Origin of the sequence: Bacillus sp. FSL R5-0439 (assembly GCF_038008805.1) — a bacterium.
In the GTDB taxonomy this organism is placed as follows: domain Bacteria; phylum Bacillota; class Bacilli; order Bacillales; family Bacillaceae; genus Bacillus; species Bacillus safensis.
On sequence record NZ_JBBOZW010000001.1, the window covers coordinates 3,223,413 to 3,281,083 of the forward strand.

Consider the following 57,671-nt stretch of genomic DNA (forward strand, 5'->3'; position numbering starts at 1 on the left):
ACCCCTTCGCCCAGTCGCCCATGACATTCATTGCAGCTTCGCCTTTTGCCACGAGCTGTGAGGCATCCTGCCAGTTACGTGAGCTGTGATCATCATTGACGTATTCGAGCATGCGCCCAAAGATGTCTGCCGCTTCCTTCACTTTCGGGTCATCCATTTTCATGTCGCCAGCCCAAAGTTTTTGATAACCATCTGCCCCTAATACACCAAGCAAAACACTTTCAAACAAATGAGTCGCTGCCCAAGGCTCCTTATCTCCAAGCGCAAGTGGTGTGATTCCTTTTTTCTTTAATGCATCTGCTGTTTTGAAAAATTCATCAAATGTCGCTGGCGGCTCTAAGCCTGCATCATCAAATACCTTCTTGTTATACCAAAGCACATTGCCCCTGTGAATGTTCACTGGCACGGAATAGATTTTTCCATCTTTGCTGACAAGATCAATCAGTGATTCTGGAAATTTGTCTTTCCAGCCTTCTTTTTCATATAAATCATCCAGCGGCTCCATTTTGCCTGCCGCGACCCAGCTCTCATTCAGCTCCGCCCCGCCATGCACTTGAAACGTAGCAGGCGGATCATTCCCCTGCATACGGCTAGTCAGAACAGCCTTTGCATTCGTACCAGCACCACCTGCGACAGCTGCATTTTCAATTGGAATATCTTTATTCTTCTCTTCAAACAACTGGATGAGTGCCTTTAGCCCGTCTTCCTCACCCGCTCCTGTCCACCAAGAGAAAATTTCGAGCTTTTCCGTTCCGCCTTCTTTTTTTGCCTCTGAGTTCGTCGATGAACTGCAGGCAGTAACGATCAGCATACAGAGTGCAAGCAGTGTAAAGCCTAATTTGACCTTCATGATTGATCCCCCATCCCTATTTTGTAAGCGTTATCAAAATAAGTATAATGGCAGATCCTTGCTTTTTTTCAGGCAAACTTCTGCACTTTTTTATGAAATTCTTCATTTTTTTACGGCCTGTTTTCGATATTCCTTCGGTGAACAGCCGACCATCTTCTTAAACACACGGCTGACGTAATTAGGATCTGTATATCCTGCTTGATAGGTAATTTCTTTTAAGCTAAGCGAGCTGTCCTTGAGGAGCTTTTTGATTTTATCCAGCCGGCAGTTTGTCACATACTCTTTAAATGTCAGACCCGTCTCGTCTTTAAAACGTTTTGTGAAATAGGTTGGACTTAAATCAACATAAGCGGCTGTTTGCTCAAGTGTGATCTGTTCACAATAATGCGTTTTGATGTAACGTTTTGCCCGCTCAATGTCATTGATGGTCTGGGTTCTCGCTTCATACACGTCAAATAGGTGTTCACAGCACTGACGGCATTCAGCTGCGGTGCTGATTGTCAATATCGATAGATCTGTACGGAGACGTGATTTGAAGAGAATCAGCAGTTCCTTTACTTGTGAAATCGTCGCCCCCTCTAATTGAAAGGCATCAAATAAAGCCAGCGCATCCTCTCTTCTCCCTTCCTCGAGCGCCTGCATCATGCTGTCTGCAAGCTCCGGCAGATGAATCAATGGACCGGGCTTTATGTCTGTTTGGTAAAAACCATAACGAACAACGCCGCCACTCTTTTTTCGCTGATAATAGGAAAGCTTCGCCTCTGCTGCACTTTTCTGAAGATGAAGCGGGTTTGAGACTGGGTGCCCTATGCCAACGACAGGTGAAGGCTGACCATTTGTCATGGCAGCTCGAATGGCTTGCAGCACCTCTGCCTTAAGCTGACCTGGTCCTTGCTGACTATAAATGAAGCATGTAAACAGTTCACCCCCCATCTGAACCGGCACCGTATGAAATTGTGCAGATTTCTGTAAATCGTTCAACAGCTGATCCCCGCCCGTCCGCTGCACCGCGATGATAAGACCTGCTTCATATTCGGAAAATAGTTGTTGAAACTCCATGGAGGTATAGGATTGACCGTTCATGATATGGGCTTCAAGCCACTTTGACTGCTGATCGGCCGCTGCCGCCTGCCGCTGAGACGCCTCCTGCTTTATTTCTGCTGCTACAAATCGAATGGCTGCGATGGTTTCGTCTTTATCAGCTGGTTTGACAAGGTATTGTTTCACCCCTTCTTGCATCGCTTGCTTGGCGTAATCGAATGTATCGTAGGCTGTCAGCATAATGAATTTTGTATGAGGACTGCTTGCTTTGATCTGTTTGATCGCCGCCAGTCCATCCATGCCAGGCATCTGGATATCCATGAGCACAAGATGAATGGGCTCAGATCGCACGAATTCAACCGCCTTCTTTCCATTTTCCGCTTCTCCTGCTATATGACACTCTGGAACCCATTCGGTTAAGAACTTCCGCATCGCTAGTCGTTCTATTTTTTCATCATCGACAATCAGCACGTTCAGCATGCCGGTCCCTCCTTCATCGGAATAGCCAATTGTATGGTGGTGCCTTCGTTTGGCTTTGAATCAATTTGAAGGGCATTTTGCACCCCGTAAAACAAACGCAGTCTTGACATCACATTTCGAAGACCAATTCCTGTCGAGTGGCCTTTACTCAGGATGTTCGGATCTTCCTCTTCTTTTTCTGATAGCAATCTTCTTTTCTCCAATTCATTGATGCCCATCCCATTGTCCCGAATCCGGATCATCACATAGCCGCCTTCTTGATAGATCAAGAGCTCGACAAGTCCCTCTTCCTCCTTTGGTTCGACGCCATGAATGAAGGCATTTTCGACAAGCGGCTGTAAGGTGAGACTTGGGATATGTACAGATAAACACGACTCATCGATGGATGTTTTGCAGGTAATACGATCGGCAAATCTCGTTTCTTGTATATGAAAATACTCTTTTACCACTTTCACTTCTTGTTCCAATGTAACGGATGTACTCAGAGCAGACAGCGAATACCGCATCAGCGTAGAAACGGATTGAATCAATCTCGATGTGGCTTCCGCTGATTCTAAGTAAGCCATCCGCGAAACGATGTTTAATGTGTTAAATAAAAAATGCGGGTTCATTTGGTTTTGCAGTGTTTTTAGCTTCATGTCTTTGATTTTTTGATCCAATGCTGCCTTTTGTTTGATCTCTTCAATCATCATTTTCATCTCTTGCCGCATTCGCTGAAAGGCTTCATTTAAAACAGAAATTTCATCCTTTGAGGTGACATGCAAATTCGCTCCATCAAAATTTCCTTCTGATACTTCTTTTACGCTTCGGGACAGATGAACAATGGGTCTTGATATCCCGCCAGCAATCATATAAGCCATCCATAATGCGACCCCGATTGATAACGTAAACAGGCACAAGGTAAAGAGCGCATAGGTATGATGCCTTTTTTGAAGAGATTGATAGAGTACTTGATATTCAGATAATTCATCATCAAGCAGGGTCATCGTCTGCTCTTGTATATAGGAGGAGACGGTTCTCACTTCCTTCACACTTGCAGCATATTCTTCGATTTTCCCTTCTTTTACATGTGTCATGGTCGCATCACTTTCATTGATGAGCGTCCGTATCATATATTGATATTTTTCAATCGATGGAATCGCAGCATGAAGCCCGGCATCCTTTCGCAGCGCTTGATCGTAGGATTTCATTTTTTGTTTTGACGTAAGGTATTCTTTGGCAAACTTCCGATCCTTTTCAATGGCATAGGCATTGACTTTTTCATACATCGTTTTTGCTTCTGTCGATATATCATTGAGCAGCAGAAAAGAACGGAAGCTCCGGCTATATTCTGATGTGATTTTTGAACTGCTCCAGTAGACAAAAAAAGCGGCTACGTTGCCAAGAAGCACAAGGATTAAAAATGCCAATAACAGCTTACTTCGAATCTTTCTCATGGCTGCATCCCCTGCTTTCTGTCTGTTTGCTGAAGAGGCAGATCCCCGCGCCGGATCACACTCGTTCCCGTGTACTGAAGCGGTTCTTCTTTTTCACCTTTTTGCAAACGAACAAGCGATTCCACCGCTTGATAGCCCATTTCATAAGGATGCTGCACGACCACGGCATCAATCGTTCCATCATCAAGCGCCTGAATCGTATCAGGCAATGTGTCAAATGCAAGCACATAAAAATCAGTGGATGATTGGTACTGTGCGATTGCTTGAATGATGCCTGCACCATCTAATGCACTTGTGCCATAAAATGCGGTGAGCTTCGCATGATCGTTTAATAGTTTATAAGCGGCACCTGAGGCACCTGACTTCGTAATGGCTGATTCTTCTATTCCAGCAATATGAATACGTTTTTCAGCGGAGACGGCATCTCGAAAGCCTTTGACGCGCAGCTTTTGATGAATGGCATCCAGCCTGCCTGTGACAATTCCTACATACTGTTCACCTTTTGTATCTGCGATGAGTGCCTGCCCTGCGATAAAGCCTGAATAGTAATTGTCCGTTCCTACATACACTTGACGCTTGCTCCCTTCTGCATCCGTATCGACGGTGACGACATCAATTCCTTTTTCCCTCGCCTTCTGAAAAAGCGGTTTGTATTTTTTTGCATCAAGTCCCTGCGTCATAATGCCATCAACATGCCCAGCGATCGCCATATCAATGGTTTTCAGATGATCGTCGACATCCGCTTGCTTTGGGCCCAAATATTCTAGATACACGTGATGAACGTCTGCCGCATCAGCAGCTCCTTTTTGTACAAGCTGCCAATATTCGTTATCAAGTTCCTCCGGTACAAGGACAAAATGGTATTGATACGTTGACGCTGTTTTATCGGAAGCGCTTTCAATTTTAAATAAATCTTGACCTAATAACGTTAAAAAGATGACAGATACCACACAAAATGTGAGAAATGCGCTCATTCCGATCCACTTAGATAATTTCACCGTATCCTCCTCCTTTTCACTATTTCCGCATAAAAAAAGAGCTGCTTATAAGCATACTCTCTCGACCTCTATAATTCCTTTGTCATAAATAAACTGTTTGGATCTTCTTGATATGTACCAAAAGGCGGACAATACTGAAAGCCAGCGCTTTCATATAGTTTTCTTGCTGGTTCAAAGAAAGCCATTGCCCCTGTCTCTAAGCTGACACGTGTATACCCGCGCCGTTTTGCCTCTTGGAGAAGATGATTCAGCATATACCTCGCTACACCTTTCCGCATATGGAGGGCTCCAGTTCTCATCGATTTGATTTCCCCATGTTCACTTGACAGCTCCTTTAACGCTCCGCAGCCAAGAACCTCCTCTCCATCTCGTACACTCCACACGGTGACATCTTGTTTTTTTAAATCAGTTAATGGAAGGGCATGAATGCTTTCGGGCGGCGAATGCTCTTTCATTTCTTCTATATGTGCAGTAATCAGCTGATCAATTCGTCCATCCATAAGTTCATCTTGTAGAATGTACATTTCCATCACTCCTTCACGATCATTGTACGTGAAGAGTTGAATGGTTATCTGCTGTTATGTCATATAAACGAACAAACAACTGGCCTCTACCAGCCAATTGTTTGTTCGTTTTACAAGTATTTATGAGGAAAGAACGGCTTGTAATTCCTCTGCTGTACTGTTTTCAAGCTGACTTCCGACACCGACAGCCACCGCGCCTGCTTGAAGCCACTTCGGAACATCAGCTGGATGAATGCCGCCCGTAGGAATAAATTCAATCTCTGGAAATGGACCTTGCAAGTTTTTCATATAGGATAAACCGAAGGAGCCGCTTGGGAAAAGCTTGAGCAAGCCGTAGCCATCTGCTTTCGCCTGCATGATTTCACTTGGGGTGAGAACCCCTGGTACATAGAGTGTGTCGTAAAATGAGAGATGTTCTCCAATCATAGGAAGATATCCTGGACTGACGATAAACTGTGAGCCTGCCTCAACAGCTGATTGTGCCTGCTCCAGTGTCGTAATCGTTCCCGCTCCTACAATGAGGTCTTGCTCCTGCTGAAAGGATGCGATGATGCGTTCAGCATTTGGCGTGGTATACGTCACTTCAATGGCACGGACCCCTTTTTTCTTTAAACGCTCAATCATTTCAATGCCTTCTCTTTCACTACCCGCTCTCACCACTGCGATCAATTTACAAGACGCGAGCTGCTTTTTAACGTTCAAACTTGCTGACTTTCCCATATCTCTCATCCCCTTTCATGTAATCCCGTCTTTGATATCGTTTGGCTTCTTTCATAAAAGCTTGAAGCTCCTCCCGAGTAGGCAGTCCATCCTTATCGCCAGGAGACATCACTGCAAGTGCCCCGACTGCATTGCCTCTTATCACGGATTTTTCATTTGATAAGCCGTCAAGTAACCCGCTGATGACCCCCACTGCAAATCCATCACCAGCTCCGACTGTATCTACGACATCCTGTACATAAAATCCATTCACCATTCCTTGTCCGGCTGCACTTTTATAAAAGGCACCTTCTGCACCTAGCTTAATGACCACTAGCTTGACGCCTTTTTGCAAATAAACATCTGCAATTTCTTCTGGCTCGTGACAACCCGTGAGCCTTTGCCCTTCTGCAAGCCCTGGAAAAAACCAATCCACTTGCGAGGCGATTTGATTCACCGTCTGAATCATGTCCTCCTCCTCTTCCCATAGCTGAAGCCGAAGATTTGGATCAAATGAAATGGTTTTGCCCGCTGCTTTCATTTCTTGAAGGGCACGAATAGAAAACGCTCTCATTTCACTGGATAGGGCAGGCGGAATACCAGTCATATGAAGGTGGCCTGCCTGTTCGAAATAAGTGACGGGAAAGTCGCTTGGACTCATTGTGCTCGCAGCAGAGCCTTTCCGATAATACGTGACGTCAGGGTCTCCATCAATCACTTTTGATTTAAGTAAGATGCCCGTTTGAGACCCATCATTTGAACGGAGCACTGCACTTGTATCGACCCCTTCTTTTTGAAGCTCTTCTAAAATAAATGTGCCAAGTGAATCTGCTCCGACTTTGCTCATCCAGCCCACATGAAAGCCCAGCCTCGCCAAACCGACAGCCACGTTACTTTCTGCACCAGCAAGCGCCTTTTGGAATGTATGCACTTGATGAAGCTCCCCAACTTCCTTTGCATAAAACATCGCCATTGATTCCCCAAATGTGACCGCATCCAATGCTTTCACTCATTTCTCCCCTTTCTCGGTACCGGTTTCAAATCAGTTGAAAAAGAGAGAGCATGCACGTCTGTATACTCTTCTCTGCCTATCATTTATAAAGATTTCCTTACAATGATTTCACCATCAAGCTGAATCGTTTGGGGCGCACTTTCATCCCCTTCAAGCCGTGTCTTGATTTTTTGCATGGCTGCTTTCCCCATTTCATGAGATGGCTGGGCAACCGTTGTGATTCCAGGTCCAATCAGCTTATACCATTCTGTATCATCAAACCCTGCAATGCCGAACTCATCAGGAATCTTCATCCCAAGCTCTACAAGTTCACTAATCAGCTTCAGCATGAGTAATCCATTGCCAGCTAAAATCGCTTTTTTCTGTTCGTTTGATTGTAGAAAACGGACAATCTCTTCGCGCATTTGTTCCTTTTGCTTTAAATCAATTTCTGCAATGATTGGCTTCTTATGTTTACTCAAAGCTGTCTGTTCATATGCTTCCTTTCGTTCTTCACGAGGACTGATTCCATCGACAGGCTCAGTAAAGAATGCGATGTGATCATAGCCTTTCTCATACATTTGTTGAAGCAGCCGGATTGTGATATCACGGTTGTTCGTGGTCACTGTGTCGACTTTTAGTTCAGGCAGCTTCCGGTCCACAAGAACAATCGGCACACCGTTTTTCTTAAACTCCTCCAGAATGTCATTGTTCTGTCCTGTCGTATTGATGATGAGCCCTTCAATATAATGTGCATTCAGCTTAAGGAGCATTTCCCGTTCTTTTTCTGGACGATTATCTGTGTTGCACACCATGATACTGTATCCATATTCATCACAAATCTCTTCAACTCCGCGAAGTGTTGCCACAGAGAATGGATTCGTAATGTCGGCTACAATAAACCCAATGACCTTGCTTTTTCTGACTTTTAGTCCTTGAGCAAGCTGACTCGGGCGATAATGGAGTTCCTCAATGGCTTTCTTGATTTTTTTTACCTTTTCTGAAGAAATTTCATTTGTTCTGCCATTGATATATCTGGATACAGTTGATTTTGAGACCCCTGCATAAGCTGCTACTTCGTTAATGGTCACTTTCGTTTGCTTTTTCTCTTTCATTCAAAAAACTCCCACAATTGATCTTCTCATTTGGTTCGAAACCGATTTCAAATAAACTTAAAAAGAGCATATCATAATTGATGGCATTTCAGAAGATTTTTTTGCTTGATGATGGTAAAAATTCGTTTAATTAGAGAAAAAGAAAGCGATTTCAAATAAACGGTTGACGGCGCTCTCTTTTTCCTCTAGAATTTTCCTTGAAACCGATACCAAATAAATATCAATATTTGTTTCAGATGGAAAGGGAGGCTTATCCAAATGGAAAATCGTTATGCTGTACATCCTGAACAGGTCAAACGTTTTACAACAGAGGAACTTCGTCGTCATTTTCATATTCCTACGCTATTTGTCAGTGGTGAATTAAAGCTCTATTACTCTCATGAGGATCGCGTGGTGATTGGCGGAGCCATGCCAGCAACAGAGCCGATCACACTAGATGCTGGGGACTTTTTACGGACGGAGTATTTTCTTGAAAGACGTGAAATCGGGATTGTGAATGTCGGCGGACAAGGAACGGTCACTGTTGATGGTGAGGCCTTTGTGCTGGAGCATAAAGATTTCTTATATATTGGTCTTGGTCACAAAGATGTACAGTTTGCTAGTTCATCAGGCGACGAGGCCAAGTTCTATCTAGTTTCAGCCACGGCTCATAGAGCGTACCCTACGCAAAAAGCAGCCATCGCTGAATTAACACCAAACCACTTAGGGGAAGCAGCTGCTTCCAATGTACGAAACCTGTATCAAGTCATCCATGCAGATGGCATTCAAAGCTGTCAGCTCATGATGGGCATCACTCAGCTGGAAACCAATAACACGTGGAACACGATGCCTGCACATATTCACGATCGCCGGATGGAAGTGTACTTATATCTTGATATCGAAGAGAATGCACGAGTCTTTCATTTTATGGGGGAGCCCTCTGAAACAAGGCATCTTGTTGTGGCAAATGAGGAAGCAGTCATTTCACCTGCCTGGTCCATCCATTCAGGCTCAGGGACAGCGAATTATTCATTTATTTGGGCAATGGCGGGCGAAAACTATACGTTCAAAGATATGGACTTTGTCCCAATGGATCAGCTGAGGTAACGAGGATGATGACAACATCATATGCAGCGTCCCTCTTTTCCCTTGAAGGAAAAACAGCCCTTGTGACAGGTCCTGGAACCGGCATTGGGCAAGGCATTGCCGTGGCGCTTGCCCAATCAGGTGCAGATATCATCGGCACTTATCACCACACACCGCTTGAAGAAACAAAGGCACTTGTCGAACAGGCAGGCCGATCATTTCATGCGATTCAAGTTGACTTTTCTAACCCTCAGTCTGCAAAGCATGCTGTCGACGCCATATTAAAGAAGCACACGATTGATATTTTAATCAATAATGCTGGAACGATTAAAAGAGAGCAAGCGGCTCACTATTCAGAGGAAGATTGGCATACGGTCATGGATGTGAATATCAACAGTCTTTTTTTCCTCACGCAAAAGGTTGGACAGCAAATGCTGAAAAACGGGCAAGGAAAAATCGTCAATATCGCCTCCCTTCTATCGTTTCAAGGCGGCGTCTTTGTCCCCGCCTATACAGCAAGCAAGCATGCTGTCGCAGGGCTGACAAAAGCTTTTGCCAACGAATGGGCGAGCCAGCATATTCAAGTGAATGCGATTGCGCCTGGGTATATTGCGACCAATAACACACAAGCCATTCGGGACGATGAAAATCGAAATGAAGAGATTCTCAAACGAATCCCCGCCGGGCGCTGGGGAAAACCTGAGGATCTAGCAGGTGCTGCTGTATTCCTTAGCTCACCAGCTTCTGATTATATGAACGGTCATATTTTAGCCGTTGATGGCGGCTGGCTTGCAAGATAAAAAGACGAGAGAATTCCTATCCGGGATTCTCTTTTTTCTATTTGTATAATTCTCCACCTTCCGAGTCACTCTATAAAAAACATGTGATGAGGGTGAGGTATTATGAAAAGTCGTATTGAACAAGATATAGCGTCCGTCATTAAGCGTGTCAAAAGCTTTGCCGGAAGAAGTGATGATATCGTGTTCCACTCTTTTTCATTTGGTCCTTCCACTATGTCTGCATGTCTCGTGTACATTGAAGGACTCACAGAATTTGAGATGCTTTCTAAGCAAATCATTTCACCAATGCAAAAGGAACTGGACCTCACTGAGGTTGATTCTACTACATTTCCCTCCCTTTCAAAAACGTTCTTTGGCATTCAAAGTGATGTGCTGGATGATATGAACCTTGCCATCGAGCAGTTATATAGCGGCAGGGCTATTTTATTTGTAGATGGAGCGGCTCAAGCACTTGCACTCCATACAAATCTTTTTCAATTTAGGGAAGTAGAAGAGCCGCAATCTGAAGTTCTTGTAAGAGGACCACGGATCGGATTTATTGAGAATCTTGAAAAAAACACGGCTTTACTCCGCGAACGGGCAAACGACCCAAATCTTGTGATTCAAAAGGTGAGTATCGGTACTCGCAATAAAAAATCCGCTGCTCTTGTGTATGTTCGTGATATTGCTGACCCTAAACTAGTAGAAGATGTTCTATCACGCATGGCCGAAATCAAAATGGATGACATCCCTGAAACCGGCTATATTGAACAGTTGATTGAGGACAGTCACATCTCCATTTTCCCACAGATTCAAAACACAGAACGTCCTGACCGGGTGATTGCATCTGTGCTTGAAGGCAAAGTCTCGATTTTGCTCGATGGGACTCCTTTTGCCCTCATTTTACCTATGACACTTACAGCTTTGATGCAATCACCAGAGGATTATTATCAGAGGTGGACAAGCGCGACTCTTTTGCGTTTACTTCGTTATATTGCCGTGCTGCTCACGATTTTTTTACCCGGGCTTTACATTGCACTTGTCTCTTATCATCCCGGTTTATTACCGACAAGAATGGCACTCACCATCGCAGGCAGCCGGCAGAATGTTCCCTTCCCTCCTGTTGTCGAAGCCATTCTCATGTCTTTTACGATAGAGCTGCTGCGGGAAGCTGGACTACGGCTTCCAAGAGCCATCGGACAGACAATTGGGCTCATTGGCGGGGTTATTATTGGTCAGGCAGCTGTCCAAGCCAATATCGTCAGTGCCTTAATGGTGATTATTGTGTCGCTGACCGCACTGGCTGACTTCACGGCACCGTCATATGACTTTAGTTTCCCACTGCGTATTTTGCGGTTTATGGCCATTTTTAGTTCGGCATTGTTTGGATTATACGGTTTAATCATGTGTTATTTATTTGTGCTTTGTCACTTGATGCAGTTAAAGACCTTTGGTTTTGACTATTTCACACCTGTGTTGTCTTCACCGTTTTCAGATTTAAAGGATACGTACGTTCGTTTACCAATCGGGCTATTTAAATCCAGACCAAAAACAGCAAAAATAAAAAACCTCAGAAGACAAGGAGATTAAACGATGTACAGACCTGAAAAGCTATCATTGTTACAAGTCACCATTCTGTGCAGTTCTACAATGATAGGCGCTGGAATTTTAACCATTCCACGCAGTTCTGCCAATTCAGGATTCCCTGATGGCTGGATCATTGTATTATTACAGGGCGTCATCTTTGCTTTCGTTGCTTTTTTGTTGGGGTGGATTGCCGAAAAGAATGCACCAGACACCATTTTCGAGTCAAATACAAAAGGAGCGGGCGCATTCTTTGGCACAATCTTTAATTTAATGCTGATTGCCTATTTACTAGGCATTGTCGGCTTTGAGGCACGTGTCCTTGGGGAAGTGGTTCAGTTTTTCCTGCTGCAATCAACTCCCATGACCGTGATTGTGATGATTTTTTTACTCGTGGCGATCTATCATTTGAAAAGCGGTATCTTTCCAGTCGTCAAAATGGTGACCTATATTTATCCGATCACCATGGTCATTTACATAGCGCTCATGCTGTTTTGTTTAAAAATATTTGATTTTGATTATTTGCGCCCTGTGATGGCGCATGGTTTTAAAGATTTTAGTAACCTTTTCTCTCAAACCTTTATTCAATTTACAGGCTTTGAAGTGATTTTGTTTGTTGTCCCGCTCATTTATAAAGACAAATGGTCTAAGGCAAAATGGGCGGCTGCAATCGGGGTTGGAATTACTTCTCTTGTATATTCCCTCACACTCTTTATAGTGATTGGCTCCATGACCGTTGGTGAAACGAAATCTCTCACTTGGCCAACAGTTTCCCTCATTCAAGCGCTTGAACTTGAAGGAGTGTTTATCGAACGATTTGATATTTTCTTACTGACGATCTGGACGTGCCAGCAGTTCATTTGTATGCTGGGCTTTTTCCAGTTTGCGATTAAAGGCTGCTTCACTGTTTTTAAAACAACCAATATAACGAGACTGTTATGGCTGTTATTTTTGATTACATCAGCACTCTCACTTTTCCCTAGAAATATCAATGAAGTCTTTTACTACTCTACTTTACTCGGCTACGCATTGTTTGCGGTTTTAGCCATTCCTTTTATTACTGCTATCCTGCTGATGATACGCAAAAAATGGGGAGGTCGTTCTACATGAGAGGCAGGCGTATACTGTTATTCTTTTTTTCCTGCTGCCTTTTCCTTCTATCAGCAGGCTGCTGGGACTTAAAGGATATTGAAAAACTATCGTTTGTACGCGGTGTTGGTATTGATGAGGATGATGACAATGGAGTTAAGCTGACCTATCAAAACCTTGTACCGAAAACAAGCGGAACACAAGAGGCCGATTCTCCCGGCTATGTGAATGTTGTCTCAAAGGGAAAAAATGTGCTTGAGGCTGTCAGTAATGTCGCCTTGAAAGACCCGCCGATCTATAGTGATCACATGAAAATCTTCTTGTTTGGCAGAAATCAAGCAGAGCATCACGATATTCAAGGAACACTTAATCATTTTATTCGAGATGATGAGGTTCGGCGCAGCAGCTATCTCCTCGTGTCACGAGGAGATGCGTCAAAAGTCATCAATCAAAAGTTAAAGTCTCAACAGAAGGTACCGGTTGAGCATATCTTTGAAACATCCAAAAACCGAAGCTTTAACGGGAAGATCGCACCGCCAACACGTATTGGCCGGTCGTCTGATTACTTTCAGATGGGCGTTAGCTTCCTCGTACAAAGTGTAGATGTGATCGACAGTGAAATTATTTATGATGGGGCAGGAATCATACATGGGAAAACGAGAAAGCTGATTGGTTTTATCCCAGCAAAAGATGTCCAATCTTTAAACTGGGTAATGGGCCGTATCACTGGCGGCGTTGTACCTGCCACCTACAAAGGTTATCCGATCACGTATGAAATAAAAAAAGCAAAAACCAAGGTCAAGCCCTATCTGAAAGACGGAAAGGTATCCTTTAAAATTAGCATACAAACAAATGGAAAATTGTCTGAGGATCAATATCCTCCTGAAAACTCATTCGATGAGCAGTACATTAAACGTTTTGAGCGTATCTTTGCTCATAAAATTAAAGAACGCATTCAAAAAGCAGTAAATCATGTGCAAAAAGAAGTCGGCGTTGATCCCATATTTTTAAACCAGCAGTTCCGTATGAAATATCCCGACTATTGGGATCAGCACGGTACCGAGTGGGATAGGCTATTCCAAGAAGCAGCCATCGAATACGATGTCAAAGTCAGCATCTTGAACTTTGGTGCAGAAGGCGCAACAAAAAGCTTTAAATGGTAATGCCAAAAGGCGTTATCCCAATGGGGAGCCGCCCTCATACTGTTGACAAAGGGCTAAAATGATCTTGATTTTAGCCCTTTGTCTTCTTTTCAGCGTGATAGAAAACCTTTGCAGCCCTAGGAAGGACGAGCACCGGAGCGCAGACCTGACACCGAATGCGAGGGTTTGGCTACACGCTGAAGCGGTTATCCCGGTGGGGAGCCGCCTTTTTTACGTACGACAATGAGAAGCTGATACAAAGTCACTTGATCAGACAACGATTTTGTTTGAAAGCCAAGTGATGCTCCTATTCTTGCCACCTCATCAAAAAACAATTGGACGTTTTGATCAATCTGTACATTGATCCGCTGCTCGATCACGCGTTCAAACAATTGATCTGGGAAAAGCGCACGCATGGTGTTTGGTGTGAAGAACCGCATATGGGTTCGATCTAAAATTCCTACATCTTGATACGTAAAGTCCCCTGTCATCAAAGGAAGAAGCACCTCTGCATGCATCATGTTAGGCAGGCAGCAAATGATGACACCCCCTGGCTTTAAAGATGCGTGTGCTTGCTCAATGATGTGCCAAGGGTCTGACACATGCTCTAAAACATCTGAAAAAATGACCGCATCAAAAAAGGCCTCTTTCTCTGACCATGGGTATTCATCCGCATTTGCCTCAATCACTTCTTCGTAATACGCCTTTGCGACCGCTGCTTTTAATGCATCCTCCTCTACCCCGTACATGGTTACAGACTGCCGGTTCATCAATTCAAGCCCGGTTGCCCCTGCGCCGCATCCAACATCCAGCACACATGCAGCTTCCTCAGGGAGCAATTCCGTAAAATACGGATGAGGGGTGATCAAATTTAGATCTATGCCCCACTTATCTAAAAATCGAAGTCTGTTCTCAGTAAACAGTGTAGAGATGTTCGTTTCTTGATTGGCATTGAAGGTAGCATGACCATGATGATGCACAAAGGAATCATGCACAATTTGCAGCTGATACCCTTGCAGTAATGAACGTAAGCAAAGATCGTCATCCTCAAATGATCCATATACAAACCGCTCATCAAATAACCCCACATCCTCGATCAGCTTTCTTTTCACGAGCAAGCAAAACCCTACAAGCCGGTGCACATAAGTTCTCTGACCTTTTCTCTTAGACGTATATTCCTTAGCAAAGGCTGGGAGCTCCTTCACATCTGTATACGACGGCTGAACCATCTGAGGGCCGCTCACATAATTGGAGACTGGCCCCACCATCCCAATCTGTTCTGATGCGAATAGCGCCTCTTTTAATGGAGGAAGCCAATTTTCCGTCACGATCGTGTCATTATTTAAAAAGAGAATGCTGTCTCCTGAAGCTTCTTTTGCCCCTTGATTACATCCCTTTGCAAAGCCTTCATTCTTTTCATTATCAATGAAAATCACATCATCCAGCTCTCTTACATATTCCTTCGTGCCGTCAGTTGACGCATTATCAACGATGATGAGTTCATATTGGTCGCTGCTCGTATGCTGTTTAATGCTTTGGATACATGTTTTCGTTAAATGCAGTTCGTTGTACGTCAGCATGACAATGCTTGTTTTCCCTCTCATCTCATTTCCACCTTTCGCCCGCCTGTTCCATATGTATGTCATATGGAGCACGTTCAGAAGATGAGGGAATGTCCTTTCTTGATTAAACGTTTGTTTAACATAGAAAAACCAGCTGCATACGGCAGCTGGTCATTGTTCACACTGTTTTCCCTTCGTCACCTGCGACGGCACGATTTCTCTTTTTTAAATCTTCTTCAATTTCTTCAAGACTTTTCCCCTTCGTTTCGGTCACCAAGTACCTCACAAATAAGAAGGCGCCTACACCGATGACCGCATAGATGAGGAAGAGATTACTGATACCAATCGCGCTTAATAAAGCTGGGAATGTAAGCGAGATGATTAAATTTCCTGTATGAAGAAGGAAAGTTGAAACGCCTGTACCGATTCCTCGGACATGTACCGGGAACAGCTCAGGAAGCATTACCCAAACGACTGGCCCCCAGCTGACAGCAAAGATGACGATAAAGAGACCTAAACAAATAACGGTTGTCCATCCTGCAGCTGTTGACCCTTCGAAAAATCGGTTGACCACTGACAGGACAATTAAACTAAGGACCATTCCTGCATTCCCAAATAGGAGCAGCGCTTTCCTCCCTACACGGTCAATGATTTTGATGGCAACAAACGTCATGATGACATTCACTGCACCAATTCCGACAGTTCCTAAAATCGCCGCAGAATTCCCAAAGCCAACACTTGTGAATGTTTTTGGTGCATAGTAGATGATCGTATTTGTACCGATAAACTGCTGCAGAAAGGCTAAGCCGACACCGGCAATCAATGCTGGGCGTACCCATGGCTCAAATAATTCCTTAAAACCGCCTTTTTCTTCACTTTCCGCCTTTTGAATATCCGAAATTTCTTCTTCCACTTCTTGCTTACTTTTTCTGAGATTAGATAATATCTCCTTCGCACGATCAGCCTGTCCGTGGACAAACAGCCAGCGGGGACTTTCCGGCATAAACAAAATCCCACATAACAAAAGAACAGAAGGAACAACCGCAATTCCAAGCATCAAGCGCCATGCCTCTGCATCCGCTAAAGCGTAGTTCACAATATAGGCTAGAAGAATACCAAATGTGATCATGAGTTGGTTTAATGAGGATAGTGCCCCCCGTGATTCCTTTGGCGCAAGTTCAGATAAATATAATGGAACAATCGTTGTCGAGCACCCGACAGCGAGCCCTAGTACAATTCGGAATAAAACCATCACTTCCGTATTCGGGGCAAGAGCTGTACCAAATCCGCCGATAATAAACAAAATCGCTGCGGCGATGATGGCTTTTTTCCGCCCAAATTGGTCTGTCAGCTTTCCAGAAAGAGAGGAACCGAGCATCGCCCCGATTAAAATCGAGCTGACGACAAGCCCCTCTGTAAACGCATTTAAACCTAAATCCTCTTTCATAAATAAGATGGCGCCGGAGATGACACCTGTATCATAGCCATATAAAGCACCGCCAAGGGCGCCGAAGAAATAAAGCCATCCATTCCGATTTTTCATGTTCATAACCCCACTTTTGTCTCTGTACTCTATGAAAAATCATTTTCCTCACTTCCTGTCATTTCAAACATTTCGATGTTTTATGACAAATATATTTCATTTGTATATCTTTGAAACTTTTTACGAGAAGGATACGTCAATTAAGCGTTAGTGAAAAAAATGTCGCACTATATCCCGTTTTAAGGTATATTTGTTTTAGTTTGTAAGCATAAAGAAGGACATCTTTACTATAAAATCATAGCGAGGGTTTAAAATATATGGATCAATCACGAAGTAAACGCAAAGGGAAAAAGCGTTTAAAACCATGGGTGAAAGTCACTCTTTTTATATTTGGTATTCTTTTACTGACGACCGCTTCTGTTACTGGCTACGCCTACTACAAAGTAACAAATGCTGCCAAAAAGGCTCAAGTATCTCTTGATCGCGGCGCACAATCTGTGAAACGGATTGAAGCATTCGATCCAGGAAAAGACAGCTTTTCTGTCTTGCTGCTTGGAATTGACAGCAGACCGGGCGAAACAGTGAAACAAGCACGAAGCGATGCAATGGTGTTGGCTACCATTAACCGCACAAATAAAACCGTTAAATTATTAAGCATTCCCAGGGACTCATACGTTAATATTCCAGGCCACGGTTTTGATAAAATTACTCATGCACACGCATTTGGCGGTGCAGATTTAACAGTGAGTACAGTTGAAGATTTACTAGATATTCCGGTCGATTTTGTCATCCAAAGTAATTTTGTAGCATTTAAAGAAATCGTCAATGAATTAAACGGTGTGTCTATTAACATCAAGGATGATTACCTTGTGAAACAGATTAAAAAAGATACAAAAGGCAAGGTTGTGCTTCAAACTGGAACTCATACACTAGATGGGGATCAAGCACTCGCCTATGTGAGAACAAGAAAAGCAGATAGTGACTTAATGCGTGGACAGCGTCAAATGGAAGTGTTAAAAGCCATTTTTGATAAATCAAAATCTTTAACATCTATTCCGTCATACGATAATATCATTGATACACTCGGTGATAATGTGTCAACCACCCTTTCTATGAAGGAGTTAGTCGGTCTTTTCCCGCTTCTGACTTCATTGAAATCGGTTGATACCATCCAGCTTAAAGGATCTGATTACCAGCCAAACGGGGTTTATTATTACCAATTGGATCAAAACCAGCTGAACGAAGTGAAGACTGAATTGAAAAAGCAGCTTGAATTATCATAAATAGAAGCGTCCCTTTGGGGCGCTTTTTCTTATTTCCTTGATCATTCTCTCATTTTTGTTTAGCCTTGATAGTGAGGAAACAACCATCCTTTTTTTATGAGAATAAAGGAAATCGTACATACTTTGAAGAGGCTATTGCATGAATGAAGGAGGATTTGACAGCGATGAAAAAAATGATTGCGATTGATCTGGACGGTACACTTTTAAATACAAAAAGTGAAATATCCGCTCAAAACCGAGAGGCATTGATTCGTGCGAAGGAAGCTGGATATATTGTGACCATCTGTACAGGGCGGGCAACTTTTGATGTAAAGGAGCTGCTTGGCGATTTGGACATCCCCATTATTGCGGCAAACGGCGGGACTGTCCATACAGAAGGATACGAGCTCTTCAGCCGAATCACATTGGACCAAGAAGCGGGCAAGCGCGCTGCTAAGGCATTAGTGGAACGAAACATTTACTTTGAAGTCTATACAGACGATGCTCTCCTCTCCCCTTACGATGGAAAAGAGAAGCTGAAAGCAGAATTTGATCTGATCGAAAGCGCAAACCCAAATGAGGATCTCGCTGATCTATGGGAGGGAGCCATGACGCAATTTAAACAATTTGGCATCAAACCAGTGGATGATATCCGTCAGATTTTTGAGTCGAATGAACCGACCTATAAATTACTCTGCTTCTCGTTTGATATGAACAAACTGACTGAAGCACGAAATCTTCTGGCAGACATGCCCGAGCTTTCATTGACCTCGTCTGGAAAACATATTATTGAGGTGCTGCCAAAAGAGTCTGGAAAAGGACATGCCCTGAAAAAACTCGCAGCCCATTATGGTGTAGACCGCTCACATATTTATGCAATTGGTGACAGCCCAAACGACCTTTCTATGTTTGAAGAAGCAGGCCACCGCATTGCAATGGGGAATGCGGTTGATGTCATTAAAGAAAAGAGCACTTACATCACAAAAGGGAATCATGAAGATGGTGTCGCTTATTTTATTGATCTTCTTTTACAAAATCAATTCCATGAAAAAAAGACGCTTGTCTGATCAGCGCCTATAGAGAAGTTCAGAAGTCCGATACAAGTATTGATCGGGCTTTTTCTTTATTTTTTGATTCTAACAGCCGTTTCATATTTGTCCTTCCAGTACGTACTTGTTTTCATATTGGTTAAGACAACGCCGTTTGAGACAGTCACATGAATGACTTGATTTGATCCTGCATAAATCGCCGGCATCAATGATGTCCCGCTGAAGAAGACAAGATCTCCCGGCTGAAGCTCAGAACGTTTCACAGGCGTACCTGCTTTGACTTGACCTGATGCATAGCGAGGCAGCTCAATGCCAAGCACTTCTTGATACACGTACTGCGTAAACCCTGCTGTATCAAATCCTTGCTTTGGATTCGTACCGCCTTTGACATAAGGGACTTCGCCAATATACGTAGCGGCTTTTGATACGATAGGATCCTCTTTCGACAGCTCCAGATCTGTTAATCGTTTCGCACCTGTCCATTTTTCGCGCCAATACGATTCAGACAAATAAGAAATTGTCACACTTTCAGAACGGCTCGCATGAATAAAGCGGTCGCCTCCAATATACATACCTACATGAGAAATTCCGGGTTTATATGTGTTGCTAAAAAAGACAAAATCCCCAGGGCGAATATCGTCTAATGCCACTTTTTCTCCAACAGCCCACTGCTGTTCAGCACTTCGAGGTAAATAAATTCCAAGTGATTTTTCAAATAAATACTGTAAAAAACCTGAGCAATCGAATCCAGTCTTTGGATCGGTTCCTCCAAATACATAAGGAATACCTAAATAGATCATCGCATCTTTCACAAGAGGGTCATCAGAAATGTCTTGTGTGCCGGGCAAGCGTTTGACCGCATAAAATCGATCAGTCCAATATTTGCTTTTGCTGACATCCGTTTTCACCACACCTTGACTAAGCGTGATATGGATGACCTGATCGTTCCCCGCGTACAACGCCACATGTGTTGGGATATCCTTCGTTTCTTCAAGACTTCGGAAATACACAAGGTCACCGGGCTGCGCTTTATCCCATGATACCTTTTTTCCAATCTGATATTGGTCAATTACCTTCCGCGGCAAATCAAATGTTTCGGATGTCTTGTACACATATTGAATAAACCCAGATGCATCAAAGCCCGTTTTTGGATCGGTTCCTCCTTTATGATAAGGTGTTCCAATCAGCTTTTCCGCTTGCTCCAAAAGAGATGGTGTTTGAGCAGATACCGCTGGTTGAGACATGAACATCAGCCCTACAAGCGCACACCCTCCGATCAACATTCCTTTCCATTTCATGATCCTTTCCCTCCTATCTTCTATAGTTTCGGCATGACACCATTCATTTTACACCCTTTTTCGACAAAAAAAGAACACGCGATGTGCGTGCCCTTTCTCCTATTTAGGTTATTTACCTGCTTCCGCTTTTGACTGCTTTTGCTGTTCAATTTTCTGCATTTCAACCGAAATCTTTTGTTTTTCGTGATCTGTCAGACTGTCACTAAATTTAAAAGCAGACATAAAGACAAAGACTAAGATTAACGCAACAAACGGCCAGCTTGCTTTTAGGAATTTCATTTCTTCTCTTTCCCTCCGTTTTCTTTTAAGTTTTTAACTTTATCAGCGTGATCTACTTCAAAGAAAATGTGTCCGTCTTTTTCTTTCCAATCCGCATTCGTTCCATTGGTCAGCATACGGATAATGGCTTTTGATTCAAGAGATCCTGCTTTTACTGGAGCAGGTGTTGCTTCTTTGATGTACATTGGGACAACTTCAAATGTCGCTTTTCCATCTTCATTCAGATGATACTGAACAAGTGCAGAATCACGTGTTCTTGACCAGCCTTGGTCAAAAATAAAGTTGCCTAGGCTATAGAAAATCGCCGTTCCGTTATAGACTTCCATTGGTTCAAGGACGTGCGGGTGAGCACCGATAATGATATCAGCTCCGGCCTTAGACATCGCTCTTGCCAATTCTCTTTGCCTGTCGTTTACTTCATTGTTGTACTCCTGTCCCCAGTGAGCATGAACAACGACAATATCTGCCTTTTCAGCAGCCTGCGAAATCATCGGAATAAAGATAGATGGATCGGCTGGCAGAATACCCGCCTGGCGATTCGTTGCTTTGAAATCTTTCCCATACACATCTGTAAAACCAAGCGTAGCAATTTTGACACCATTTACTTCTTTGTATGAAATGTTCTGCTTCGCATCTTGGAGGTTACGACCTGCGCCTGTATAATCCATGTCAGTTTGTTCAAAGGCATCGATTGTATTGTTCAGCCCTTTTTCACCATAGTCTGCCGCATGGTTATTCGCAAAGTTTAAGACAGAGAAATTCAAATCCTTCAATGCTTGGACAGAATCTTCATCTGTTTTTAAATGAATGTTCTTTTGGGCTGCCTGTTCTTTATCTGTTGCGACTGGATGCTCAAAGTTTCCTGTCACATAATCTGACACATCAAAATATGGCTTGGCATAGCGAAAGAGATGCTCTTTACCATAGCGGTCTGTTACTTTCTCTACGTTTCTTCCAAACATAATGTCACCGACAAACGAAGCGGTCAGGATGTTTTCTGGATTCTTTTGTACAGTTGGCACTTGTGCTTTCCCGATAAACGTAAATAGAAATGTACAAGCAATGACAATCGGTAAAGCAATGAGTACGTGTTTATTCGTCTTTTTCTTTTGGTTCTTTGTGATTTTCAGCAGCTTTTCCTGAAAGCTCAATTTTTTATTCATCATTGGACACACCTTATCTTAAAATAGATAGTAAACATACATGATGGCAAATGTTGCACCACTTAGAAGTAACGTGCTTCCAAGGGTAATTGTAAGACCTTGCTTTTGAATCGTATTCGCAATCAATCCAGGAACGATGATTCCAATTCCGCGGAATTCTGCTATTTCAAATGGGACGACTGGATAGAAGAAATCAAATATCAGTTTTAAGGCAATCCCTGTAATCAGCATCGCAGCAAACTTTCTGCGTCCGTATAAAATCATGAATTTTGATAAGCCAAAACGAACGATCACATACGTAAGCAAGCTGACAGATAAGACGACTAAAATGAAGACTGGCTGGTTAAATACGAGCGCTAGATAACCTGGGACAACAAGTCCAGCTGGTACGATTCCTGTTTTTTCTGCAAAGATTAAACTGAGTAGAACTCCTAAAATTAACGAGATATAAAGATCTGATCCGAACATTTTCTATATTTCCTCCTAGCTGACAAGCTGCTTAATTTTGTATTCTTGAATTTTTTCGATTAACGGTTCAGCGGCACCATGGATATTGCCGACTCCATAAACCACTCGATTATGAAGCTTTTTCTCAAGCATATTCATAATTTGTTCTGTAGATTGATATTCAAGGTTGTGTAAGTGGTCAGCCGGAATTTTCCCTTCCTCATATGCCTTCACAATTGGATCTGTTGTTTCACCAATTAAAACAAGGTCACTTGCTTCAATATAAGGAAGTACATCCTCCGCAAACTGGATCGTTCTATCTACTCGATCCGCACGGCAGTTCATAATAATAATCGGTTCATCTGTTGGATATCCAATTTCTTTCACACGCTTCCAAATGTTCAATGTAGAGGATGCGTCATTTGCCGCAAATCCATTTACAAAGTGTCCAGGTGTTTTCGCGTCCATTAATGGAAGAATTCTCATCGCTCCTGGATCAGGTGGCGCATTTAACATTCCTCTGAATGCCGTATCTTCATCAATCCCTAATGCTTGGGCAACACCAAGTGCCAGTGAAGCATTATCTGGGAAAACCATGTACTCAAATTTCCTCAAAAACTCATCGGAAATCTTGGAATTATCTGCAACAATGACTTCTGTGTTGCGTTTTTTCGCAATCTCTTTAAAGAAATCCGTATATTCACTATCCGTAATAACCAAGTGTCCATTGTAAGGAATTGTCGCTGTAAAGGCTTCTGCTATTTCATCAAGTGTTGGCCCCATGACGTCCATATGATCTTCAAGAACGTTTACGATTACGCCAATGTTTGCTTGAAGCAGCTCTTCCTGAAAGATAATTTGGTAATCTGGATTTACCGCCATACATTCACTGACGATGGCATTTGCTCCTCTTTCAACTGTTTCTCTCATAACTTCCTTCTGCTCTCCGATATTCGGTCCTTGCGGTTTCCTTTTAATCGGTTTCTCCTCTGGCGTATCCCAATAAATCATTCTTGCATCCGTTCCCGTTGTTTTACCGACAGTTTTATAACCTGCCTCCATTAAGATACCGGTTGTCAATCTTGTGACGGTAGACTTTCCGCGAATACCATTAATATTGACGCGCACCGGCAGGGCATCGATATTTTTCTGATGACGCTTCTTTTCAATAAAGCCAATCCCTAACATGATGACACAGGCTATAACGATTAACCACATCGCTATCTACATCTCCTTTTTTTATGAGTGTGATATGTAAATTCAATCAACAGTATATCTGTTCAGCATAAAATCACAATCGGTATTATGTAACATAATCTTTCACTTCCTCGTATGCCAAATTCCTCTAATCAAAAGGCTATTTTGCCTACCTATCCTTTAAATGAAAAGGCCAAAAGACGGACAAAAATCAGTCTGAATTTCTGCTGAATTCATGAGAAAGCGTTAACATCAATGATCCGAAAATCTTTTGTCCTTTTCTCCCTAAATTTTTCGACAATTATTAAGATGTATTTTGAATCAATGTTTTAAAGACCGTTATTCTCTATAACATCAGTCATATCAGCGCTTTAAATGAATAGTGCGTGTTTTGGAATGTTTTATAATTTTGAACGAACAGGTTAGAAAGTCATTCTCCTTGGTCAGATTGCTGTGTGTTGACCTATGACAAAGGTCACCTCTAAAAAAATCAAGTCATCTGCTTATTTTTAGGTCACGAAAAATTGGGATAAGATGTAAAACTTTGATCATTTCGGTGTACCTTCTCTTTACGAGATTCGCACCTTATGACCTAAACAATGAAACATTATTCATTTGTTTTTATCAAGATTCATCATTTCTTAACATTTTTAATATGAATTTAGTTAAAAGTTGTCAGCTCATGTCATGCTTTCCCCAAAGGTGACGAATAAAATTCGCTTCTCCGCTTACACTATGGTTAAAAAATCTGTGAGAGGAGGCTAAAGATGCCAAACTCCAATGAGCAAACACGCCTGCATTTTTTATCAGGAAGCTTTGAGGAAAAAATCCGGATCCTGAAAAAAACATTTCAGCAAAGCGGCGATTTTGAATACCGAGAATTAGTGGTGAATGAAACGAAATCTGCGCTGTTTTTTATTAAAACAAGAATAGATGAAGGAAAACTAAATGATTTCATCATCGGCAACTTGTTAGGCCCTCCTGGAAAGCAGGATTATACAAAATCTCTTAGCACACTTGAAACAGGCGACTTGACGCTGATCACAGACAGTATTATTGCAGGAAGTATTGCCTTTCTAGATGAAAACTCCTCACAAATTAAGCTATTTGCTGTTGGACAGCCTCCGCTGCGCTCTATTTCTGAACCTTCTTCGGAAAGTATTATCGCAGGCGCACATGATGGATTTGTTGAAAGTCTTGATACCAATATCTACTTACTGCGTTCCCATTTAAATGATCGAAAGCTCGCCATTCAATATCATAAGATCGGTACAAAATCGGAAACAAAGCTTGCGACGGTTTATATATCTGATATTGCCAATCAAGAAAAGGTCGAAGAGGTCAACAGACGGATTTCTTCTATTAAAGTAGACACACTGTTAAGTCCTGGCTCTATCGTTGAGGCAATTGAGGAGGATTCATTTTCTATTTTCCCGCAGCTGATTGATACAGAACGTCCGGACAAGGTGAGATCTGCGATCCTTGAAGGCAGAATAGTCGTACTCATGGATGGTAGTCCAATGGCCATCATTCTGCCTATCACGTTCTTTAGCTTCTTTCAGTCACCAGATGATTATAACAGCCGCTGGATTCCTGCTACGTTTATTCGAATTTTGCGTTATCTTGCCTGCATCATCGCAGTTATATTGCCATCTTTTTACATTGCTGTTATTGCGTTTCATTATGAGGTTGTCCCAGATGAACTAGCCATTACCATGAAGAACTCTATTATCGGAATTCCCTTTCCTCCATTAATAGAGGCTATTTTGATGGAGATCACGATTGAACTCATACGTGAGGCTGGAGTGCGTCTGCCTAAACCAATCGGGCAGACCATTGGAATCGTAGGTGGTTTGGTTATTGGGGATGCGGTTGTACAGGCAGGACTTATTTCGAATGTCCAAGTGATTGTAGTCGCTGTAACAGCTGTCGCTTCATTTGTACTTCCGTCGTTTGAAATGACGTCCACCATCAGGATGCTTCGTTTCCCGCTCATGTTTATGGCATCAATGTTTGGATTTATTGGCATTTCATTTGGGCTCGCCATTATGCTCATGAATTTATGCCGCTTAGAATCACTAGGGGTACCATATTTATCACCTGTTGCTCCATTTAACTGGCAGGACTTAAAAGATACTGTGGTTCGACTCCCAATGTGGATGTACAAAAATCGACCTGTTTATTTAAATCCGCAAAAGAGCAAACAAATTGAACAACTGAGAGGATGGAAAAAGAAAGATGAAAAATAAAATATCTCCACCTCAAGCTGTTTTTTTTATTATCCAATCTCAAATTGGTGTTGGAATTTTAGCTCTCCCCCATTTGCTGATGAAAGACATAGGACACGATGGCTGGATGGCGATTATTTTAGCGTGTTTTTTTATACAGATCATCAATACGATTTTTCTTTATATCATCTACAAGTATCCTGAAACGTCATTTTTCCAAGTGCTGATTGAGGTCTTTGGAAAATGGATTGGACGCATCTTGGTCACGCTCTATACGGTATACTTTGCCTCGGTTTGTATCGTTGTGCTTTCAATATTCACAAGGATTCTTGGCATATGGGTGCTCCCGCTTACACCAAACTGGGTCATTAACCTATTACTCATGATATGCATTATCTATATCGCAAAGGAGCAAATTACAGCCATTGTCAGATTCAACTTTATCTTAACGCCCTTTTTGCTCATGCTCTCTCTATTGATGTTCTATGCATTGAAAGGAACCAATATTGATTATCTCATGCCTTTTTTCCAAACGGATGTTTCTCAACTCCAAATTGGATTGAAGGATGTGGTGTTGTCAATGAATGGATTTGAGATGATTCTGGTCATCTCCCCACTAATGAAAGGCTCCATTAAGGAACGATATAAAGTGATGACCATTTCAAATATATGTACGACACTTTACTACCTATTTATTACATTAATTTGTTTTATGTTTTTCAGCCCGGCTGAGCTTAATGTCATCCCGAATCCTGTTTTGTACCTTTTAAAAACCGTTACGTTCGGTGTCATTGAGCGAACGGATTTAATTTTTCTAAGCTTTTGGGTCTTTGTCATTCTAGCTACACTGAGTAATTATCTGTACTTTTGTGCAAATGGTGTATCCAGTATGCTTAAGAAAAAAAATCACAAAAAATATGTCTACTATTTTGCCATTTTGATTTATGCTGTCAGCTGTTATCTTTCAACTGATAACTTTAGAATTCAGCGCTTTAATGACTTTACCACTGTTGCACAATATTCATTTATTTACACACTTCCGATCATGATGGCCGTTATTATCTTGATCAAACACCGCAAAAAGAAGGTGAAATCACATGCATCATAAGTACATGTTGACACTGCTTATGTGTGTTTCCCTCATTTTCATGCCAGGCTGCTGGGATCAAAACCTATTAAAAGACATCTCTCTTGTTTTAACTTCAGCTGTTGATCAAGGAGAGGATGACAATGCGAGATATTCGATTACCTATCGAAAGGTGCAGCAGTCTCAAAGTATGCAGCAAGGGAATACCGGCAGTTATTTAACCACTGTTCTCACAACCGATGCGCCTACTTTAAGAAAAGCAAGAAGCAACTTTAGCCGGAGTGTAGACCAAAAAATCGATATGTCGAAAATGCGTGTGCTGCTGATCGGTGATGAATTTGCCCAAAACCGGCTGCTCCCTTACTTAGATATGTTTTACCGCGATCCCAAAAGCCCTTTACTCGCAAACTTGGCAGTGGTGCAAGGCGGGAGCTGTGTAGATTTAATCAATCAACTGCTCAAGGAAAAACTGATTGTGAGCGACTATTTAAACAACCTGATCACTTCTGCATCACGCTCCTCACAAGTTTCACCTAAGAACATTCAAAATATCCGGTCCAAAATGCTGCAAACCGGTGAGGATTTCACACTGCCTTTACTCTACTACGATAAGTCAAAAAAGTTAACGAGTGTGAGGGGGGTTGCCTTATTTGATAATGAGAAAAAGAAAGGTGAACTCTATGCCCAGGATGCCATTCTGCTCACCATTATGGATGGAAAAATGGGCAGCTATGCAAACTTCACGAAAAAAGTAAGAAGTGATATGAAATTAAAAGAGAACAATTACATCACCGTTCAAGTAACCGATTCAAAGAGAGACATTAAAATCGTCAATCCTGATCACCGAAACTTAACCTTCTCTCTTGAGTTTGAATTCACCACCTCTGTTATTGAATACCCGAAAGACAATTTAGATACAGATAAAAAAATTGAAATGTTAAATAAAAGGCTATCAGCTATTTTCACAAAAGACGCTGAAAAAGTCATTGCCGCTCTGCAAGAAGCGAATTCTGACGTTCTCAGCCTTGGCAGAAAATATCGGGTAAGACACTATGATGAGTATATGAAAATGAACTGGGTCACCGATTATCCGAAGGTGAAAATCATTCCAAAAGTGAAAGTGAACATTACACAAACAGGTATTATTAGTTAAGAAAAGGAAGAAGTCATCTTTCTTTTCTTTTTTTATTTTTTTTAGATTGTCATTTTGATGCTTTCGTGATAATCTATGTGTGTAAACGGTTACACACTCATGAAGGGAGGCTCTCCATTGGCTACAATTAAAGATGTCGCAAAAGCTGCACAAGTATCTGTTGCCACTGTTTCACGCGTGCTCAATGATACTGGATACGTCCATTCAGATACGAAAACCCGCGTGACACAAGCGATGCAGGAGTTGAACTACTTTCCCAATGAAGTGGCTAGATCCCTTTTCAAAAGAGAATCACGCTTAATCGGCTTAATCTTGCCTGATATCACAAACCCCTTCTTTCCTCAGCTGGCTAGAGGTGTTGAGGATGAGATTCATGCGCACGGTTTTCGGTTATTATTCGGGAACAGTGATGAGGATCGAGAGAAGGAAATGGCCTACTTACAAACCTTTAAACAAAATCAAGTGGTCGGTGTCATCGCAGTCACAAATGAACCTGAATCAGATATATACAATGATGATGATTTACCTGTTGTTTTTTTAGATCGAACCGTACCGCATGCACCTTCTGTCTTTGCAGATGCTGGAGCTGGCGGGAAAATGGCCGCAATGGAATTAATTAGACGCGGCAGCCGGCAGATCACACTGCTAAAAGGACCTGCCCATCTACAAACAGCTCGGCAGCGATTCAAGGGCGCACTCGATGTTCTCACGGATACAGGTGTCGACTTTCATGTGATGTCTAATGCTTCCTTTTCCTTTCAAGAAGCCCGAAAAAGCGCCAAAGCCCTCTTCCAGCTGTACCCTGAAACAGATGGGATCATTGCCAGCAATGACATCGTCGCAACAGCGGTCGTCCATGAAGCGCTTCGTATCGGAAAAGCCATTCCAGATGACGTTCAAATCATTGGATTTGATGATATTCCGCAAAGCGAGCTGCTTTTCCCTTCCTTATCGACCATTAGGCAGCCCGCCTATGAGATGGGGAAAGAAGCGGCACAGCTGTTAATCAAAGCGATTCAGAAACAACCGATAGATCAGCCAGTTATTCAAATGCCCGTCTCTTTTATTGAACGAGAGACCACAAGAAAGGTGGATTCACAATGAGTCATATTGTTGTAGTAGGAAGCTGTTCAATGGATTTAGTCGTCACATCAGATAAACGGCCAAATGCCGGGGAAACGGTTTTAGGCGAATCGTTTAAAACGGTCCCAGGCGGAAAAGGTGCCAATCAAGCAGTCGCAAGTGCCAGACTCGGTGCAGATGTATATATGGTCGGCCGAGTTGGTGATGACGCTTACGGTCAGGAAATTCTCAGTAATTTACAAGCACAAGGTGTCCGCACCTCATATATGAAACCGGTTACCGAAATGGAGAGCGGCACAGCTCATATCATTTTAGCAGAAGGTGATAACAGCATTGTCGTGGTCAAAGGGGCAAATAATGAGGTCACTCCTGACTATGTAAATGATGCTCTTTCTACAATTGATGATATCGGGATGGTTCTTATCCAGCAGGAAATACCTGAAGAAACGGTCGAAGCGGTCTGCTCCATTTGCAGTGAAAAAGAAATCCCTGTGATTTTAAACCCTGCACCAGCCCGCAAAGTATCGCAGCAGGTTTTAAATCAGGCTGCTTACATTACACCGAATGAACACGAAGCTGTTCTTATGTTCGATGGTCTGCCAATTGAAGATGCCTTGCGTCAATACCCTAACAAATTACTAGTCACAGAAGGAAAAAATGGGGTTCGATATTTTGATGGATCGAAAGAAGTGTTAGTTCCAGGTGTACCTGTCGAAGCAGTCGATACAACAGGAGCTGGCGATACCTTTAACGGAGCCTTAGCTGTCGCCCTAACAGAAGGCAAATCCCTCTATGACGCACTTGCCTTTGCCAACCTTGCAGCATCAATGTCCGTCACAAAGTTTGGTGCACAAGGCGGCATGCCAACAAGAGAAGAATTGGAGAAAAAGAAATGAAAAAAAACGGCATCCTAAACAGCCATATCGCCAAGGTGCTTGCTGACCTTGGCCATACAGATACAATCGTCATCGCAGACTGCGGTCTCCCTATTCCAGAAGGTCCAGTCAAAATCGACCTGGCATTATCAATCGGCACACCGTCCTTTCAGGAGGTCACCTCCCTCCTTCTTCAGGAAATGGCTGTTGAAAACATGACTGTGGCTAGTGAAATCAAAGAGGCCAATAAACGAGATCATTTATTTCTTAAGAAAGCGTTCTCAAAACCATTACATGAAGTAGACCACGAGACGTTCAAAGACATGACCAAACAGGCAAAGGCAGTCATTCGAACGGGTGAAGCCACCCCATACGCAAACTGCATTCTTCATGCCGGTGTCATCTTTTAAAAGGAGGAGCCAGATATGAACATAGAGATGCATAACATCCATAAGGCTTTTGGAAAAAACACCGTTCTCTCCGGGGTCTCCTTTGACCTCGTCACAGGCGAAGTCCACGCACTCATGGGTGAAAATGGTGCGGGAAAATCAACTTTAATGAACCTGCTTACAGGTCTTTATTCTTTAGATCAAGGAACGATACAAATCGACGGAAAAGAAACCGCTTTCAAAAATCCAAAAGAAGCGGAACAGCACGGCATCGCCTTCATTCATCAGGAGCTCAATATATGGCCGGATATGACCGTCCTGGAGAACCTCTTCATCGGGAAAGAAATCTATACGAAGCTCGGGCTGCTAGACACAAAGAAAATGAAGGTCCTCGCGCAAAAGCAGCTGGACCGGTTGTCTGTGAATCTCTCGCTTGATCAAGAGGCAGGAAGCTGTTCTGTTGGACAAAAACAAATGATTGAGATTGCAAAGGCATTAATGACCGATGCGAAAGTCATCATCATGGATGAGCCGACAGCAGCTCTAACGGAACGTGAAATTGAAAAGCTCTTCCAGGTCATTGAATCTCTCAAAAAAGAAGGCGTTTCTATCGTCTATATTTCTCACCGTATGGAGGAAATCTTCGCAATCTGTGACCGGATTACGATCATGCGTGATGGGAAAACGGTCGATACGAAAGCCATACCTGAAACGAATTTCCATGAAGTCGTCAAAAAAATGGTCGGTCGTGAATTGACAGATCGATATCCCGAGCGTACGCCTTCTACAGGAGATATTGTCCTTGAGGTGAAAAAAGCAACGAAAAAAGGACAATTTCAAGATATCAGTTTCTCAGTTAAAGCTGGAGAAATCGTCGGTGTTGCAGGCTTAATGGGGGCTGGCCGGACCGAAATGATGCGATCACTCTTTGGCCTTGATCCTCTTGACCAAGGAGAAATCTGGGTTCATGGAAAAAAGGCTGTTATTAAAAAACCAAGTGATGCTGTCAAGCTCGGTATCGGCTTTATCACGGAGGATCGTAAGGATGAAGGGCTCATGCTTGATGCATCCATCCGAGAAAACATCGGTCTGCCAAACTTAAAAAGCTTCTCTCCAAAGGGACTGATTGATAAAAAAAATGAACAGGATTTTGTCGATCTGCTCATCAAACGACTGACGATTAAAACGGCTTCCTCTGACATTTCTGCCCGAAGCCTGTCTGGTGGAAATCAGCAAAAAGTCGTAATCGCCAAATGGATCGGCATACAGCCAAAGGTCTTGATTTTAGATGAACCGACACGAGGTGTCGACGTCGGAGCGAAACGAGAAATCTATCAGTTAATGAACGAACTGACCGATCGGGGCGTTGCCATTTTAATGGTCTCCTCTGAACTCCCAGAGATACTCGGGATGAGCGATCGAGTACTCGTCATCCATGAAGGTACCATCAGCGGAGAATTAGACAAAACAGAAGCAACACAAGAACGAATTATGACACTAGCTACAGGAGGGAAGTAACATGAAACCACTTACTTCAAATGGACGATTTGATAACATCATGCAAAAGCTTGGGCCATTCTTAGGACTCATCATCCTTGTCGCCATTGTTTCTATTTTAAACCCGGCCTTTTTAGAACCTTTAAACATCTTAAACTTACTGAGACAAATCTCCATTAATGCCCTCATTGCCTTTGGGATGACGTTTGTGATTTTAACTGGAGGTATTGATTTATCAGTTGGTGCCATTCTTGCACTATCCAGTGCCCTGACTGCCGGCTTTATCGTTTCTGGCATGGACCCGATTTTAGCCATTATCGTCGGCTGTATCATCGGTGCCGTTCTTGGGATGATTAACGGTCTATTAATCACAAAAGGAAAAATGGCTCCTTTTATCGCAACACTTGCGACGATGACGATTTTCAGAGGTTTGACACTCGTTTATACAGATGGAAACCCAATTACTGGGCTTGGCTCTAACTATGCCTTTCAGTTATTCGGGCGAGGATATTTCTTAGGCATTCCTGTTCCAGCAATCACGATGCTTCTCACCTTTATCGTCCTTTGGGTACTGCTTCATAAAACGCCTTTCGGCAGAAGAACATATGCGATCGGCGGGAATGAAAAAGCTGCGCTCATTTCAGGAATCAAAGTACCGCGCGTGAAAATTATGATCTATTCATTAGCAGGCTTCATGTCTGCCTTAGCAGGTGCGATCTTAACATCTCGTCTGAATTCTGCACAGCCAACAGCTGGCACGTCCTATGAGCTTGACGCCATTGCTGCCGTCGTACTTGGCGGGACAAGCCTGTCCGGCGGAAGAGGACGAATTGTCGGCACACTCATCGGGGTACTCATTATCGGTGTCCTGAACAATGGTATGAACTTACTTGGTGTTTCATCATTCTATCAATCTGTTGTGAAAGGGATTGTCATCTTGATTGCAGTCCTGCTAGACAGAAAGAAATCTGCTTAAGGAGGCAGCTGCTATGAAAAAATATCTTATTCTCATCCTGACTCTCTCATTGTTCATGCTTTCTGCCTGCTCACTTGAACCACCTGAGTGGGCCAAGTCATCAAAAGATGGCAAGAAAAAAGACATCAAGATTGGGCTGTCAATCTCGACATTAAATAACCCATTCTTCGTTTCTTTGAAAAACGGTGTGACAAAAGAAGCGAAAAAGCTAGGCATTGACGTCGTGATTGCAGATGCACAAAATGATTCAGCTAAACAAACAAGTGATGTAGAAGATTTAATTCAGCAAGGTGTCGACGCATTGCTCATCAACCCAGCGGATTCATCTGCCATATCAACCGCTGTCGAATCAGCGAACGCTTCTGATATACCTGTCATCACATTAGACCGCTCAGCCGAAAGTGGAAAGGTAGAAGCACTTGTCGCCTCAGATAACGTCAAAGGCGGAGAAATGGCAGCTAACTTTATCATCGACAAGCTCGGCAAAGGAGCAAAAGTCGCTGAATTAGAAGGCGTACCAGGCGCTTCCGCTACACGTGAGCGTGGAAAAGGATTCCATCAAATAGCAGATAAAGACTTAAAAGTGACAGCGAAACAAGCTGCTGACTTCGACCGGACAAAAGGACTGAATGTCATGGAAAACCTCCTTCAAGGAAACCCTGACATCAAAGCCGTTTTTGCCCACAATGATGAAATGGCACTTGGCGCGCTAGAGGCAATTCAAAGCTCCGGAAAAGACATTCTCGTCGTTGGTTTTGACGGGAACGAAGATGCACTCAGCTCAATCAAAGCAGGAAAACTCTCTGCAACGGTTGCGCAGCAGCCAGAGCTGATCGGTCAACTGGCAGTCGGTGCTGCAAACGACGTATTAAAAGGGAAAAAAGTACAAAAGAACATCGCAGCTCCACTGAAATTAGAACAGAAGAAATAAACAGAACCCCCGAGCATCACTCGGGGGTTTTTTGATTACTGTGGTCTTTTCAGCACAAATGACGTGCCTAAATGGGCATAATCATTACCTGCTAGTCGCGCGACTGGTTTCAGTTCATTAGTAGAAACATAGCCTTTTTCTACATCATAAACACCCTCATCTAAATGTGCACATACAACCCGGCCAATGATATGATCGACCGTGATCTCCCCTTCATCATTTTGAAAGGTGAGATGCTTTTCCAGCTGACATTCAAAACGAATGCGCGCTTCCTTGATCCCCGGCACTGAAATGACATGACTCTCTACTTGATGAAGACCGGTTCGATCCAGCTCACTCTCTTCCTGCGGCAGCGTAGCAGCTGTTTCATTAATATCTTCTATTATGGCTTCATCACTCACATGAATGACAAACTCTTCCCTATCGATAATATGCTGCGCAGTATCTTTCATCTGACCTTCACGTCGACCGATAGAAACGGCAATGAGCGGTGGGTGTCCACTGATGACATTAAAGAAACTAAATGGTGCGGCATTGACGACATTTTCTTTAGATAGACTTGTAATAAACGCTATCGGTCTTGGAACGATAGAACCAGATAATAATTTATATGCCTCTTTTCGTGACAGCTGATCCATTTGCAATGTAATCAATTCAGGTACGCCTCCTTTTAATGTAACGACATCATACCATAACCCGTTCCCTATACCTCTAATTCCAGCTCGGTGCGATGCAGGATATGGTGGACAAGATGAAATAAAGCAGGATTATGATTTTCCCGTCTATAGGAAATCGTCCATTCCGCCAGAAGCTGTTCACCCTCAATGGCCCGATAAACAACATCCAGATTAAATAGACGCCGGGCTGATTTCGGAATCACCGCAATACCGATCCCTGCTGTGACAAGGCCAATGATCATTTGATATTCCGCCGCTTCCTGCACGATATTTGGAGAAAATCCGTACTTTTCACATAGCAGGACAAAGTGCTGATAAAGGGACGGCCACGATTCCTGTGATAAAGAAATAATCGGTTCATGACGGATATCTTCAATCGTGACAGTCTCTTGTTGAGCCAATCGATGATTTTTTGGAATCGCAAAAATACATTCACTTTGCTTCATCAAGCGACTGACTAGTTCTTCATGCGGCGCTGTAGGATGTAAGAAACCGATATCAATCTCACCATTTAACAATGCCTCTAGCTGCTGCGAAACAGAAAGCTGCTGCAGCTCGATACTGACAGAGGGATACAGCTCCCTGAATTCACGTACAACGGGCGGCAGAATATCATACGTCGCCGTTCCAACAAAACCTATGATGATTTTCCCCAGCTCTCCTCTTGCTGTGTGACGGGCATGATCAACCGCTTTATCAAGCTGTTGCAACACTCCCCGAATCTCATGTAAAAAGACCTTTCCAGCAGCTGTTAGCTCCACCACCCGTTTCGACCGGTGAAATAAAGGAAAACCCAATTCTTCCTCAAACTGCTTAATTTGCTGACTAAGTGGAGGCTGTGTCATATTCAACCGTGCGGCTGCTCTGCCGAAATGCAGCTCCTCCGCTACTGTGACAAAATACTGCAAATGTCTCAGTTCCATCCTTTCACTCCTCACACACTTATTCGTGAAACATATCAAAACTGCGTTAAACATATATTGGAAATTTTATTTTATGAAATGTATAGTAAATCATATCATGAAAATATATTTTCATAAAAAATTTTACTTGCCGAAAGGAGTGCGGGGTAAATGAAATCTCAAGCACAACCCCTAACAAGACGAGGAGCAGAGTTGATTGTCGATACGCTGATTGCTCAAGGTGTGACCCATGTTTTTGCCATTCCAGGTGCAAAAATTGACGCTGTATTTGATGTATTAAAAGACAGAGGTCCAGAACTTGTCCTATGCAGACACGAACAAAATGCAGCCTTTATGGCAGCTGCTGTCGGACGTTTAACTGGCAAACCAGGTGTTTGTCTCGTCACATCAGGTCCTGGTGCATCTAATTTAGCAACAGGTCTATTAACAGCCAATACAGAAGGTGATCCTGTTGTCGCAATCGCTGGAAACGTCATTCGTGCAGATCGTCTGAAACGAACACATCAATCACTCGACAATGCGGCATTATTCAAACCAGTCACCAAATATAGTGTTGAAGTACAAGACGTTCATAATATACCAGAAGCATTAACAAATGCTTTTCGCGCGGCACAAAAAGGGCAGGCTGGAGCAGCATTTATCAGCTTTCCACAAGATGTCGTGACAGAACACACCACACAAACAGCAGTGTCTGCTCACCCTTCTCCAGAATTAGGTCCTGCACCGGATGCTCTCATCAGTTCGGCTATCGCCAAAATTCAAAATGCACACTTACCTATTGCGATTGTGGGAATGAAAGCCAGTCGTCCAGCTGCTGCAAATGCCACAAGAGCATTATTAAAAACACTTGGTATCCCATTTGTTGAAACGTATCAAGGAGCCGGCGTTCTCTCAAGAGAGCTCGAGTCTCAATATGTAGGCAGAATCGGCTTATTCCGTAATCAGCCGGGTGACCTTCTCATTGAACAAGCAGATGTCCTTTTGACCATTGGCTTTGATCCAATCGAGTATGATCCGAAGCATTGGAATCTTCAGCCGCAACAGCGCCAGATCATCCATGTTGATGACATGCAGGCGGATATTGACCATTTTTATGAGCCAGCGCTTGAACTTGTAGGCAATATTTCTGAAACCGTCAAACATCTAGCGCATGACAGTGTTCCTCTTTCTCTATGCAAAGAGAACATAGAATTAGTCACTGAATTACAGGAGCTATTAAGCGACATTGAAAAGGCACCAGAAAGAGAAAGTCATCGATCTCACCCGCTGGATGTCATTCATACATTGAGACGCCTGATTCCTGATGACACAAAGGTCACATGTGATATCGGATCTCACGCGATTTGGATGTCCCGTCACTTCCGCGTCTATGAACCGAACTCATTCTTGGTGAGTAACGGCATGCAAACATTAGGCGTCGCATTACCATGGGCAATTGCGGCTTCTATATTGAATCCAGATGAAAAGATTATTTCGGTTTCGGGTGATGGCGGTTTTCTCTTCTCCGCAATGGAGTTAGAAACAGCTGTCCGCAAAAAGACAAACCTCGTTCACCTTGTTTGGAACGACAGCACATATGACATGGTTGCGTTCCAGCAGGAAATGAAATATGACCGTACATCCTGCGTTGAATTCGGACAGATCGATTTAGTGAAATATGCGGAAAGCTTTGGAGCGACTGGATTACGGGTCAACTCACCTGAGGAGCTTTCAACCGTCCTTCAAAAGGGTATAAACATAGAAGGACCCGTAATCATTGATATTCCGATTGACTATCAAGATAACCCTGACCTCGCCAGTCAAAAATGGCCAGAAGTCTATCGAAAAAAACACACAGCGAACGTCAGATAAGACTTCGATACATTACATTAAAGGAGTGAGCGGATATGGGTATGATGCACCCAATGAATCAACAGAATGACACAAGACAGCATGACAAACAGCAAGAGGTCTATCAAGTATCAACGATGACCTCCTTGCTTGAAGCCGTATATGATGGAGATTTCTCCCTCGCACATATTCCTGAACACGGTGATTTCGGCATCGGTACATTTAATCAATTAGATGGGGAGCTGATCGGCTTTGACGGTGCATTCTACCGGCTGCGCTCGGATGGAACAGCGACACCAGTCACCGATCAAGATTATTCACCATTCTGCTCTCTAGCTTTCTTTGAAACAGATATCGTTCATCGAATTGATGCACCAATGACGTCCAAAGAACTGGAAGAAGAAATTGACCGCATCTTACCAAGTAAAAATATCTTTTATGCGGTCCGCATTGATGGATCATTCAAAAAGGTTCAAACACGTACGGTTGAAAAACAGGAAAAACCTTACGTTCCGATGGTAGAAGCAGTCAAGTCTCAGCCTATTTTCGACTTCGAGGATATTCAAGGTACGATCGCAGGCTTCCGTACACCGCAGTACGCACACGGCATTGCGGTAAGTGGATATCACCTTCATTTTATTGATGAAGATCGAAGTGTTGGCGGACACGTATTTGATTACACCGTTGATCAAGTCACCATCCGCATATCTCAAAAACGTCATATGAATTTACACCTGCCGAATACGCAGGAATTCTTTCAAGCCGACATTGATCGAGCTGACCTTGCACAGCAAATTGCCAGTGCAGAAAGCAACCCGGATCAATAAATGAAGACACCCCGATGAGCTCGGGGTGTTTTTTAATGCATAAAGATGTTTTTTCACCCATAACGTTTTCGTTTCGATAGTAAATGAGAAATCAATCATTCTATACGTAATGAAATATGATAGAATATCAACAGAAGAAAGGTGGTTATATGGTGTCAAAAGACTATAGCATTCCGAACTTAACATTAGACGAAAGAGATAAACAAATTTTATCCCTATTACACGAGGACGGGCGCATGTCTTATACAGATCTCGGCAAACAGGTCGGTCTGTCACGTGTTGCCGTGCAAGCCCGCATTCAGCAGCTCGTTGAAGCAGGGGTCATTGAACGATTCACAGCTGTGATTAACCCCGCGAAGGTCGGCATTCATGTCTCTGTCTTCTTTAATGTAGAGGTAGAGCCAAAATTTTTAGAAGCGGTTGCCCTTCAGCTTGAACAGGAAACAGCTGTCACGAGTCTTTATCATATGACAGGACCAAGCAAGCTGCATATGCATGGCATTTTTCAAGATGAACAGGAAATGGAGACATTTCTGACAAAAAAACTATACCCGCTAGAAGGTGTCGTCAGTGTGGACTGCCAAATGCTCATTAAACGATACAAAAGCCGCATGGGCATGAAATTGTAGACAGGAGTTGAACCACTTGCAATCATATATCGAACTCATTATCGCTATGGTGCGAACCGGGATTCTCGGTTTTGGCGGAGGCCCTTCCGTGATACCGCTTATTCGCCATGAAGCGGTAGTGAAATATCAATGGATCAACGATGACGAATTTGGAGAAACACTCGCCATCGCCAATGCATTACCAGGCCCAATCGCAACAAAAATGTCAGCATACCTCGGCTATCGATTAAAGGGCGTATCTGGCGCAATTGTCGCAACAGCTGCTCATATTTTACCGACATGTCTCGCCATGGTAGCCCTTGTCACACTTGTCAGCGTCTTAAGCTCCTCACAAATCATTCAAAATATGATTGGTGCTGTGACCCCTGTCATTGCCGTTCTGTTAGGCATCATGGCATATGAGTTTGGACAAAAAACGCTGAAAGGCTTCGGCATGATCTTCGGGATCACTCTATTCCTTCTTGCCTTTGTCGGACTGCAAGTGCTCTCCATTCATCCAGGAATCATTGTGATGATCTTTTTATTTTATGGCGCTTTTCATTTTAAGCTGAAAAATCGCTGGCATCGGTCAAATAAAGAGAAAGGAGTGTCTTCATGATACTGATTCTCTTTTTATTCTGGGCTTTCTTTTTATCTAATCTATTAGGATATGGCGGAGGCCCTGCATCCATCCCGCTCAATTATGAAGAAATCGTCAATCATTTTCATTGGATGACGAACGAAGGATTTTCCAATATGCTGGCTTTAGCCAATGCACTGCCGGGGCCAATCGCTACGAAGATTGCAGCATATGTCGGCTATGACGTCATGGGCTGGCCAGGTTTTATCGTGGCACTGCTTGCAACTGTCCTGCCTTCCGCTGCCGGACTCATTTTATTGCTCAAGCTCATTGACCGTTTTCGCCAATCTCCCGTCGTCAAAGGCATGACCTTATCCGTACAGCCTGTCATTGCGATGATGATGCTTTTACTAACATGGGAAATCGGCGGAGATGCAGTGAAAGCCATCGGCTGGACACAATCTCTCGCCATTGCCGCGATCTCCTTTTTCTTGATGACCAAATTCAAGCTGCACCCTGCCTTTCTTATTGTGGCTGCATTTTTATATGGTGGATTCATTCTGCCGCATTCATAAAAACCGATAACATTCAATGTTATCGGTTTTCTTTTACATATAAATTGGAGAAACTGATCTGCGCCCAATCGAATGATACTCGACCCCTGCTTCTTCTGCCGCTTCAAGTGTATGACAGTTTCGTCCATCGAAAATAAGCGGCTGCTTCATCCATTTTTTGTAGGACGCGAGTGGAAACGACTGAATATCCGCCCACTCTGTTAATAGACAGACCGCATCGGCATCCTTGATCGCTTCTTCAATCGTTTGAGCAAATAAGACTTGATCCGGCAGTTCACGAGCTGCACGCCGGGCAGCAACAGGATCATACGCCACAAGCTCCGCACCTAATTGATGGAGCTCATGAGCGATCGGAATAGATGGTGCCTCCCTCATATCGTCTGTATTCGGTTTAAAGGACAGACCAAGAAGCGCAATTCGCTTCCCTTCAAGCGCTGCTCCCAGCCGCTCCTGGATATTTCGGATAAAACCTGCCCGCTGCTCATTATTTACTTTGATGACAGCCTTTAATAGCTCAAAATCATGGGACACATGCCCTGCAATTTGGACAAGTGCATTTGTATCCTTTGGAAAACAAGAACCTCCGTAGCCAATGCCCGCTCTTAGAAAGGAAGAACCGATCCGCTGATCAAGCCCCATTCCCTTCGCCACCCATTCAACATCAGCACCCGTTTTTTCACAAATGGAGGCAATCTCATTCATAAAGCTGATTTTTGTCGCAAGAAATGCATTTGATGCATACTTGATCATTTCAGCACTTTTACGGTCTGTTTTCACCAATGGAAGGTGGAAATCAGCATACATCTCCTCTAACTGGTCTAATACGGCTTTTGTTTCAGCGCCAATCACAAGCCGATCCGCCCGCAATGTATCTGAAATGGCAGAGCCTTCCCGTAAAAATTCTGGGTTAGATGCAATCGCTAATGGTTCCTTCCGTCCTAATTCTTGATGGATGAGCTGATCGATTTGATCCCCCGTTCCGACAGGCACCGTACTTTTCACCACAAGAATCGCACCTGATTTTGCTTTTATCCCCATCTCTTTCGCAGCTTGAAACACAAACTGTAAATCAGCTTGGCCATCTGCCTGCTGCGGGGTGCCGACCGCGATCATTAATACATCTGCCTTCGTGTAGGCTTCCGCTCCATTTATGTGAAAATGAATTCGTTCCTGCTCAAAATTGCGTTTCAATAGCTCTTTTAACCCGGGCTCATACATTGGGGGAGTTCCCTGTTTCAGCTGCATGACCTTTCGGCGGTCAATATCAATACACGCCACATCATGACCTGCTTCCGCTAAACACACACCTGTCACAAGCCCCACATACCCACAGCCTGCAATCGCAATATTCATGACACCATCAGCTCCCCATACTCCTTATGCTTGTAATGACATCGTATGCCGGGAGCTTTCATTCCATTCTTAAAAGCATACAAAAACCCCCTGCCATCACTAGCAGGGGGTCACTTTTATGAAACAAGACCATTTCGAATATGAGCAATCAGATTTTCAAGCATTTCTTTTGTTGTGACATCATTTGAATTTTCACCAATATCATGAGCGTACATCAAAATCTTTAAAAATTCCTCTTGATTTAAACCCTTATTATCCATGTCTGTATCCTTTCGATTCCACTAATTTCATTATTATATGCTGTAAGGTTGGTTTATGCAATACTCTATTACATCATTCGACAGCTTTTGAAATTTATGACCATTTTCATGAAAAACTTTTTTATAAATCCCCATTGAGCTATAATAAAAGAATTGGAATCTTTTACTTGGTTAGGAGCGGATCAAATGCTTCAGCACAACATCAACGAAGAAGAAATCAAACAAACAGCCGAACAGATCAAAGAACTTCTTCCTGCAACAGATGAAAACAAACAACTCATCAAAAAAGCATTGATTACTTATAGACAGGACAGCGTATATCGGCTCAAGCAAGAGTCTGATACCGAATGGTCAGCTTATGTACATGATGTCGTGGCAGCAAGAGTCCACCTTCATGTGCTGTTTCCTGTGAGAAGCAGCTGCTCATGTCCAGCAGATGGACTTTGTAAACACATTCTCGCTGTCTTCTTTTCGCTATACGCTCAAGTAGAGAGTGTGACCGGATTTACAGAAAATTGGTCAGAAAAGGATGAATTACAGCGCAGCAAAGAACTGATTCGCCAGCACTTCCAAGTGAAGCGCCCAGACGAACAATCACTCCAAAGCTGGCTGACTTTTTTCCAAGAGGAATTTAACCTCTGGCTGAAACGGACACCAAAGCACCAGCAAACACCGCAGCATTTGTATTACGGCTATTTATCGATCCTAAAAAAACACGCACCTGCTTCACCTGAATTCAAGAGCTTGTATGCGATTCATACGTCAATCGATGTATGGCTGAGGCTTCATGAACTGATCGACCTCGGCCGGCTTGATGCCGAAAAAGACTTTTATTCCATGAATCCATATGTAGAACAGCTCATGAACACCATTTTCGATTCAGTGGATCATTTGAAGACATACGCCCTTTCCTTTTCCCTCGATCCGTTTCTTGAAAACACACCAACTGCCGTTCGTACACTTCTTCAAATCAATGGACCTTTCCAGCATGAACGAGTAGCGGTCTTTATGGAGATTTGGGGCACCATATTAAATAGAGGGAAATGGGTCAAAAAAGAAACAGAATTACTAAAGAACGCCCAGAAAAAAGAACAAACGGTTGAACGTACCATCGGACTGATGCACATGGATTATTTACTGAAAGAAGATGAAAGCCTCTTTCAGCAATTACAGCTGCTCAATGCCGATATGCTCCCAAATGTGCTCAATTGGCTGAAGGATCTCACAAACCGAAAAGACTGGAAGCGGCTCAAGCTCTGGTATCACGAAATCACCTATATATTAGAGGAATATTGCCAGCTCGACCTTTCCTACAGAGAACTACGGGGGGCTGTCAGTGATTTCTTCTTTTATTTAGATGCATATTTTAAGCAGACGAAGGATCATCATTTATATGAACGCTATCTCCAAATCTGTATGCCCTATGCGTTTACAGAATACAGTCAGCTATTGTATGCACAGCAGCGTTATGCGGAATGGATTGAGATTCACAGCCTTGTTGGTTTCTCCATTAGTGAACTGGAGAAGGATCTGATCAAACAGATTGCAAAAGAGGAGCCAGAAGCCCTCATTCCATCGTACCACCGTGAAATCTCACTGCTTCTCGATCAAAAGAATCGAAGTGCATATCGAGAGTCTGTGAAAATGCTGAAGAAACTGCGCACGCTTTATCATAAAACGAAAAAAAACGCGATTTGGGAAAGGTATGTAAAGCAGCTGCAAGATTCAACAAAACGGCTGCGTGCGTTCCAAGAGGAAATGAAGAAAGGAAAATTGATTGATGACACGCCATAAACAAATTGTCATTCATGCAGAACAAACAGAAGATTTCTCTTTCACCATTTCAGCGCAAGCAGAGGACGGACACCCTGTTCCGCTTAATGAAATGAAGAGGCAGCTTTTCCAATGGCACGAATCTTCTTTCTACGGAACATTCTTAGAAGATGTCAGCTTTATTGGCACACCTGCCTTCCTGTTAAGCCCTTGGATGACCGTTGAATTGCTAGGAAAAAATTCATTTAATACGTTTAGTCATGTGACATTAACGGATGAAACGGAGCCCCTGATGAAAACAGCCTCCACCATTTACGAATTTATCGAGGACGAAGATTTCGTTCCCGATTACGAGGCGTGGACAAAAGGCGAGCTTCGGTTTAAAGACAAAGAAGGCCTATTAGATGGTTATACGGCTGATTGGTTCTCCTTTGCTGTACAGGATTATATTCAGTATGATGATGCCTTGCAGCACAAATGGGAACGCATGAACGCACAATCGCCTGCACTCTCAACCTTCCAAGGACATTTTCTAGATGAGCAGGATTTCTTGGAGACGATTGGCTGGATAGATGATGAGACGCCGTTCACTGTCGGCTTGCGCTTAAATGAGCCGGATTTTGACGGAGATGATTGGAAAATCGAATTGTTTTTGCGAGATAAGAAAAACAGTGACCTTCACTTTTTTGAAGGCATCCGTTCATTGAAAAGGTCTTGGCATCCGTATCAAGATAAAATTTCAAGAGAGCTGGAACGATTCAGTCAAATTGTCCCTTGGCTTTCTTTCACATCTGGCACCACACTCATGTCAGAAGAAGAGGCGTGGCTCTTCCTATCTGAAGCGAGTGAAACCCTTGTTAATATGGGTATTGAGATTCTGCTCCCATCGTGGTGGCAAATTGTTAAAGACAGCACGATGATGTTAAAAGCAAGGATCTCTTCTACACCGCGAGGCGAATCGCATGTCGGAATGGACGCATTAATGGACTTTAATTGGCGCTTTGCTACAAACGGCATTGAACTGACAGAAGATGAGTTCAACGAGCTTGTCCAAAGCAAACGACGCCTTGTCAACATTCGAGGACAATGGATCAAAATAGATCCTACCTTCATCCAGCAAATGAAAAAGTGGATGGAGCGTGCCGAAAACGAAGGACTTCACATGTCTGATATTTTGTCACGTGAACTGGCAGATCAAGAAGCTTCCTCTGAATCGATTCCAGAGCTATTGGACAGTTCAGCATTTGCCCATATTCAATTTGAACTTTCATCGCAATTAAGAGGGCTTGTCCACCAATTAAATGATACGCACGAGCTGCCTTCCTACGAAATGAGTGAGTCCTTTAAAGGCATACTGCGTCCGTATCAGCAGCATGGCGTGAACTGGCTTTTATTTTTAAGATCGCATGGATTTGGGGCTTGTTTAGCAGATGATATGGGCCTTGGAAAAACGATTCAAATGATCGCATATTTCACGTATTTGAAGGAGCAGGAGCAAAATGCCACTCCCTCTCTCATCATTGCGCCGACCTCTGTTTTAGGAAACTGGCAGCGAGAGCTCGAAACATTCGCACCACATTTGAAGGTTGCCCTGCATTATGGCCCATCGCGTCCACAGGGAGAGGACTTCACAAAAGCATACGAGTCAACAGATATTGTTCTGACGTCTTATGGACTCTCACATTCTGATCGTGATGAATTAACGGCAGCAAAGTGGAATACCATTTGCTTAGACGAAGCCCAAAACATCAAGAACGCCCATACGAAACAATCGAGAGCGATTAGACAGCTTAAAGGGCAACATCACATTGCCCTCAGCGGGACACCAATGGAAAACCGTTTGACAGAGCTTTGGTCCATATTCGACTTCGTCAACAAAGGATATCTCGGCAGCCTGACCGGCTTCCATAAGAAGTTCGTCCTTCCGATTGAAAAAGACCGTGAAGAAAAAAGAATTGAACAACTGCAGCAGCTGATCAAACCATTTTTATTAAGACGAACAAAACAAGATGAAGAGGTTGCCCTGAACCTTCCTGAAAAACTCGAAGAAAAAGAATTCATTCCGCTATCCGCTGAGCAAGCGTCTTTATATGAGCAGCTCGTGAAGGATACATTTGAACATATGGCATCATTAACAGGGATGCAGCGAAAAGCCATTATTTTAAGTATGCTTGGCAGACTCAAACAGATTTGTGATCACCCTGCTCTCTATTTAAAAGAGAGTGGAACAGATGTGAAACTGCTGAAACGTTCGTTAAAAATGGATAAACTCGCAGAGCTGTTAAAAGCGATACATGAGCAAGGAGAAAGCTGCCTCATCTTTACGCAGTATATTGAAATGGGCAACATGATCAAGCAGCTGGCAGAAAAGATGTTTGGAGAACCGGTCCAATTTTTAAATGGCAGCCTCTCAAAACAGGAGCGGGACAAAATGGTGGACCGCTTCCAGAAGAAAGAATTCAACATTTTAATTCTTTCTTTAAAAGCAGGAGGAACAGGACTCAACCTAACCGCCGCAAACCATGTCATTCACTACGATAGATGGTGGAATCCTGCTGTGGAAAACCAAGCGACAGACCGAGCTTATCGGATTGGACAAAAACGATTTGTTCACGTCCATAAGATGATCACAACGGGCACAATCGAGGAAAAAATCGATCAAATGCTCGAAACAAAACAAACATTAAATGATCAAATTATCCAAAGCGAGAGCTGGATTACAGAGCTATCGACAAACGAACTAGAAGATTTATTTACCTTAAGTGCTGCCGCTCAATCATCTTAATCACAGCAAAAAGAGGACTTTTCTCAAGTTTCATGAAAAGTCCTCTTTTTCATTTGATATAAACGTAAGTTAAATGTTCAGTTTTTTCAATGCAGATTTCACATTCATATACGTATTTAATTCACGGAAGTCCTCTCTCATTTCTCCCATTTTCATGGCAAGATTCGGTTTAATTCCTGTCACAATGAGTTCAGTACCCGTCATTAAAATCAAATCGTTCAGCTTAAAAATCGCATCTGCCACAAATGAATCCACTTCTAATAATCCGGACAGATCGACAATAAAATAATCATCCTTGGATTGAGAGATATAGGTGGAAACCGTTGAAATGATCTTATCAAATCTTGGCGCTGTTAATGTACCAATGATCGGTAACACAGAGATCCCATCTTTCACAGGAACGATTGGGACAGAAATATTCAGCACTTCATCAATTGATTGCTCAAGAAGCTCTTGCTGTTCCTTCTCTTTCGTGACATCCTTTTGCAGACCAACGAAATAAAGACGTTTCCCTTCATTTTCGTCAATCCAAAGAGGAGCGACACTTAACTCGTTCCAAAACATTTGTCCAGATTTTTTATAATTTTTCAGCTGAACAGTGACAGCCTCTTTGTTCTCAATGGCTGTTCTAATTTGTTTGAGAGCGATTTGTTCAGTTTCATCTCCCTGAAGGAAACGACAATTCCTCCCCAATACTTCGATTTCTTGATAGCCTGTCATATCTAAAAAGCCCTTGTTCACATATATTAAAGGATTATCAGGTAAAGACGGGTCCGTCACCGTCAGGCCAACCTGAGTATAGTCCAAGGCTTCCTTGATTAAATGCAGATTTTCGGACTTATAAGATTCCAGCGCCATTCGTTTACTCTCCTTATTTTCCTTACAAGCGGGTTATATTCTTAATTAAATTATATGATGTTCCACATCATGTGTAAATAGAAGTGGTTCCGAATTCCTCTTTTGTAGAATGCGCTTCATCCTATGTGATTTATACCGCGACATCTGATTCATCTATTTCAAAAGGTGCCGGATCATATGCGCCACTCCATGTTCATCGTTTGATAACGTGACGTGATCAGCGATTTCTTTTATATCCTGCCTCGCATTCCCCATCGCAACCCCAACACCAGCAGCTCGAAGCATCGATTCATCATTTAAACTGTCTCCTACAGCCGCTGCCCTACTTAAAGGAATACCTAGTCTTTCTGCCAGCCTTGTTAATGCCTGCCCTTTAGACGCGTGCTTTGAACCAATTTCAAAATTATGATCAGCCGAACTGACCAATGTTAAATCTAAATCATCACCAAACATATCCCATCCGGCTTTCAATCTTTCCTGAAAGAAAGAAAAACCTAAAATGTTGTAAAATGAAAGCTTTCGATCCTCACGAAACAATTCTTTATATGTATCAATATAAGAAAAACCAGACTGGCTGTATTGAACTTCTGCCGCTTGCTTTAAGACATTTTGATCCGTTTCTGGATTTGCACTTTTTAAACGGTCCATTTCAATCGCAAGAAGCTCTCTGCCGCGATTCGGTGTGAAAATGGCTTCGTTTGTAAAGACTTCATAATAATAATCACGTTCTTCCAGCCATGACAATATGTGTTTAGCCTTTTCTTCTTGTAAAGCAGCTGAATGGTACACTTGTCCAGTTGGATCATGAATCACAGCTCCATTGGCACTAATCACCCATGTATTCATACCAAGCTGGTCAAAAATAGACCTCACATCAAAATACGCTCTCCCTGTTGAAACGACAACCTCAATTCCATTCGCAGCTGCTTCCTTTAATGCCTGCTCGTTTTCCTGACTCACTTTGTGTTCACTGTTCAATAAAGTGCCATCTAAATCCGTTGCGATTAATTGAATGTTTGTCATCGTTCTCTCCTTTTTGTCTTTATTTTCAACCGATATACCGTTAACAAAATCCATCATCATTATGTAATGAGTATCCACTATTTGCAAGAGCTGATCGGTTAAACAGTGAATAAAAGGGTATCCGGCCACGCATTATGACCGGATACACACAAAGGGGATTCATAAGGGGACACATGACCTATACAAAGAAGCATTGGTTCTATTACGCAGTGTTCATATGCACAAGGCAGCATCTATCAGCTTTAGCTAGAGGGGGGCTGTCAGATGATAGACGTTACCTTTTGATCGGGACTTTCCTCCTTTCCTTTCAGCTACCCCTAGTCTACGGAGAAAGGCCTGATGTGACAAAACGTGAGAATAGCAAAATAGGCCTTCAAATTCTCTATATCCTCATTAATTTCTGTTTTTTACCGCTTGCGTATAAAACATCATCTTGTTTTGTTTGATGAAATACTTATTTTTCATAAATTGATAAAAAATATCTGAATGAATCCAATTACTAGAAGGCATGTGAATATAATCAGATCCGTCCCACGCAAACCAATAAAAACAAAGCCGGCCATCATGAACCGACAGCTGAAACTCAAAGCAGTCCATTTGATCCTCAGTAACATATTGAAACGTGAGTGACTCTCCTTCTTCCATATAGACATCACAAAATGAAAGAATGTCCCCCCACGAATAAACACGTATATCACTCTTTGCCTTCTCCTCGCCAATATGAATATTTCTCAATTGATAGGACTCCATAAAACATCTCCTTTCACTCATGTGCAGCTAGTTCTAAGCAGGCAGCGGTTTCATTTATACAGATGTTGTATGCTATAATAATACTTACGAATAATGAACGCTTGTGAGGTGATAAATATGAAAACCTTTAGGCTGATTGATTTAAAAATTGAACTTGATCCACAGCAAGATAAAATGTCCAGCATTCCCCTTCGTGACGGTTTAATCATTAATAAAGAAGACGGTGAAAATCACTGGATGATCGAGGCACTCATTCCAAAGAAACATAGACAGGTGTTTGAGGTACTCTTTCAGCAGCACACAGAAGTGAAGATTCTTGTAACGATCACTAAAGAAAACAACCGCCCTGTTCACCTATCTGTCCAAGTCAAAAACATCGTTGCCTTAGAAGAAAACATATCTGTATTACTCGATGGTAAAATGATTACAAATCGTTACAGAACAGAAACTGAAGAAGTATTAAAAGACCTCGTCAAAGAGGGGCTTTCAGGAGAAAAACTACTGGATGCTTTTAAACAAAACACATAAAAAAAGAGCGGGATCAGCCGCTCTTAGATTGTTGACAAAGGGCTAAAATGAACTTGATTTTAGCCCTTTGTCTTCTTTTCAGCGTGTTTGAAAACCTTTGAAGTCTAGGAAGGGCGAGCACTGGAACGGAGCGAATTTAACATTCGTGAGTACCGGAGCGCAGACCTGACACCGAATGCAAGGGTTTGTCTACACGCTGAGAGCGGGATCAGCCGCTCTTTTTCTATTGCACATCTTTAGACTGGCTTTGATTTTTCAATAGATCTCTAATTTCAGTTAGCAAAACTTCCGTTTGATCCGGCGTTTCCACAACCTCTTCTTCCTCGACCTTTTTCCGTTTTAACTTATTCAAATAACGAATAAAGATAAAAATGGAAAACGAGATAATTAAGAAATCAACCACTGTTTGAATAAAGTTTCCATATAAAATTTGAGCAGCTCCGATTTTAATGGATAAACCGCTAAAGTCATGCCCTCCAATAATAATACCAACAAGCGGCATGATTAAATCATTCACAAGAGAAGTGACAATTTTGCCAAATGCTCCCCCAATGATGACACCTACAGCCAAGTCAATGACATTGCCCTTGACGGCAAACTCTCTAAATTCTTTCAGCATCCTTTATCACCTTCATCTTTTTTTGTCTAATATGACGTTTTTTTGTCAAAATTGCAAGTCCTTATCCGTTCTAACTGAACGTTTCTAAATAAAAAAGCGATTCATGCTTGATGAACCGCCAGGAAAATCATGATACTTTAGGACCGATAGAAAATGTCAGTTCTGCTTCACATGCAACTTCGCCATCTACTGTCGCTACTGCTTTTCCTTTTGCAACCGGTCCGCGGAGGCGCGTCACTTCAACCTCTAAACGAAGCTGGTCTCCAGGCTTGACCTGTCTTTTAAAGCGGCAGGCGTCAATCCCTGCAAACAAACCAATTTTCCCTTTGTTTTCTTCCTTGCCTAACATAATCACACCAAAAACCTGTGCGAGTGCTTCTACAATAAGCACACCCGGCATGACTGGGTATCCTGGGAAATGGCCATTAAAAAATTCTTCATTTACTGTGACATTTTTAATCCCAACCGCTCTTTTTTCTCCCTCAACCTCTAAAATACGGTCGACCAATAAGAATGGATAACGGTGTGGAATAATGTCTTGAATTTGCTGAGCATCAAGCATATCTTGATCTCTCCTTCTTTTCTATATCGCTGATCTTCATTTGATTCCTATAGAAGTATATTATGAATGCTGGCATTTTTCAATATTCTCCTCGCGTATATGGTAAAAAATAGAATCTACCATTACCAATTGTCATCAAATATAATCCACACTACACTCATTGTTTTTTCACAAATATGGTAATATATATTACATCATTGATTAAATAAGAGGGTAAAAATGAATTTTATGAGCGATAAATCCATAAAAAAACTTCTCCATTCCTGGTATACAATGCTGAAGCATCGACATTTTTCGAAGGCTGAAGAAATCAAAAAAACACTACTAAAATATAAACGTAAATTATCAAAAAAACAGGAGCTCTATTTCCATTATCAGCTGGTGCTTTTTCGTCATCAGCTCTGGATGAATCAAACAGAGGACTTAGAAAAACTCAAACACGAACTGCTGCCACACAAAGATGAAATGAACGAAGAACTACAATATTATTTTTACTTCTTTCTCGGATTATATGAATCTTTAAAAAGTGACCAAAATGATGCGATTCATTATCTCGAAAAGGCAGAGGAACGACTGCCATTGCTTAACGATGAGCTGGAAGAAGCAGAGTTCCATTTCCGTACAAGCGGTGTTTATTATAACAACCGTTACTCGTTGTTATCGATTCGTCATGTTCAAAAAGCCATGGATATTTTTGCAAAGCACGAAGACATCCACAGCATCTATCGGTGTAAAATTGTACTCGCTCTTAACTATAGCGACCAAAAAAAATATGAGGAAGCAGAAGCTATTTTCATTGAGATTATTGATTACGTGAAAAAGATTGATGATCAAGAGCTGCTCGGTATCGTTTATTATGACGCTGGCTTTATTCAGTCGAGACAAAATCGTCACAAGGAAGCACTGGACTACTTTAAAAAAGCGCTTCGTCTCCCAGCATACCGAAAGTCAGCACACTCCTATGTATCGTGCCTATACGAAACTGTGCGTTCCTGCTTTAAAGAAAATTTAACCGATGAAGGGATGAAGTATATTCAAAAAGGGCTGAAAGAAGCCGTTGCTTCGCAGTTTGATATATTAAGAATGAAGTTTCAAATCTTATCTCTTCTCTACAGCCAAACGCCAAAGGCAGATGAGCAGATCGCCACGCTCGTCACATGTCTTGAACGAAAAGAAGCCTGGATTGATCTTGAGGATCTGCTTGCTGATGTCTCAGATTTTTATAAAAAAAAGGGCGACTTTGAGCGAGCCGCCTTTTTTATCATGAGAGGCTGATACGAGCCTGCTGATTATCGAATTGTATTAATTAATCCCAGCATCTGATCGCCCATCGTAATAGATCTTGAGTTCAACTGATAGGAACGCTGCGTTGTCATGAGGTCTGTTAATTCTTTCGACATGTCCACATTTGACGTTTCCAGCGCACCTTGCTGAAGCTGAATCGCCTCTCGGTTTGCTCCATTTAGTGCTGTTAGTGCGCCTTGATAGGTTCCGTCGACTGAGAACAAATTATCTCCTTCAGAGACAAGTGCTGATGAATTATTGACTTGTACAACGCCTAGATTCACTTGCTGATTCGGTTGATTATCTCTTGAAATCGCCGTAAGCCGTCCATTTTTATCGATTGAAATATCACGGAAATTCGCATTTAAGACGATTGCATTCCCATTTTCATCAAGAATCGGATAGCCTTCGCTCGTGACAAGCTGTACTTGGTTACGGTTATTGCCCGGCTGTAAGTAAAGTGAACCATCTCTTGTATAACGGATATTACCGCCGGCGTTGACCTGCAAATACTGCGACGGCGCTCCGAATGCAACATCAAGATCACGTCCAGTTTCTTTAATTGAGCCTTGCAGCGAGTTAATGGACGCATTGACCATTGTCCCCGTACCAAGCCTTAACCCAGCAGGTGTCAGACGACTGTTTGCCACCTGATCATTTTTTTCATCTACCTGATTAAACTGCTGTCTGATCAGCTCTGAGAAACGGGTGTTTTTCGCGCGGTACCCTGTTGTCTCACTGTTCGCGATGTTGTTGCTGATGATGTCAAGCTGCTTTTGCACTTCATTCATCGAGACAGCTGCGTTTATCATCGTTCTAAGCATAAGTATCCTCCTTTCTTTTTATTTCTTGATTAGTACACTCTTCCAATTTCATTCACTGCTTTTTCTAAGCTTTTATCATATGCCTGAACCACTTTTTGGTTTGTTTCAAATGCTCGGTAGGCTGTTGTCATATCTGTATATGATTTTGTCACATCGACGTTCGACAGCTCCGATACCCCTTGGCTTAACGTATAGGACATTTGACCGTTATTGACTGCACTTGGGAGGGGCTGATTATCAGCTGTACGATATAAATCATTTCCTTCACGCGCTAGATTTCTTGTATCCATCGCAACTCGTACATCAATTTGACCAAAATTTTGGCCATTTTCAGTGACAGTACCATCTGCATTCACTTTGAAATTCTCACTCTGAACCGTAATCGGCTGGCCGGTCACGGAAAGAAGAGCACGTCCATTAATGGTCAACTGATTTTGTGCGTTCAATGTAATGGAGCTGCTTTTCGTATAACGAACGCCTTCTGGTGTGTTGACCGCATAAAATAGCGCTGATTTCTGATTGGTCTCAGGATTGATCGGCACATTATTTTCAACTAGTGCTACATCTGTTGTTTGATCTGTTGTTTTTAAAGTTCCCTGTGTAAATTGAGGGATTAATTCCTGCATATATGTCCCAGTATTGATTCCACCAATCGGCGATTGCAATGGAACACTAAAGCCTTTGCCTGAGGATGTTTGGAAACGTCCTGATTCCATTCGGCTCAGCAGCATTTCTGGAAATGCACGCATTGCCCCTTCATCTGCTTTATAACCTGGCGTATTCGCATTTGCGATATTATTTGAAAGCATTTCTGTCCGCCGCTCTTGAGCAATCATGGCAGATGTTGCGGTGTATAGTCCTTTTAACACGTGCTCACCTCATTCAAATTCTTTCACATGACCTAAACACAATCTTCTATGAAATATATCGGCTAATTAGCAGGGTTCTTTAATAAAAATCCCCCATTCTTTCTAAAAAGAATGAGGGAAATCATTAGCTGAGTTTACGCTTTGGCAGCTTGTCCATATTATCAAGCATCACGCCAGTACCAACTGCTACACAGTCCATTGGATTTTCAGCAACGAAAACCGGTACTTTCAGCTCTTCTGCAAGCAATTGATCAAGCCCGTTTAGAAGAGCTCCGCCACCTGTAATGATGACGCCGCGATCGATAATATCAGCTGATAATTCAGGCGGTGTTCTCTCAAGAACTTGTTTCGCAGCCTGAACAATTGCAGATACAGATTCACGCAATGCTTCTTCTACTTCTTTGCTTGTGACGGTAATCGTTCTTGGTAATCCTGTCACCATGTCTCGTCCACGAATTGAAATCTCTTCGTGACGTGCGTCTGGGAATACCGTTGCAACTTGGATCTTAATATCCTCAGCCGTGCGCTCACCGATCAACAGCTTGTACTCTTTTTTAATGTAGTTTAGAATTTCCAGATCAAATTTGTCTCCAGCCATTTTAATAGAAGAGGCGGTTACAATGTCACCCATTGAGATGACAGCGATATCTGTCGTTCCGCCTCCAATATCTACGACCATGTTTCCACTTGGCTGAAAAATATCCATACCAGCACCAATGGCTGCTACTTTTGGCTCTTCTTCAAGAAATACATGCTTACCACCGCTTTTTTCAGCAGCTTCTTTGATCGCCTTCTGCTCAACAGATGTAATGTTTGTCGGGCAGCAGATGAGCATACGCGGCTTAGAGAATAGCCCTTTCACATTTAATTTGTTAATAAAATGCTTGAGCATCGCTTCAGTTACTTCAAAATCAGCAATTACGCCATCTTTTAATGGACGAATCGCAACAATATTCCCAGGCGTACGTCCAACCATACGTCTAGCCTCTTCTCCAACAGCCAAAACTTTCCCGCTGTTTTTGTCAAGAGCTACCACAGATGGTTCATTTAACACAATTCCTTTTCCTTTGACATGAATCAGTACATTGGCAGTACCAAGATCAATTCCAATATCCCTAGCAAACATCTATATATATCCTCCTTGAAAATCTGTTTCCATAGCAAATACCACATTCTGCCCTAATTATATATTCTATCATAATTTGCAGAAAAAAAGATATTTCTTTACAAAAGTCTTTACAAAATTTGTGGTTAGAAACTACCGATATGAGGAAGATATATATATCATGTTTATGAACAAAGAACTAAGCTTACTGTTTCACAGGCTCGCCTTCTAAAATTTCTTCTTTTTTATACTTTAACTTGGTGGCTTCTCCTCCTCGCAAGTGGCGGATTGATTTATGATAATCCAGTATCTCCTTCACTTCATTAGCCAGATCTGGATTAATTTCTGGCAGTCTTTCTGTTAGATCCTTGTGTACAGTACTTTTAGAGACTCCAAATTCTTTCGCAATAACACGAACGGTTTTCTTTGTCTCCACGATATACTTTCCTATCTTGATTGTTCGCTCTTTGATGTAATCGTGCACACCACTCGACCTCCCTAAAATGGATGTGAGAAGTGTGAAATGAGATCCGTATGAAGATTATCCATTTTCAGCGGCGCTTGTTCGTCGTAATTTCTCATCCATTAGGTAGTAAATGCCAAACACGATCCCTCACCTCAAACACTCTCTTTGTCAGGTTTGTAACAGTGTATTAGCATTGAATAGGGAATATGCTAAAAATGAAGATGGGACAAGGGATTTATCAGAAAAGGCAAAACAAAAAATCATTTCGGGGCGCGAAAATTTTCACTTTACAAGAAAGGATTCAGCACGTAAAATAGAAAAGGTGAATTTATTTACCTAGCTAAATATTTAAAAAAGGTGAGCATATGGATACGTTAAATAGAGAGTGTTTACATCAAATACATCAAGGCGCACGACTGCTGTCTAAAAAGGCGAACGAAGCGCTTGCTGCTTATGACTTGTACATGTCCCAGTGGACTGTGCTTTTTTGTTTGGATACATTCGGCCCGAAAACCCAAAAAGATATCTGGACATATTTGAACGTCGAAGCACCGACGATCACCAGAACCGTCACCCGTTTAGAAGCAAACGGCTGGGTGAAACGTGTACAAGGAAAAGACAAACGTGAGAATCTGATCGTGATGACAGATGATGCAAAAGCCCGATTTGAAGAAATCAAACGCACGATGGAACAATTTGAAGAAGAATGTCTTTCAGATTTTACCTACGAAGAAAAACAACTCCTCCATACACTTTTACACAAATTATCAACTGAATAGGAAGTGACATACATCATGAACGAACGTATTTGGACAAAAGACTTTATTATGATTGTCCTGGTGAATTTATTTACGTTCACCTCTTTTTATGCCCTTTTGACATTACTGCCCATTTACACAATGGATGAACTAAATGGAACAGAATCACAGGGCGGCCTGCTTGTGACGGTCTTCTTATTGTCTGCCATTGTGACAAGACCTTTCTCGGGCGCCATTATTGAGAAATTCGGCAAAAAACAGATGGCGATTTTCTCTTCTACGGCCTTTGCCTTACTCACTTATTTATACATCCCAATTGATCAATTCCAAACGCTTCTTATACTGCGTTTCGTACAAGGGATCTTTTTTAGTATTTTGACGACAGTAGCCAGTGCCATTGCGGCTGATATGATCCCGAAACATAAACGCGGGGAAGGACTCGGATACTTTGTGATGTCCATGAACCTCGCTGTTGTCATCGGTCCATTTATCGCACTGAATCAAGTAGGAAAAATAGGATTTCATTCCTTATTTCTTCTCTTTTCCATTATCGTAACGATCGGAGCTGCTTTTACGATGCTGATTAGACAGCCAGAGCCTGAAAACGGTGGAAGTATCGTCTTCCGATTCACGTTTTCTCACCTGTTTGAAAAAGGCGCATTAAAAACAGCGGCCGTCGGCATCATTATTTCCTTCTGTTATTCGCCGATTATTTCATTTATTTCAGTTTATGCCAATTCACTCCATTTGATGGGTGCAAGCAGTTATTTCTTTATTGTGTTTGCGGCTGCAATGCTTGGATCACGTCCATTTACAGGCAGACTTTTTGACCGAGTTGGAGCTCACGTTGTGATCTATCCTTCGATTGCCCTTTTTGCCATTGGTTTATGGATGCTGACAGCGACACATTCAGCCACAATGCTTCTTCTATCAGGCGCTGTGATTGGGCTTGGCTACGGATCACTCGTGCCATGTTTACAAACACTTGCGATTCAGCACTCACCAGCCCACCGTACAGGATATGCGACGGCCACTTTCTTCACCCTGTATGATACGGGCATTGCTGCTGGCTCATTTGTCTTTGGACTCCTTGTCAGCTTCACAGACTTTTCAAATGTGTACCTCATTGCGGGTATTGTGGTCTTACTGAGTATGGGCGTTTTTTATTGGAGCGAACGAAAACCACAGGAAGCAAAAGCACAAAAGGTCTCCCTTTCAGAATAAAAGGATACTATTTTAAACTTCACCGGAAACATGCTAAAATATAGGATATTTCAAATAGAGCATACAAGCTTTTTTGAAAAATAGTTGGCATTAAGCGAAAGTATAGGTGATGTTTTGAATTACGAATTGTTTAAAGTCATACACGGGATGGCTCACCATTCTGAGTTTTTAGATCAGGCCATGATATTCATTACGAAAAAGGCCATTCTTGTGTATGCCCTTGTCTTATTGATTTGCTGGTTTTTAGGGAATCACAAATTTAAGAAGCATGTCTTCTTTTCCGGTGTAACAGGCATTGCAGCACTTATCGTCAACTTTGCCATTACATTGTTTCATTATGAAGAGCGGCCGTTTGTGGCGCATAAAGTCGACACACTCATCCCGCACTCAGCAGACGCTTCCTTCCCAAGTGACCATACAACAGGTGCACTGGCTCTTTCATTAGCCATTCGATCCCGTAATAAAAAGCTCGGCAACATCTTGCTCGTCTTTGGATTACTCACAGGATTCTCCCGCATCTGGGTTGGCCACCATTATCCATTTGATGTTTTAGGCAGCTTGGTCGTATCGATTGTGGTTGTCTTTATCATGAATAAATTATGGAAGTTCTTTGACTCTCCTATTGATCGTATCGTGACATTTTACGAGACAATTGTGGGGAAAATTTTCAGAAGGAAGACAAAGGATCAGGGCTCAGACCTGTCCAACTCTTAAGCGGTTTTGCGATAACGTGATGAAGATTCTTCTCTCACTTATCGTGCCGCTTTTTTTATTGGCTGTCTCCCTCTAACCATACTTGAAAAATAAAGACTGACACCAATGCCAATAAGAGAAATGATGATCAACGTCCAGCCTAAT

The 57,671-nt window shown here is 42.5% G+C and carries 57 protein-coding genes (2 of these 57 cut by a window edge); 28 read left to right on the plus strand and 29 right to left on the minus strand.

What is annotated here, in order from left to right:
• The 8 genes from NST59_RS16630 to NST59_RS16665 form a co-directional block, all read right to left on the minus strand.
• Window positions 1-850, minus strand: the 5' portion of a protein-coding gene (locus NST59_RS16630) for an ABC transporter substrate-binding protein (RefSeq protein ID WP_039181911.1). It extends 416 nt beyond the left edge of the window; the window shows 850 of its 1,266 coding nt (coding positions 1-850); it begins with the start codon at window positions 848-850; its stop codon lies beyond the left edge, outside the window.
• A 102-nt stretch (window positions 851-952) separates the two neighbouring features.
• The gene (locus NST59_RS16635) at window positions 953-2,371 is read right to left on the minus strand and encodes a response regulator (RefSeq protein ID WP_341040831.1); all 1,419 of its coding nucleotides are present in this window, start codon (window positions 2,369-2,371) and stop codon (window positions 953-955) included.
• Window positions 2,365-3,807 (minus strand): sensor histidine kinase, encoded by a 1,443-nt coding sequence (locus tag NST59_RS16640; protein ID WP_247543814.1) that lies wholly within the window; start codon window positions 3,805-3,807, stop codon window positions 2,365-2,367. The genes NST59_RS16635 and NST59_RS16640 overlap by 7 nt, the downstream gene beginning before the upstream one ends.
• Entirely contained in the window at window positions 3,804-4,805 is a 1,002-nt protein-coding gene (locus NST59_RS16645) for a sugar-binding protein (protein WP_047201902.1), read from the minus strand. Before NST59_RS16645 ends, NST59_RS16640 begins: the two co-directional genes overlap by 4 nt.
• A gap of 68 nt (window positions 4,806-4,873) precedes the next feature.
• Window positions 4,874-5,329 (minus strand): GNAT family N-acetyltransferase, encoded by a 456-nt coding sequence (locus NST59_RS16650; protein ID WP_126682384.1) that lies wholly within the window; start codon window positions 5,327-5,329, stop codon window positions 4,874-4,876.
• Window positions 5,330-5,449: 120 nt separating this feature from the next.
• A complete protein-coding gene (locus NST59_RS16655) occupies window positions 5,450-6,049 on the minus strand; it encodes a bifunctional 4-hydroxy-2-oxoglutarate aldolase/2-dehydro-3-deoxy-phosphogluconate aldolase (protein ID WP_058837510.1) in 600 nt (199 codons plus the stop codon).
• The gene (locus NST59_RS16660) at window positions 6,021-7,037 is read right to left on the minus strand and encodes a sugar kinase (protein WP_144491552.1); all 1,017 of its coding nucleotides are present in this window, start codon (window positions 7,035-7,037) and stop codon (window positions 6,021-6,023) included. Before NST59_RS16660 ends, NST59_RS16655 begins: the two co-directional genes overlap by 29 nt.
• An 86-nt stretch (window positions 7,038-7,123) precedes the next feature.
• On the minus strand, window positions 7,124-8,134 hold the full coding sequence (locus NST59_RS16665; RefSeq protein WP_341040832.1) for a LacI family DNA-binding transcriptional regulator: 1,011 nt from the start codon (window positions 8,132-8,134) through the stop codon (window positions 7,124-7,126).
• Window positions 8,135-8,392: 258 nt separating this feature from the next.
• On the opposite strand from NST59_RS16665, the gene kduI reads away from it, so the two are divergent.
• From kduI to NST59_RS16690, 5 genes are all read left to right on the plus strand, one after another.
• On the plus strand, window positions 8,393-9,220 hold the full coding sequence (gene kduI / locus NST59_RS16670) for a 5-dehydro-4-deoxy-D-glucuronate isomerase (protein ID WP_341040833.1): 828 nt from the start codon (window positions 8,393-8,395) through the stop codon (window positions 9,218-9,220).
• Between the two features lie 5 nt (window positions 9,221-9,225).
• Window positions 9,226-9,999: a 2-dehydro-3-deoxy-D-gluconate 5-dehydrogenase KduD gene (gene kduD, locus NST59_RS16675; RefSeq protein ID WP_341040834.1), complete on the plus strand. Its 774-nt coding sequence runs from the start codon at window positions 9,226-9,228 to the stop codon at window positions 9,997-9,999.
• 102 nt (window positions 10,000-10,101) lie between these two features.
• Window positions 10,102-11,568 (plus strand): spore germination protein, encoded by a 1,467-nt coding sequence (locus NST59_RS16680; protein WP_341040835.1) that lies wholly within the window; start codon window positions 10,102-10,104, stop codon window positions 11,566-11,568.
• Between the two features lie 3 nt (window positions 11,569-11,571).
• Window positions 11,572-12,672, plus strand: coding sequence for a GerAB/ArcD/ProY family transporter (locus NST59_RS16685; protein WP_106025548.1), 1,101 nt, complete (start codon window positions 11,572-11,574; stop codon window positions 12,670-12,672).
• Complete coding sequence (locus tag NST59_RS16690) at window positions 12,669-13,814, plus strand: Ger(x)C family spore germination protein (RefSeq protein WP_144489969.1); 1,146 nt, start codon at window positions 12,669-12,671, stop codon at window positions 13,812-13,814. The genes NST59_RS16685 and NST59_RS16690 overlap by 4 nt, the downstream gene beginning before the upstream one ends.
• Before the next feature lie 185 nt (window positions 13,815-13,999).
• Here NST59_RS16690 and NST59_RS16695 read toward each other — a convergent pair whose 3' ends face one another.
• Both NST59_RS16695 and NST59_RS16700 read right to left on the minus strand, forming a co-directional pair.
• On the minus strand, window positions 14,000-15,397 hold the full coding sequence (locus tag NST59_RS16695) for a bifunctional glycosyltransferase family 2 protein/class I SAM-dependent methyltransferase (protein ID WP_144489967.1): 1,398 nt from the start codon (window positions 15,395-15,397) through the stop codon (window positions 14,000-14,002).
• 136 nt (window positions 15,398-15,533) lie between these two features.
• A complete protein-coding gene (locus tag NST59_RS16700; RefSeq protein ID WP_144467984.1) occupies window positions 15,534-16,898 on the minus strand; it encodes a sugar porter family MFS transporter in 1,365 nt (454 codons plus the stop codon).
• Window positions 16,899-17,155: 257 nt separating this feature from the next.
• Here NST59_RS16700 and NST59_RS16705 point away from each other — a divergent pair, with 257 nt between their 5' ends.
• Together NST59_RS16705 and NST59_RS16710 are read left to right on the plus strand one after the other, a co-directional pair.
• Window positions 17,156-18,121 carry an LCP family protein gene (locus NST59_RS16705; protein WP_058837502.1) on the plus strand — a complete coding sequence of 322 codons (966 nt, stop codon included), beginning with the start codon at window positions 17,156-17,158 and terminating at the stop codon, window positions 18,119-18,121.
• A 164-nt stretch (window positions 18,122-18,285) separates the two neighbouring features.
• The gene (locus tag NST59_RS16710) at window positions 18,286-19,167 is read left to right on the plus strand and encodes a Cof-type HAD-IIB family hydrolase (protein WP_185847164.1); all 882 of its coding nucleotides are present in this window, start codon (window positions 18,286-18,288) and stop codon (window positions 19,165-19,167) included.
• A gap of 56 nt (window positions 19,168-19,223) precedes the next feature.
• On the opposite strand, the gene NST59_RS16715 is transcribed toward NST59_RS16710, so the two are convergent.
• The 5 genes from NST59_RS16715 to pgsB all read right to left on the minus strand — a co-directional run bounded on the left by NST59_RS16715 (window position 19,224) and on the right by pgsB (window position 23,554).
• Window positions 19,224-20,447 carry a C40 family peptidase gene (locus NST59_RS16715; protein ID WP_341040836.1) on the minus strand — a complete coding sequence of 408 codons (1,224 nt, stop codon included), beginning with the start codon at window positions 20,445-20,447 and terminating at the stop codon, window positions 19,224-19,226.
• 108 nt (window positions 20,448-20,555) lie between these two features.
• Complete coding sequence (locus NST59_RS16720) at window positions 20,556-20,726, minus strand: hypothetical protein (RefSeq protein WP_087976066.1); 171 nt, start codon at window positions 20,724-20,726, stop codon at window positions 20,556-20,558.
• Window positions 20,723-21,889 (minus strand): CapA family protein, encoded by a 1,167-nt coding sequence (locus tag NST59_RS16725; RefSeq protein WP_106025543.1) that lies wholly within the window; start codon window positions 21,887-21,889, stop codon window positions 20,723-20,725. Before NST59_RS16725 ends, NST59_RS16720 begins: the two co-directional genes overlap by 4 nt.
• Window positions 21,890-21,907: 18 nt before the next feature.
• Window positions 21,908-22,357, minus strand: coding sequence for a poly-gamma-glutamate biosynthesis protein PgsC (pgsC, locus tag NST59_RS16730; protein ID WP_007497520.1), 450 nt, complete (start codon window positions 22,355-22,357; stop codon window positions 21,908-21,910).
• A gap of 15 nt (window positions 22,358-22,372) precedes the next feature.
• Window positions 22,373-23,554 (minus strand): poly-gamma-glutamate synthase PgsB, encoded by a 1,182-nt coding sequence (pgsB, locus tag NST59_RS16735; protein WP_039181962.1) that lies wholly within the window; start codon window positions 23,552-23,554, stop codon window positions 22,373-22,375.
• A 746-nt stretch (window positions 23,555-24,300) separates the two neighbouring features.
• On the opposite strand from pgsB, the gene NST59_RS16740 reads away from it, so the two are divergent.
• From NST59_RS16740 to rbsB, 9 genes are all read left to right on the plus strand, one after another.
• Window positions 24,301-25,782: a spore germination protein gene (locus NST59_RS16740; RefSeq protein WP_144489959.1), complete on the plus strand. Its 1,482-nt coding sequence runs from the start codon at window positions 24,301-24,303 to the stop codon at window positions 25,780-25,782.
• Window positions 25,772-26,869: a GerAB/ArcD/ProY family transporter gene (locus tag NST59_RS16745; RefSeq protein ID WP_144489957.1), complete on the plus strand. Its 1,098-nt coding sequence runs from the start codon at window positions 25,772-25,774 to the stop codon at window positions 26,867-26,869. Before NST59_RS16740 ends, NST59_RS16745 begins: the two co-directional genes overlap by 11 nt.
• Complete coding sequence (locus NST59_RS16750) at window positions 26,859-28,001, plus strand: Ger(x)C family spore germination protein (protein WP_064497943.1); 1,143 nt, start codon at window positions 26,859-26,861, stop codon at window positions 27,999-28,001. The genes NST59_RS16745 and NST59_RS16750 overlap by 11 nt, the downstream gene beginning before the upstream one ends.
• Window positions 28,002-28,118: 117 nt before the next feature.
• Window positions 28,119-29,105: a LacI family DNA-binding transcriptional regulator gene (locus tag NST59_RS16755; RefSeq protein WP_144467990.1), complete on the plus strand. Its 987-nt coding sequence runs from the start codon at window positions 28,119-28,121 to the stop codon at window positions 29,103-29,105.
• Entirely contained in the window at window positions 29,102-29,980 is an 879-nt protein-coding gene (gene rbsK / locus NST59_RS16760; protein WP_064497941.1) for a ribokinase, read from the plus strand. Before NST59_RS16755 ends, rbsK begins: the two co-directional genes overlap by 4 nt.
• The gene (gene rbsD / locus NST59_RS16765; protein WP_064497940.1) at window positions 29,977-30,369 is read left to right on the plus strand and encodes a D-ribose pyranase; all 393 of its coding nucleotides are present in this window, start codon (window positions 29,977-29,979) and stop codon (window positions 30,367-30,369) included. The genes rbsK and rbsD overlap by 4 nt, the downstream gene beginning before the upstream one ends.
• 15 nt (window positions 30,370-30,384) lie before the next feature.
• Window positions 30,385-31,866 (plus strand): sugar ABC transporter ATP-binding protein, encoded by a 1,482-nt coding sequence (locus NST59_RS16770; protein WP_041087926.1) that lies wholly within the window; start codon window positions 30,385-30,387, stop codon window positions 31,864-31,866.
• A gap of 1 nt (window position 31,867) precedes the next feature.
• Window positions 31,868-32,821 (plus strand): ribose ABC transporter permease RbsC, encoded by a 954-nt coding sequence (rbsC, locus tag NST59_RS16775; RefSeq protein ID WP_039181984.1) that lies wholly within the window; start codon window positions 31,868-31,870, stop codon window positions 32,819-32,821.
• A 13-nt stretch (window positions 32,822-32,834) separates the two neighbouring features.
• Entirely contained in the window at window positions 32,835-33,752 is a 918-nt protein-coding gene (rbsB, locus tag NST59_RS16780; RefSeq protein WP_041087924.1) for a ribose ABC transporter substrate-binding protein RbsB, read from the plus strand.
• A gap of 35 nt (window positions 33,753-33,787) precedes the next feature.
• Here rbsB and NST59_RS16785 read toward each other — a convergent pair whose 3' ends face one another.
• Both NST59_RS16785 and alsR read right to left on the minus strand, forming a co-directional pair.
• Window positions 33,788-34,390, minus strand: a complete 603-nt coding sequence (locus tag NST59_RS16785) for a flavin reductase family protein (RefSeq protein WP_047202606.1) — start codon at window positions 34,388-34,390, stop codon at window positions 33,788-33,790.
• 65 nt (window positions 34,391-34,455) lie between these two features.
• Window positions 34,456-35,352 (minus strand): acetoin biosynthesis transcriptional regulator AlsR, encoded by an 897-nt coding sequence (alsR, locus tag NST59_RS16790; protein ID WP_064497939.1) that lies wholly within the window; start codon window positions 35,350-35,352, stop codon window positions 34,456-34,458.
• Window positions 35,353-35,502: 150 nt separating this feature from the next.
• Here alsR and alsS point away from each other — a divergent pair, with 150 nt between their 5' ends.
• The 5 genes from alsS to NST59_RS16815 all read left to right on the plus strand — a co-directional run bounded on the left by alsS (window position 35,503) and on the right by NST59_RS16815 (window position 39,772).
• On the plus strand, window positions 35,503-37,203 hold the full coding sequence (alsS, locus tag NST59_RS16795; RefSeq protein WP_106025536.1) for an acetolactate synthase AlsS: 1,701 nt from the start codon (window positions 35,503-35,505) through the stop codon (window positions 37,201-37,203).
• A gap of 35 nt (window positions 37,204-37,238) precedes the next feature.
• Window positions 37,239-38,009 (plus strand): acetolactate decarboxylase, encoded by a 771-nt coding sequence (gene budA, locus NST59_RS16800; RefSeq protein WP_058838581.1) that lies wholly within the window; start codon window positions 37,239-37,241, stop codon window positions 38,007-38,009.
• A 152-nt stretch (window positions 38,010-38,161) separates the two neighbouring features.
• Window positions 38,162-38,638: an Lrp/AsnC family transcriptional regulator gene (locus tag NST59_RS16805; RefSeq protein WP_144467996.1), complete on the plus strand. Its 477-nt coding sequence runs from the start codon at window positions 38,162-38,164 to the stop codon at window positions 38,636-38,638.
• Window positions 38,639-38,654: 16 nt separating this feature from the next.
• The gene (locus NST59_RS16810) at window positions 38,655-39,236 is read left to right on the plus strand and encodes a chromate transporter (protein WP_039182001.1); all 582 of its coding nucleotides are present in this window, start codon (window positions 38,655-38,657) and stop codon (window positions 39,234-39,236) included.
• Complete coding sequence (locus NST59_RS16815) at window positions 39,233-39,772, plus strand: chromate transporter (protein ID WP_249115323.1); 540 nt, start codon at window positions 39,233-39,235, stop codon at window positions 39,770-39,772. The genes NST59_RS16810 and NST59_RS16815 overlap by 4 nt, the downstream gene beginning before the upstream one ends.
• Before the next feature lie 33 nt (window positions 39,773-39,805).
• Here NST59_RS16815 and NST59_RS16820 read toward each other — a convergent pair whose 3' ends face one another.
• Both NST59_RS16820 and NST59_RS16825 read right to left on the minus strand, forming a co-directional pair.
• Window positions 39,806-41,125, minus strand: a complete 1,320-nt coding sequence (locus NST59_RS16820) for a UDP-glucose dehydrogenase family protein (RefSeq protein ID WP_039182004.1) — start codon at window positions 41,123-41,125, stop codon at window positions 39,806-39,808.
• 116 nt (window positions 41,126-41,241) lie between these two features.
• A complete protein-coding gene (locus NST59_RS16825) occupies window positions 41,242-41,385 on the minus strand; it encodes a hypothetical protein (RefSeq protein ID WP_003214884.1) in 144 nt (47 codons plus the stop codon).
• 186 nt (window positions 41,386-41,571) lie between these two features.
• On the opposite strand from NST59_RS16825, the gene NST59_RS16830 reads away from it, so the two are divergent.
• Both NST59_RS16830 and NST59_RS16835 read left to right on the plus strand, forming a co-directional pair.
• Entirely contained in the window at window positions 41,572-43,179 is a 1,608-nt protein-coding gene (locus NST59_RS16830; protein ID WP_039182007.1) for an SWIM zinc finger family protein, read from the plus strand.
• The gene (locus NST59_RS16835) at window positions 43,166-45,943 is read left to right on the plus strand and encodes a DEAD/DEAH box helicase (protein WP_039182010.1); all 2,778 of its coding nucleotides are present in this window, start codon (window positions 43,166-43,168) and stop codon (window positions 45,941-45,943) included. Before NST59_RS16830 ends, NST59_RS16835 begins: the two co-directional genes overlap by 14 nt.
• 69 nt (window positions 45,944-46,012) lie before the next feature.
• Here NST59_RS16835 and NST59_RS16840 read toward each other — a convergent pair whose 3' ends face one another.
• The 3 genes from NST59_RS16840 to NST59_RS16850 form a co-directional block, all read right to left on the minus strand.
• Window positions 46,013-46,801, minus strand: coding sequence for a PAS domain-containing protein (locus tag NST59_RS16840; RefSeq protein WP_039182012.1), 789 nt, complete (start codon window positions 46,799-46,801; stop codon window positions 46,013-46,015).
• Between the two features lie 153 nt (window positions 46,802-46,954).
• On the minus strand, window positions 46,955-47,815 hold the full coding sequence (locus NST59_RS16845) for a Cof-type HAD-IIB family hydrolase (RefSeq protein WP_341041037.1): 861 nt from the start codon (window positions 47,813-47,815) through the stop codon (window positions 46,955-46,957).
• Between the two features lie 402 nt (window positions 47,816-48,217).
• Complete coding sequence (locus NST59_RS16850) at window positions 48,218-48,574, minus strand: hypothetical protein (RefSeq protein WP_041087904.1); 357 nt, start codon at window positions 48,572-48,574, stop codon at window positions 48,218-48,220.
• A 117-nt stretch (window positions 48,575-48,691) separates the two neighbouring features.
• Between NST59_RS16850 and NST59_RS16855 the strand changes: the two genes are divergently transcribed.
• A complete protein-coding gene (locus tag NST59_RS16855; RefSeq protein ID WP_024423692.1) occupies window positions 48,692-49,102 on the plus strand; it encodes a YwpF-like family protein in 411 nt (136 codons plus the stop codon).
• A 223-nt stretch (window positions 49,103-49,325) separates the two neighbouring features.
• Here NST59_RS16855 and mscL read toward each other — a convergent pair whose 3' ends face one another.
• Both mscL and fabZ read right to left on the minus strand, forming a co-directional pair.
• Entirely contained in the window at window positions 49,326-49,721 is a 396-nt protein-coding gene (gene mscL, locus NST59_RS16860) for a large conductance mechanosensitive channel protein MscL (protein WP_024423693.1), read from the minus strand.
• A 127-nt stretch (window positions 49,722-49,848) separates the two neighbouring features.
• Window positions 49,849-50,283, minus strand: coding sequence for a 3-hydroxyacyl-ACP dehydratase FabZ (gene fabZ, locus NST59_RS16865; RefSeq protein WP_106025530.1), 435 nt, complete (start codon window positions 50,281-50,283; stop codon window positions 49,849-49,851).
• A 219-nt stretch (window positions 50,284-50,502) separates the two neighbouring features.
• Between fabZ and NST59_RS16870 the strand changes: the two genes are divergently transcribed.
• Complete coding sequence (locus tag NST59_RS16870; protein ID WP_058838575.1) at window positions 50,503-51,558, plus strand: tetratricopeptide repeat protein; 1,056 nt, start codon at window positions 50,503-50,505, stop codon at window positions 51,556-51,558.
• Window positions 51,559-51,572: 14 nt separating this feature from the next.
• Here the strand turns inward: NST59_RS16870 and NST59_RS16875 are convergent, their stop codons facing one another.
• The 4 genes from NST59_RS16875 to spoIIID all read right to left on the minus strand — a co-directional run bounded on the left by NST59_RS16875 (window position 51,573) and on the right by spoIIID (window position 54,849).
• Window positions 51,573-52,391, minus strand: a complete 819-nt coding sequence (locus NST59_RS16875; RefSeq protein WP_059376406.1) for a flagellar hook-basal body protein — start codon at window positions 52,389-52,391, stop codon at window positions 51,573-51,575.
• 29 nt (window positions 52,392-52,420) lie between these two features.
• Window positions 52,421-53,260 carry a flagellar hook-basal body protein gene (locus NST59_RS16880; RefSeq protein WP_228280117.1) on the minus strand — a complete coding sequence of 280 codons (840 nt, stop codon included), beginning with the start codon at window positions 53,258-53,260 and terminating at the stop codon, window positions 52,421-52,423.
• A 124-nt stretch (window positions 53,261-53,384) separates the two neighbouring features.
• Entirely contained in the window at window positions 53,385-54,386 is a 1,002-nt protein-coding gene (gene mbl, locus NST59_RS16885) for a cell shape-determining protein Mbl (protein ID WP_007497573.1), read from the minus strand.
• Between the two features lie 184 nt (window positions 54,387-54,570).
• On the minus strand, window positions 54,571-54,849 hold the full coding sequence (gene spoIIID, locus NST59_RS16890; RefSeq protein WP_008343327.1) for a sporulation transcriptional regulator SpoIIID: 279 nt from the start codon (window positions 54,847-54,849) through the stop codon (window positions 54,571-54,573).
• Window positions 54,850-55,196: 347 nt separating this feature from the next.
• Here spoIIID and NST59_RS16895 point away from each other — a divergent pair, with 347 nt between their 5' ends.
• The 3 genes from NST59_RS16895 to NST59_RS16905 all read left to right on the plus strand — a co-directional run bounded on the left by NST59_RS16895 (window position 55,197) and on the right by NST59_RS16905 (window position 57,527).
• Window positions 55,197-55,610, plus strand: coding sequence for a MarR family winged helix-turn-helix transcriptional regulator (locus NST59_RS16895; RefSeq protein WP_024423697.1), 414 nt, complete (start codon window positions 55,197-55,199; stop codon window positions 55,608-55,610).
• Between the two features lie 15 nt (window positions 55,611-55,625).
• Complete coding sequence (locus NST59_RS16900) at window positions 55,626-56,813, plus strand: MFS transporter (RefSeq protein ID WP_039182032.1); 1,188 nt, start codon at window positions 55,626-55,628, stop codon at window positions 56,811-56,813.
• 114 nt (window positions 56,814-56,927) lie between these two features.
• The gene (locus tag NST59_RS16905; RefSeq protein ID WP_024423699.1) at window positions 56,928-57,527 is read left to right on the plus strand and encodes an undecaprenyl-diphosphatase; all 600 of its coding nucleotides are present in this window, start codon (window positions 56,928-56,930) and stop codon (window positions 57,525-57,527) included.
• Window positions 57,528-57,565: 38 nt separating this feature from the next.
• On the opposite strand, the gene NST59_RS16910 is transcribed toward NST59_RS16905, so the two are convergent.
• A protein-coding gene (locus NST59_RS16910; RefSeq protein WP_059376399.1) for an MFS transporter crosses the window boundary here: on the minus strand, window positions 57,566-57,671 show its final stretch. 1,283 nt of this gene lie beyond the right edge of the window; the window shows 106 of its 1,389 coding nt (coding positions 1,284-1,389); its start codon lies off the right edge, out of view; the stop codon is at window positions 57,566-57,568.

What these genes read in the sequence shown, in the direction of transcription:
- NST59_RS16740 (WP_144489959.1), top strand. Translation starts at nt 24,301, where the DNA reads ATGCCAAACTCCAATGAGCAAACACGCCTGCATTTTTTATCAGGAAGC.
- rbsB (WP_041087924.1), top strand. Translation starts at nt 32,835, where the DNA reads ATGAAAAAATATCTTATTCTCATCCTGACTCTCTCATTGTTCATGCTT.
- NST59_RS16700 (WP_144467984.1), bottom strand. Translation starts at nt 16,898, where the DNA reads ATGAAAAATCGGAATGGATGGCTTTATTTCTTCGGCGCCCTTGGCGGT.
- NST59_RS16820 (WP_039182004.1), bottom strand. Translation starts at nt 41,125, where the DNA reads ATGAATATTGCGATTGCAGGCTGTGGGTATGTGGGGCTTGTGACAGGT.
- NST59_RS16685 (WP_106025548.1), top strand. Translation starts at nt 11,572, where the DNA reads ATGTACAGACCTGAAAAGCTATCATTGTTACAAGTCACCATTCTGTGC.
- NST59_RS16635 (WP_341040831.1), bottom strand. Translation starts at nt 2,371, where the DNA reads ATGCTGAACGTGCTGATTGTCGATGATGAAAAAATAGAACGACTAGCG.
- alsS (WP_106025536.1), top strand. Translation starts at nt 35,503, where the DNA reads ATGAAATCTCAAGCACAACCCCTAACAAGACGAGGAGCAGAGTTGATT.
- NST59_RS16715 (WP_341040836.1), bottom strand. Translation starts at nt 20,447, where the DNA reads ATGAAATGGAAAGGAATGTTGATCGGAGGGTGTGCGCTTGTAGGGCTG.
- NST59_RS16665 (WP_341040832.1), bottom strand. Translation starts at nt 8,134, where the DNA reads ATGAAAGAGAAAAAGCAAACGAAAGTGACCATTAACGAAGTAGCAGCT.
- NST59_RS16750 (WP_064497943.1), top strand. Translation starts at nt 26,859, where the DNA reads ATGCATCATAAGTACATGTTGACACTGCTTATGTGTGTTTCCCTCATT.
- NST59_RS16720 (WP_087976066.1), bottom strand. Translation starts at nt 20,726, where the DNA reads ATGAAATTCCTAAAAGCAAGCTGGCCGTTTGTTGCGTTAATCTTAGTC.
- NST59_RS16650 (WP_126682384.1), bottom strand. Translation starts at nt 5,329, where the DNA reads ATGTACATTCTACAAGATGAACTTATGGATGGACGAATTGATCAGCTG.
- fabZ (WP_106025530.1), bottom strand. Translation starts at nt 50,283, where the DNA reads ATGCTTGATGCTCAGCAAATTCAAGACATTATTCCACACCGTTATCCA.
- NST59_RS16840 (WP_039182012.1), bottom strand. Translation starts at nt 46,801, where the DNA reads ATGGCGCTGGAATCTTATAAGTCCGAAAATCTGCATTTAATCAAGGAA.
- alsR (WP_064497939.1), bottom strand. Translation starts at nt 35,352, where the DNA reads ATGGAACTGAGACATTTGCAGTATTTTGTCACAGTAGCGGAGGAGCTG.
- pgsB (WP_039181962.1), bottom strand. Translation starts at nt 23,554, where the DNA reads ATGTGGTTAATCGTTATAGCCTGTGTCATCATGTTAGGGATTGGCTTT.
- NST59_RS16855 (WP_024423692.1), top strand. Translation starts at nt 48,692, where the DNA reads ATGAAAACCTTTAGGCTGATTGATTTAAAAATTGAACTTGATCCACAG.
- NST59_RS16640 (WP_247543814.1), bottom strand. Translation starts at nt 3,807, where the DNA reads ATGAGAAAGATTCGAAGTAAGCTGTTATTGGCATTTTTAATCCTTGTG.
- rbsD (WP_064497940.1), top strand. Translation starts at nt 29,977, where the DNA reads ATGAAAAAAAACGGCATCCTAAACAGCCATATCGCCAAGGTGCTTGCT.
- NST59_RS16655 (WP_058837510.1), bottom strand. Translation starts at nt 6,049, where the DNA reads ATGGGAAAGTCAGCAAGTTTGAACGTTAAAAAGCAGCTCGCGTCTTGT.
- rbsK (WP_064497941.1), top strand. Translation starts at nt 29,102, where the DNA reads ATGAGTCATATTGTTGTAGTAGGAAGCTGTTCAATGGATTTAGTCGTC.
- budA (WP_058838581.1), top strand. Translation starts at nt 37,239, where the DNA reads ATGGGTATGATGCACCCAATGAATCAACAGAATGACACAAGACAGCAT.
- NST59_RS16770 (WP_041087926.1), top strand. Translation starts at nt 30,385, where the DNA reads ATGAACATAGAGATGCATAACATCCATAAGGCTTTTGGAAAAAACACC.
- NST59_RS16725 (WP_106025543.1), bottom strand. Translation starts at nt 21,889, where the DNA reads ATGAATAAAAAATTGAGCTTTCAGGAAAAGCTGCTGAAAATCACAAAG.
- NST59_RS16815 (WP_249115323.1), top strand. Translation starts at nt 39,233, where the DNA reads ATGATACTGATTCTCTTTTTATTCTGGGCTTTCTTTTTATCTAATCTA.
- NST59_RS16825 (WP_003214884.1), bottom strand. Translation starts at nt 41,385, where the DNA reads ATGGATAATAAGGGTTTAAATCAAGAGGAATTTTTAAAGATTTTGATG.
- NST59_RS16835 (WP_039182010.1), top strand. Translation starts at nt 43,166, where the DNA reads ATGACACGCCATAAACAAATTGTCATTCATGCAGAACAAACAGAAGAT.
- NST59_RS16895 (WP_024423697.1), top strand. Translation starts at nt 55,197, where the DNA reads ATGGATACGTTAAATAGAGAGTGTTTACATCAAATACATCAAGGCGCA.
- NST59_RS16695 (WP_144489967.1), bottom strand. Translation starts at nt 15,397, where the DNA reads ATGAGAGGGAAAACAAGCATTGTCATGCTGACGTACAACGAACTGCAT.
- kduD (WP_341040834.1), top strand. Translation starts at nt 9,226, where the DNA reads ATGATGACAACATCATATGCAGCGTCCCTCTTTTCCCTTGAAGGAAAA.
- NST59_RS16870 (WP_058838575.1), top strand. Translation starts at nt 50,503, where the DNA reads ATGAATTTTATGAGCGATAAATCCATAAAAAAACTTCTCCATTCCTGG.
- NST59_RS16900 (WP_039182032.1), top strand. Translation starts at nt 55,626, where the DNA reads ATGAACGAACGTATTTGGACAAAAGACTTTATTATGATTGTCCTGGTG.
- NST59_RS16710 (WP_185847164.1), top strand. Translation starts at nt 18,286, where the DNA reads ATGAAAAAAATGATTGCGATTGATCTGGACGGTACACTTTTAAATACA.
- NST59_RS16690 (WP_144489969.1), top strand. Translation starts at nt 12,669, where the DNA reads ATGAGAGGCAGGCGTATACTGTTATTCTTTTTTTCCTGCTGCCTTTTC.
- kduI (WP_341040833.1), top strand. Translation starts at nt 8,393, where the DNA reads ATGGAAAATCGTTATGCTGTACATCCTGAACAGGTCAAACGTTTTACA.
- rbsC (WP_039181984.1), top strand. Translation starts at nt 31,868, where the DNA reads ATGAAACCACTTACTTCAAATGGACGATTTGATAACATCATGCAAAAG.
- mbl (WP_007497573.1), bottom strand. Translation starts at nt 54,386, where the DNA reads ATGTTTGCTAGGGATATTGGAATTGATCTTGGTACTGCCAATGTACTG.
- NST59_RS16680 (WP_341040835.1), top strand. Translation starts at nt 10,102, where the DNA reads ATGAAAAGTCGTATTGAACAAGATATAGCGTCCGTCATTAAGCGTGTC.
- NST59_RS16830 (WP_039182007.1), top strand. Translation starts at nt 41,572, where the DNA reads ATGCTTCAGCACAACATCAACGAAGAAGAAATCAAACAAACAGCCGAA.
- pgsC (WP_007497520.1), bottom strand. Translation starts at nt 22,357, where the DNA reads ATGTTCGGATCAGATCTTTATATCTCGTTAATTTTAGGAGTTCTACTC.
- NST59_RS16745 (WP_144489957.1), top strand. Translation starts at nt 25,772, where the DNA reads ATGAAAAATAAAATATCTCCACCTCAAGCTGTTTTTTTTATTATCCAA.
- NST59_RS16705 (WP_058837502.1), top strand. Translation starts at nt 17,156, where the DNA reads ATGGATCAATCACGAAGTAAACGCAAAGGGAAAAAGCGTTTAAAACCA.
- NST59_RS16785 (WP_047202606.1), bottom strand. Translation starts at nt 34,390, where the DNA reads ATGGATCAGCTGTCACGAAAAGAGGCATATAAATTATTATCTGGTTCT.
- NST59_RS16875 (WP_059376406.1), bottom strand. Translation starts at nt 52,391, where the DNA reads ATGCTTAGAACGATGATAAACGCAGCTGTCTCGATGAATGAAGTGCAA.
- mscL (WP_024423693.1), bottom strand. Translation starts at nt 49,721, where the DNA reads ATGCTGAAAGAATTTAGAGAGTTTGCCGTCAAGGGCAATGTCATTGAC.
- NST59_RS16850 (WP_041087904.1), bottom strand. Translation starts at nt 48,574, where the DNA reads ATGGAGTCCTATCAATTGAGAAATATTCATATTGGCGAGGAGAAGGCA.